This is a genomic window from Achromobacter sp. ACM01, from assembly GCF_014851745.1.
Classification (GTDB): domain Bacteria; phylum Pseudomonadota; class Gammaproteobacteria; order Burkholderiales; family Burkholderiaceae_B; genus Achromobacter; species Achromobacter aegrifaciens.
In genome coordinates this window covers 851,536-907,135 of record NZ_JACVAF010000003.1, presented here as the reverse complement: position 1 = coordinate 907,135, position 55,600 = coordinate 851,536, and the positions used below count along the sequence as shown (strand labels likewise).

At 65.5% G+C, this 55,600-nt stretch carries 54 protein-coding genes and 2 tRNA genes (2 of these 56 running past the window's edge); 21 read left to right on the top strand and 35 right to left on the bottom strand.

Translation table 11 applies throughout. From position 1 onward, the window contains the following. The 4 genes from IB268_RS18945 to IB268_RS18930 all read right to left on the bottom strand — a co-directional run. Positions 1-533 carry the start of a catalase gene (locus tag IB268_RS18945; protein WP_175181146.1) on the bottom strand. Its footprint begins 925 nt before the window's first position, so only the first 533 of its 1,458 coding nucleotides appear in the window; its start codon is at positions 531-533; the stop codon falls past the left edge of the window. A gap of 84 nt (positions 534-617) precedes the next feature. Then, a complete protein-coding gene (locus IB268_RS18940; RefSeq protein WP_192354634.1) occupies positions 618-851 on the bottom strand; it encodes a hypothetical protein in 234 nt (77 codons plus the stop codon). 78 nt (positions 852-929) lie between these two features. Beyond that, positions 930-1,003: transfer RNA gene (locus tag IB268_RS18935), tRNA-Cys, on the bottom strand. 270 nt (positions 1,004-1,273) lie between these two features. Beyond that, positions 1,274-1,349, bottom strand: a tRNA-Gly gene (locus IB268_RS18930). Positions 1,350-1,578: 229 nt separating this feature from the next. On the opposite strand from IB268_RS18930, the gene murB reads away from it, so the two are divergent. Then, complete coding sequence (gene murB, locus IB268_RS18925; RefSeq protein WP_054450023.1) at positions 1,579-2,625, top strand: UDP-N-acetylmuramate dehydrogenase; 1,047 nt, start codon at positions 1,579-1,581, stop codon at positions 2,623-2,625. Between the two features lie 67 nt (positions 2,626-2,692). Here murB and dapB read toward each other — a convergent pair whose 3' ends face one another. Together dapB and IB268_RS18915 are read right to left on the bottom strand one after the other, a co-directional pair. After that, positions 2,693-3,484 carry a 4-hydroxy-tetrahydrodipicolinate reductase gene (gene dapB, locus IB268_RS18920; RefSeq protein ID WP_192354633.1) on the bottom strand — a complete coding sequence of 264 codons (792 nt, stop codon included), beginning with the start codon at positions 3,482-3,484 and terminating at the stop codon, positions 2,693-2,695. Positions 3,485-3,499: 15 nt separating this feature from the next. Continuing rightward, the gene (locus IB268_RS18915) at positions 3,500-4,036 is read right to left on the bottom strand and encodes an outer membrane protein assembly factor BamE (protein WP_192354632.1); all 537 of its coding nucleotides are present in this window, start codon (positions 4,034-4,036) and stop codon (positions 3,500-3,502) included. 152 nt (positions 4,037-4,188) lie between these two features. Here IB268_RS18915 and fur point away from each other — a divergent pair, with 152 nt between their 5' ends. Further along, a complete protein-coding gene (fur, locus tag IB268_RS18910; RefSeq protein WP_043543731.1) occupies positions 4,189-4,608 on the top strand; it encodes a ferric iron uptake transcriptional regulator in 420 nt (139 codons plus the stop codon). 142 nt (positions 4,609-4,750) lie between these two features. Here the strand turns inward: fur and recN are convergent, their stop codons facing one another. Together recN and IB268_RS18900 are read right to left on the bottom strand one after the other, a co-directional pair. After that, on the bottom strand, positions 4,751-6,406 hold the full coding sequence (recN, locus tag IB268_RS18905; protein ID WP_192354631.1) for a DNA repair protein RecN: 1,656 nt from the start codon (positions 6,404-6,406) through the stop codon (positions 4,751-4,753). A 13-nt stretch (positions 6,407-6,419) separates the two neighbouring features. Beyond that, complete coding sequence (locus tag IB268_RS18900) at positions 6,420-7,319, bottom strand: NAD kinase (protein ID WP_054450031.1); 900 nt, start codon at positions 7,317-7,319, stop codon at positions 6,420-6,422. A gap of 141 nt (positions 7,320-7,460) precedes the next feature. Between IB268_RS18900 and hrcA the strand changes: the two genes are divergently transcribed. From hrcA to dnaJ, 7 genes are all read left to right on the top strand, one after another. Further along, positions 7,461-8,465 carry a heat-inducible transcriptional repressor HrcA gene (gene hrcA, locus IB268_RS18895; RefSeq protein WP_054450033.1) on the top strand — a complete coding sequence of 335 codons (1,005 nt, stop codon included), beginning with the start codon at positions 7,461-7,463 and terminating at the stop codon, positions 8,463-8,465. A gap of 45 nt (positions 8,466-8,510) precedes the next feature. Next, entirely contained in the window at positions 8,511-9,626 is a 1,116-nt protein-coding gene (gene hemH / locus IB268_RS18890) for a ferrochelatase (protein ID WP_054451294.1), read from the top strand. Continuing rightward, complete coding sequence (locus IB268_RS18885) at positions 9,616-9,849, top strand: hypothetical protein (RefSeq protein ID WP_013391860.1); 234 nt, start codon at positions 9,616-9,618, stop codon at positions 9,847-9,849. The genes hemH and IB268_RS18885 overlap by 11 nt, the downstream gene beginning before the upstream one ends. Positions 9,850-10,079: 230 nt before the next feature. After that, positions 10,080-10,637, top strand: a complete 558-nt coding sequence (gene grpE, locus IB268_RS18880; RefSeq protein WP_054450035.1) for a nucleotide exchange factor GrpE — start codon at positions 10,080-10,082, stop codon at positions 10,635-10,637. A gap of 14 nt (positions 10,638-10,651) precedes the next feature. Further along, complete coding sequence (locus tag IB268_RS18875) at positions 10,652-11,056, top strand: thioredoxin family protein (protein WP_192354630.1); 405 nt, start codon at positions 10,652-10,654, stop codon at positions 11,054-11,056. A gap of 80 nt (positions 11,057-11,136) precedes the next feature. Continuing rightward, positions 11,137-13,062 carry a molecular chaperone DnaK gene (gene dnaK / locus IB268_RS18870; RefSeq protein WP_054450039.1) on the top strand — a complete coding sequence of 642 codons (1,926 nt, stop codon included), beginning with the start codon at positions 11,137-11,139 and terminating at the stop codon, positions 13,060-13,062. 109 nt (positions 13,063-13,171) lie between these two features. Further along, positions 13,172-14,299, top strand: coding sequence for a molecular chaperone DnaJ (gene dnaJ, locus IB268_RS18865; protein WP_059373782.1), 1,128 nt, complete (start codon positions 13,172-13,174; stop codon positions 14,297-14,299). Between the two features lie 295 nt (positions 14,300-14,594). Here the strand turns inward: dnaJ and IB268_RS18860 are convergent, their stop codons facing one another. Beyond that, entirely contained in the window at positions 14,595-14,984 is a 390-nt protein-coding gene (locus tag IB268_RS18860; RefSeq protein ID WP_119450764.1) for a DUF4148 domain-containing protein, read from the bottom strand. Between the two features lie 283 nt (positions 14,985-15,267). Continuing rightward, on the bottom strand, positions 15,268-18,024 hold the full coding sequence (locus IB268_RS18855) for a pitrilysin family protein (protein WP_192354730.1): 2,757 nt from the start codon (positions 18,022-18,024) through the stop codon (positions 15,268-15,270). 125 nt (positions 18,025-18,149) lie between these two features. Between IB268_RS18855 and IB268_RS18850 the strand changes: the two genes are divergently transcribed. The 3 genes from IB268_RS18850 to IB268_RS18840 all read left to right on the top strand — a co-directional run bounded on the left by IB268_RS18850 (position 18,150) and on the right by IB268_RS18840 (position 20,051). Then, positions 18,150-18,749, top strand: coding sequence for a GNAT family N-acetyltransferase (locus IB268_RS18850; protein WP_125472152.1), 600 nt, complete (start codon positions 18,150-18,152; stop codon positions 18,747-18,749). Between the two features lie 251 nt (positions 18,750-19,000). Next, positions 19,001-19,378 carry a hypothetical protein gene (locus IB268_RS18845; RefSeq protein ID WP_054450052.1) on the top strand — a complete coding sequence of 126 codons (378 nt, stop codon included), beginning with the start codon at positions 19,001-19,003 and terminating at the stop codon, positions 19,376-19,378. Positions 19,379-19,493: 115 nt separating this feature from the next. Further along, positions 19,494-20,051: a GNAT family N-acetyltransferase gene (locus IB268_RS18840; protein ID WP_119450767.1), complete on the top strand. Its 558-nt coding sequence runs from the start codon at positions 19,494-19,496 to the stop codon at positions 20,049-20,051. 9 nt (positions 20,052-20,060) lie between these two features. Here IB268_RS18840 and IB268_RS18835 read toward each other — a convergent pair whose 3' ends face one another. Further along, positions 20,061-21,233 carry a VWA domain-containing protein gene (locus IB268_RS18835; RefSeq protein ID WP_054450056.1) on the bottom strand — a complete coding sequence of 391 codons (1,173 nt, stop codon included), beginning with the start codon at positions 21,231-21,233 and terminating at the stop codon, positions 20,061-20,063. Between the two features lie 42 nt (positions 21,234-21,275). Continuing rightward, the gene (locus IB268_RS18830; RefSeq protein WP_042796600.1) at positions 21,276-22,157 is read right to left on the bottom strand and encodes a MoxR family ATPase; all 882 of its coding nucleotides are present in this window, start codon (positions 22,155-22,157) and stop codon (positions 21,276-21,278) included. Positions 22,158-22,333: 176 nt separating this feature from the next. On the opposite strand from IB268_RS18830, the gene IB268_RS18825 reads away from it, so the two are divergent. Both IB268_RS18825 and IB268_RS18820 read left to right on the top strand, forming a co-directional pair. Beyond that, positions 22,334-22,687, top strand: coding sequence for a cytochrome c (locus IB268_RS18825; protein ID WP_013391872.1), 354 nt, complete (start codon positions 22,334-22,336; stop codon positions 22,685-22,687). A gap of 12 nt (positions 22,688-22,699) precedes the next feature. Beyond that, positions 22,700-23,062 carry a cytochrome c gene (locus IB268_RS18820; protein ID WP_054450058.1) on the top strand — a complete coding sequence of 121 codons (363 nt, stop codon included), beginning with the start codon at positions 22,700-22,702 and terminating at the stop codon, positions 23,060-23,062. A 202-nt stretch (positions 23,063-23,264) separates the two neighbouring features. Here the strand turns inward: IB268_RS18820 and IB268_RS18815 are convergent, their stop codons facing one another. Then, a complete protein-coding gene (locus IB268_RS18815) occupies positions 23,265-23,690 on the bottom strand; it encodes a DUF1841 family protein (RefSeq protein ID WP_192354629.1) in 426 nt (141 codons plus the stop codon). Between the two features lie 203 nt (positions 23,691-23,893). Here IB268_RS18815 and icd point away from each other — a divergent pair, with 203 nt between their 5' ends. The 3 genes from icd to IB268_RS18800 all read left to right on the top strand — a co-directional run bounded on the left by icd (position 23,894) and on the right by IB268_RS18800 (position 28,293). Then, on the top strand, positions 23,894-25,150 hold the full coding sequence (gene icd / locus IB268_RS18810; RefSeq protein ID WP_125472148.1) for an NADP-dependent isocitrate dehydrogenase: 1,257 nt from the start codon (positions 23,894-23,896) through the stop codon (positions 25,148-25,150). A 123-nt stretch (positions 25,151-25,273) separates the two neighbouring features. Beyond that, complete coding sequence (locus IB268_RS18805) at positions 25,274-26,533, top strand: O-antigen ligase family protein (protein ID WP_192354628.1); 1,260 nt, start codon at positions 25,274-25,276, stop codon at positions 26,531-26,533. A gap of 218 nt (positions 26,534-26,751) precedes the next feature. Continuing rightward, on the top strand, positions 26,752-28,293 hold the full coding sequence (locus IB268_RS18800; protein ID WP_192354627.1) for a methyl-accepting chemotaxis protein: 1,542 nt from the start codon (positions 26,752-26,754) through the stop codon (positions 28,291-28,293). Here the strand turns inward: IB268_RS18800 and IB268_RS18795 are convergent. From IB268_RS18795 to kdpF, 9 genes are all read right to left on the bottom strand, one after another. Continuing rightward, a complete protein-coding gene (locus tag IB268_RS18795) occupies positions 28,271-29,170 on the bottom strand; it encodes a 4-hydroxy-tetrahydrodipicolinate synthase (protein ID WP_125472145.1) in 900 nt (299 codons plus the stop codon). The two genes, IB268_RS18800 and IB268_RS18795, sit on opposite strands and share 23 nt — an antisense overlap. Before the next feature lie 3 nt (positions 29,171-29,173). After that, entirely contained in the window at positions 29,174-29,464 is a 291-nt protein-coding gene (locus tag IB268_RS18790) for a hypothetical protein (RefSeq protein WP_192354626.1), read from the bottom strand. Between the two features lie 177 nt (positions 29,465-29,641). Continuing rightward, positions 29,642-30,418, bottom strand: coding sequence for a TorF family putative porin (locus IB268_RS18785; protein WP_192354625.1), 777 nt, complete (start codon positions 30,416-30,418; stop codon positions 29,642-29,644). Positions 30,419-30,535: 117 nt separating this feature from the next. Next, on the bottom strand, positions 30,536-31,228 hold the full coding sequence (kdpE, locus tag IB268_RS18780) for a two-component system response regulator KdpE (protein ID WP_059373794.1): 693 nt from the start codon (positions 31,226-31,228) through the stop codon (positions 30,536-30,538). Between the two features lie 12 nt (positions 31,229-31,240). Beyond that, entirely contained in the window at positions 31,241-34,027 is a 2,787-nt protein-coding gene (locus IB268_RS18775; RefSeq protein ID WP_192354624.1) for a sensor histidine kinase KdpD, read from the bottom strand. 51 nt (positions 34,028-34,078) lie between these two features. Further along, the gene (gene kdpC, locus IB268_RS18770; RefSeq protein WP_119450772.1) at positions 34,079-34,687 is read right to left on the bottom strand and encodes a potassium-transporting ATPase subunit KdpC; all 609 of its coding nucleotides are present in this window, start codon (positions 34,685-34,687) and stop codon (positions 34,079-34,081) included. 25 nt (positions 34,688-34,712) lie between these two features. Then, entirely contained in the window at positions 34,713-36,872 is a 2,160-nt protein-coding gene (kdpB, locus tag IB268_RS18765) for a potassium-transporting ATPase subunit KdpB (RefSeq protein WP_192354623.1), read from the bottom strand. A gap of 8 nt (positions 36,873-36,880) precedes the next feature. Beyond that, positions 36,881-38,683 (bottom strand): potassium-transporting ATPase subunit KdpA, encoded by a 1,803-nt coding sequence (kdpA, locus tag IB268_RS18760; RefSeq protein ID WP_119450773.1) that lies wholly within the window; start codon positions 38,681-38,683, stop codon positions 36,881-36,883. Next, complete coding sequence (gene kdpF / locus IB268_RS18755) at positions 38,683-38,772, bottom strand: K(+)-transporting ATPase subunit F (protein WP_013391886.1); 90 nt, start codon at positions 38,770-38,772, stop codon at positions 38,683-38,685. The genes kdpA and kdpF overlap by 1 nt, the downstream gene beginning before the upstream one ends. A 596-nt stretch (positions 38,773-39,368) precedes the next feature. On the opposite strand from kdpF, the gene IB268_RS18750 reads away from it, so the two are divergent. Both IB268_RS18750 and IB268_RS18745 read left to right on the top strand, forming a co-directional pair. Continuing rightward, on the top strand, positions 39,369-39,647 hold the full coding sequence (locus IB268_RS18750) for a DUF4212 domain-containing protein (RefSeq protein ID WP_054450082.1): 279 nt from the start codon (positions 39,369-39,371) through the stop codon (positions 39,645-39,647). After that, a complete protein-coding gene (locus IB268_RS18745; protein WP_125472140.1) occupies positions 39,647-41,737 on the top strand; it encodes a sodium:solute symporter family protein in 2,091 nt (696 codons plus the stop codon). Before IB268_RS18750 ends, IB268_RS18745 begins: the two co-directional genes overlap by 1 nt. Here the strand turns inward: IB268_RS18745 and IB268_RS18740 are convergent. Genes IB268_RS18740 through trxB form a run of 5 tightly spaced genes read right to left on the bottom strand, consistent with a single transcriptional unit; the run spans position 41,734 to position 45,447 of the window. Continuing rightward, positions 41,734-42,825, bottom strand: a complete 1,092-nt coding sequence (locus IB268_RS18740) for a hypothetical protein (protein WP_225591413.1) — start codon at positions 42,823-42,825, stop codon at positions 41,734-41,736. The genes IB268_RS18745 and IB268_RS18740 overlap by 4 nt on opposite strands. A gap of 37 nt (positions 42,826-42,862) precedes the next feature. Further along, positions 42,863-43,510, bottom strand: a complete 648-nt coding sequence (locus IB268_RS18735; RefSeq protein ID WP_054450088.1) for a hypothetical protein — start codon at positions 43,508-43,510, stop codon at positions 42,863-42,865. Next, entirely contained in the window at positions 43,507-43,836 is a 330-nt protein-coding gene (locus tag IB268_RS18730) for a multidrug efflux SMR transporter (protein WP_054450090.1), read from the bottom strand. Before IB268_RS18730 ends, IB268_RS18735 begins: the two co-directional genes overlap by 4 nt. Beyond that, positions 43,833-44,501 carry a Smr/MutS family protein gene (locus IB268_RS18725; protein WP_192354621.1) on the bottom strand — a complete coding sequence of 223 codons (669 nt, stop codon included), beginning with the start codon at positions 44,499-44,501 and terminating at the stop codon, positions 43,833-43,835. Before IB268_RS18725 ends, IB268_RS18730 begins: the two co-directional genes overlap by 4 nt. Beyond that, positions 44,488-45,447 carry a thioredoxin-disulfide reductase gene (trxB, locus tag IB268_RS18720; protein WP_054450094.1) on the bottom strand — a complete coding sequence of 320 codons (960 nt, stop codon included), beginning with the start codon at positions 45,445-45,447 and terminating at the stop codon, positions 44,488-44,490. Before trxB ends, IB268_RS18725 begins: the two co-directional genes overlap by 14 nt. 42 nt (positions 45,448-45,489) lie before the next feature. Between trxB and IB268_RS18715 the strand changes: the two genes are divergently transcribed. Beyond that, complete coding sequence (locus tag IB268_RS18715; protein ID WP_119450774.1) at positions 45,490-47,874, top strand: DNA translocase FtsK; 2,385 nt, start codon at positions 45,490-45,492, stop codon at positions 47,872-47,874. Next, entirely contained in the window at positions 47,874-48,497 is a 624-nt protein-coding gene (gene lolA / locus IB268_RS18710; RefSeq protein WP_054450098.1) for an outer membrane lipoprotein chaperone LolA, read from the top strand. The genes IB268_RS18715 and lolA overlap by 1 nt, the downstream gene beginning before the upstream one ends. 43 nt (positions 48,498-48,540) lie before the next feature. On the opposite strand, the gene IB268_RS18705 is transcribed toward lolA, so the two are convergent. From IB268_RS18705 to IB268_RS18670, 8 genes are all read right to left on the bottom strand, one after another. Beyond that, positions 48,541-48,954, bottom strand: coding sequence for a RidA family protein (locus tag IB268_RS18705; protein ID WP_118931699.1), 414 nt, complete (start codon positions 48,952-48,954; stop codon positions 48,541-48,543). 53 nt (positions 48,955-49,007) lie between these two features. Beyond that, positions 49,008-50,462 (bottom strand): amidohydrolase family protein, encoded by a 1,455-nt coding sequence (locus IB268_RS18700; RefSeq protein WP_192354620.1) that lies wholly within the window; start codon positions 50,460-50,462, stop codon positions 49,008-49,010. A 13-nt stretch (positions 50,463-50,475) separates the two neighbouring features. After that, complete coding sequence (locus IB268_RS18695) at positions 50,476-51,348, bottom strand: MurR/RpiR family transcriptional regulator (protein ID WP_054450103.1); 873 nt, start codon at positions 51,346-51,348, stop codon at positions 50,476-50,478. Positions 51,349-51,384: 36 nt separating this feature from the next. Continuing rightward, positions 51,385-52,386, bottom strand: a complete 1,002-nt coding sequence (locus tag IB268_RS18690; RefSeq protein ID WP_054450105.1) for an ABC transporter ATP-binding protein — start codon at positions 52,384-52,386, stop codon at positions 51,385-51,387. Beyond that, a complete protein-coding gene (locus IB268_RS18685) occupies positions 52,383-53,390 on the bottom strand; it encodes an ABC transporter ATP-binding protein (protein ID WP_054450107.1) in 1,008 nt (335 codons plus the stop codon). The genes IB268_RS18690 and IB268_RS18685 overlap by 4 nt, the downstream gene beginning before the upstream one ends. A 2-nt stretch (positions 53,391-53,392) precedes the next feature. Then, on the bottom strand, positions 53,393-54,268 hold the full coding sequence (locus IB268_RS18680) for an ABC transporter permease (RefSeq protein ID WP_054450108.1): 876 nt from the start codon (positions 54,266-54,268) through the stop codon (positions 53,393-53,395). Between the two features lies 1 nt (position 54,269). Next, complete coding sequence (locus IB268_RS18675; RefSeq protein WP_054450111.1) at positions 54,270-55,211, bottom strand: ABC transporter permease; 942 nt, start codon at positions 55,209-55,211, stop codon at positions 54,270-54,272. A gap of 139 nt (positions 55,212-55,350) precedes the next feature. Then, positions 55,351-55,600: the 3' end of an ABC transporter substrate-binding protein gene (locus tag IB268_RS18670; protein ID WP_054450112.1), read on the bottom strand. The gene runs 1,307 nt beyond the window's last position; the window shows 250 of its 1,557 coding nt (coding positions 1,308-1,557); the start codon falls outside the window, past its right edge; the stop codon is at positions 55,351-55,353.

Genomic DNA, 55,600 nt, shown 5'->3' with positions numbered 1-55,600 from the left:
CCCATGATGAGCGTCACCTGGTGCAGGGTCTCGGGCAGCAGCGTCCAGTAGTCCCAGTTGTTCTGCGGGCTGCGCATGCCGGTGCGAGGATCGCGTTTGACGGCCCGGTTCAGGTCGGAGAATTTCAGCGGATCGCGCACGAAGAAGACCGGCGTGTTGTTGCCGACCAGGTCCCAGTTGCCCTCCTCGGTATAGAACTTGAGCGCGAATCCGCGGATGTCGCGTTCCGCGTCGGCCGCGCCGCGTTCGCCCGCCACGGTCGAGAAGCGGGCGAACATTTCGGTCTGCTTGCCTACCTGGCTGAAGATCCTGGCCTTGGTGTAGCGCGTGATGTCATGGGTGACGGTGAACGTGCCGAAGGCGCCGGCTCCCTTGGCGTGCATGCGCCGCTCGGGGATCACTTCGCGGTCGAAGTGCGCCATCTTTTCCAGGAACCAGACGTCCTGCAACAGCGCCGGCCCGCGCCGGCCGGCGGTCATCGTGTTGTCGTCGTCGGGCACGGGGGCGCCGAACGCGGTGGTGAGTTTGCTCATGATGGGCTCCTTGCGTGGTTCAACGGGGCAGCGGCCTTCAAGAGCGGGAGCATCGCAACGGGCTCGGATCCGGCCGCGCCAATCTCAGACGTAGTGCTCGATGGGGGAATGGTCTTCCAGGCGCAGCACACGACCATCGATGACGAGGGACGGCAGGCGGGTGATGCCAAGCGCCCGGGCCTGGGCGGCGGACCCGGGCTGCCGCGCGAGATCGAATGATTCGTAGCGATGCTGAGGCGTCGCGAAGGCCGCGGCCATGTTGCGGTCTATGCCCAGGCAGAGATTGCAACCGTCGTGGAACAGGGTGACTTGAATCAAGGCGATCTCCTTGGCGTGCCGCCAGGGCGGCTGCGTCCCGGCACCCGTGCCTCATGGGCCGACATGCCAGGCTGGTCTTGGAGGCGCGGGCTGGAATCGAACCAACCTCAGGAGATTTGCAATCTGCCGCATGACCACTCTGCCACCGCGCCGTTTTGTTTGTCCTAGGACGTAATGAATGGTACGGAAGCCGGGCAGGGCGCGGGCTTCCTCGAATCCACGAAAATTGTCCTGGCGTCCAGCATGAATGACGCAGGCCAAGGCCGCGTATGTCATAGGGCGTGTGACAGTGGGGGACGGAGAGGGCGGCGCAATATGGCCGCAGGCAGCGTGGGGAGATGCCCGCGTTGCGAGCAGAAATGAAAAAAGGGCCCGAAGGCCCTTTCTCAAGGATTTCCAGAAAGAATCTGGAAATCAGAATTTGGAGCGGGAGACGAGTCTCGAACTCGCGACCTCAACCTTGGCAAGGTTGCGCTCTACCAACTGAGCTACTCCCGCATGGGTTCTGCACTTGAAACAGCCAGAACCTGTTTTCTTATTCACTCTGATCAACTTGGTTATCGATCAGAAGGCGCGCATTCTACATGATTTTTTTGAGCTTGTCTTGGCCTGGACTTATTTGGGTCTGTTCACTGCAAGCAGTTTGCGAACAAAGCCTGAAATTCAGGGCAAGCACTCAATCAAGTAATATGAGCGAAGACAGAAACTATAGCAATCCGCAGCATCCATGTCAAATTCTCCCGCCAAAGTTCTTCCGTCCCCAGCCTTGTCGCCCGTCAGCCAGGATCTCACCCGGCTGAATACGTTGGGCCTGGCGTCGCGGGCCGGGGCCTTTGTGACCCTGGAAGATGCGGCGCAGTTGCCGGCGTTGTCGCAGCTGGCGCACGAGGCGTCTTCCCTGCTGGTGCTGGGGGGAGGCAGCAATCTGGTATTGCCGAGCCAGGTGCAGGGATTGGTGGCTCGCGTCGCGTTCAAGGGCGTGCGCTTGCTGGAAGCTCGTCCGGATGCCTGGCTGATCGAGGCGGCGGGCGGCGAGACCTGGCACGGCTTTGTCGAAACCTGCGTGAACCAGGGCTGGGACGGGCTGGAAAACCTGGCGCTGATCCCGGGTACGGTGGGCGCGGCACCGGTGCAGAACATCGGCGCTTACGGCGTTGAACTGCAGGAGCGTTTCCACAGCCTGACCGCCTGGGACGTGCGCGCAGGGCGCCTGGTCGAAATGAGCGCGGCCGATTGCCGCTTTTCCTACCGCGACAGCGTGTTCAAGCACGACGAGCCCGGACGCTGGGTCATCGTGAGTGTGCGTTTCGCCTTGCCCCGGCCCTGGCGGCCTGTGCTGGGCTACCCTGATTTGCAGCGCCACGCGCGGCTGGCGGCGGGACAGCCGAGCGCCCGCGATATCTTCGACGCGGTGTGCGAGATCCGCCGCGCCAAGCTGCCCGATCCGGCGGTGACGGGCAACGCAGGCAGTTTTTTCAAGAACCCTATCGTGTCGGCGCAAGTGCGGGACAGGCTGCTGGACCGTTTTCCCGGTCTGGTGTCCTACGTCCAGCCCGACGGCGGCTACAAGCTGGCGGCCGGCTGGCTGATAGACCAATGCGGCTGGAAGGGCCGCTCGCTGGGGGCCGCGGGCGTGCATGAGCGCCAGGCTCTGGTACTGGTCAATCGCGGCGGGGCCACGGCGGCCGACATCATGGGCTTGGCGCATGCCATCCAGGCCGCGGTGTCCGAGCGCTACGGCGTGCGGCTCGAACCGGAACCCGTGGTGGTGTGAGGCCGTTTGGACCGGGCAAGAAAAAAGGACCCCGCAGGGTCCTTTTTTGCAGGCGAGGGCTTGGGCTTCAGAGGCCCAGCACCGATTGCATGTCGTACAGGCCGTTGTGCTTGCCTTCCAGGAAGCGGGCGGCGCGCAGGGCGCCTTCCGCGTAGGTGGCGCGGCTGGCCGAGCGGTGCGTGATCTCGATGCGTTCGCCGGTGCCGCAGAAGGACACGGTGTGGTCGCCGACGATGTCGCCGCCGCGCAGCACCGAGAAGCCGATGGTGCCCGGCTTGCGCACGCCGGTATCGCCGTGGCGGCTCCAGGTGGCGACGTCCGGCAGGGCCACGTTCCAGGCCGAAGCGATGGTTTCGCCCATTTTCAGCGCGGTGCCCGAAGGCGCGTCGACCTTGTTGCGGTGGTGCGCTTCGAAGACTTCGACGTCGTAGCCGGAGTTCAGGATGCGAGCGGCCATGTCCAGCAGCTTGAGCGTGGCGTTCACGCCCACGCTCATGTTGGGCGCGAAGACGATGCCGATCTTCTGGGCGGCGACTTCGATCGCGGCGCGGCCGTTGTCGTCGAAACCGGTGGTGCCGATGACGGCGTTCACGCCGTGCTTGACGCAGGCCTGCAAGTGTTCAAGCGTGCCTTCGGGGCGGGTGAAGTCGATCAGGCAGTCGGCCTGGGCCAGGGCGTCAAGGTCATCGGTGATGGCCACGCCCGTCTGCTTGCCCAGCGGCGCGCCGGCGTCCTGGCCCAGCGCGGCCGAGCCCTGGCGGTCCAGCGCCACGGCGAGCTGCAGGCCGGAGGTGTTCAGCACGGCTTCGATCAGCATCTGGCCCATACGGCCGCTGGCGCCGGCAATTGCGATACGCATAGATAGTCCTTGGTGTTACTTGAGCGGCTCTGGGGCGTTGCCGGGCTGGCCAGGGTACTGGTTGAGGGGGCTGACCGGGGCGGCGGAGTCGCGCTTGCGCTGGTCTTCCTCTTCCTTCTGGCGGGTTTCTTCTTCGATGAGGCGCTTGTCTGCCTTTTCGTCGGCGACGGCGTTGGGCGTATTGATCTGGTAAGGCTGCAGTTCTGGCTGCTTGTCGCCTTCCCAGCGGGTCAGGCGGTCGTTCTCGAACCAGACGGTGAATTTGCGTTCCTGGGCTTCGCCGTAGCCAGGCTTGTAGTAGTAGGGGTAGTCCCAGCGGTTGGCGTGCAGCACGCTGGTCAGCGTGGGGCTGCCGAGGGCGAAGCGCACCTGCTCGCGCGTCATGCCGGGCTGCAGCAGGGCGACCTGCTCCTGGGTGATCCAGTTTCCTTGCTGGACGCCGGCCTTGTAGGGGAAGCCCCACTTGTCCCCCGAGCATCCAGCCAGGGCGACGGCCAGAGCGGCCACCGCCAGGCCGGTCTTCAGCGAGCGGGAGGGAATTCGTGCAATCATGGACACTACGCGCCCCTATTATTTGGAAGCAGACAAAACCGTTATCATAAAGGTTTCATAAGGATAGTTCCGCGTGGCGGCATGATTTCGGTGAGCCGGCTCGCGGTGAACCTATCCTGCCCATGCCAACGCGGACGGAGAGCGATTACACCATGAGCGACCAAAGCGAACTGAAGAACATGGGTTTGAAGGCGACGTTTCCCCGCCTGAAAATTCTTGATATTTTCCGGAAATCGGATCAACGGCACCTGAGCGCCGAAGACGTCTATCGCGCCCTGATCGGCGAAAACGTCGAAATCGGGCTGGCCACCGTCTATCGCGTCCTGACCCAGTTCGAACAGGCCGGCATCCTTGCCCGCAGCCAGTTCGACAGCGGCAAGGCGGTGTTCGAGCTCAACGACGGCGATCACCACGATCACCTGATCTGCACGAATTGCGGCAAGGTGGTCGAGTTTTCGGACCCCGAAATCGAAAAGCGTCAGCAAAAGATTGCCAAGGACAACTCCTTCGCGCTGGAAAGCCACGCCATGGTGTTGTATGGCATCTGCGGCAGTTGCATGAAGGGCCGCTGATCCGGCCCTGCCTACGGCCCGCGGCTACGCTCGCAGCGGGTCCGTGAGATCCAAATCCCCTTCAATGTGAAGGGGATTTTTTTATGGCGCGAATCGGCCCTGTTTTTGCCGGCGTCCCGCCGTAAAGCGGCGGGCCAGCGCTTCAGTTCTGCCCGAAACCTTCCAGCATTTCGCGGGCGTGTTCGCGGGTGGTCGCGGTGAGCTTGATGCCGCCCAGCATGCGCGCGATTTCCTCGACGCGGGAGGAAGCGTCCAGTTCCTCGATGCTGGAGCGGGTGGCGCCGCGCGATTCCGCCTTGCTGACCAGGAATTGGTTGTTGGCGCAGGCCGCGACCTGGGGCAGGTGGGTCACGCACAGCACCTGATGACGTTCGCCGAGCTCGCGCAGCAGCTTGCCGACGGCCTCGGCCACCGCGCCGCCCACCCCGCTGTCGACTTCATCGAAGATCAGCGTCGGCACGCGCGCAGCGCGACTGGCGATGACCGACAGCGCCAGCGAAATCCGCGACAGTTCGCCGCCCGAAGCCACCTTGGCCAGCGGCCGCGGCGTGGTGCCGGCATGGCCGGCCACCAGGAATTCAACCTGCTCGTTGCCGTGCGCGGACGGCGCCGATTCGGCCAGCGTGGGTTCGAACTTGCCGCCCTGCATGGCCAGCGTCTGCATGGCTTGCGTGACCTGCTTGCCCAGGTCCTTGGCGACCTTGCGGCGCGCCGTCGTCAGCTTGGCGGCCGTGGCGTCGTATTGCGCCTGCGCAGCTTGCGTCTGGGCGCGCAGGGCATCGATGTCGCCCGCGGCTTGCAGCGCCTTGAGCTGCGCATGCAGCGTGTCGCGCAGCTCGCAAAGCGCGTCGGGCTCGACGCGGAATTTGCGAGCGGTTTCGAATACCAGGCCCAGGCGCGCCTCGACCGCTACGAGCCGCTGAGGATCGAGATCGACTCGGCTGACGTAGTTGTTCAGGTCCGATACGGCCTCGCTGATCGCGATGCGGGCCGATTCCAGTTCATCGTAGACGCCCTGCAAGCCGGGATCGTGGCGCAGCATCTGCTGGATGCGGTGGTTGGCCGCGGTGAGCCGGTGGTGCGCGGAATCGCCTTCGCCGTCCAGCCCTTCGAGGATCTGGTTGGCGCCATCCAGCAGGGATTGCGAATGCGACAGGCGGGTGTGCTCGGACTGCAGCGCATCCCATTCGTCGGGACCGAGATTCAGCTGATCGAGTTCGTCGACCTGCCATTGCAGGCGGTCGCGTTCGGTAGCCAGGCTTGCGGCGTCCTTTTCGGCGGATTCCAGCTGGCGCGCCAACGAGCGCCATTGCTTCCAGGCCTGGCCGACCGAGTTGCGCAGTTCGCCATGGCCGCCGTGGGCATCCAGCAGGTCGCGCTGGGCGTCGGCGCGCATCAGGCTCTGGTGCGCATGCTGGCCGTGGATGTCGACCAGGCTGTCGCCCAGTTCGCGCAATTGCGCCACGGTGGCCGGCGTGCCATTGATGTAGGCGCGGCTGCGGCCCTGGGCGTCGATGACGCGGCGCAGGGACAGTTCCGTGTCGGCGTCGATCTCGCGCTCTTGCAGCCAGGCGATCAGGCCCTTGGGGGTATCGAAGACCGCGGTGATGTCGGCGCGCGGCGCGCCCTCGCGCAGCATGCTGGCGTCGCCGCGTTCGCCCAGCGTGAGCGCCAGCGCGTCCACCAGTATGGATTTGCCTGCGCCGGTCTCACCGGAAAAGACGGTAAAGCCGGGGCCGAAATGGATCTCGGTCTGTTCGACGATGACGAAGTCGCGGATATGCAGGGTGCGCAGCATGTCGGGGCGCTTACTACTCTACGTTGTCGGAGGCTTCGGGCATCAGGTTCCAGTGCAGCTTGCGGCGCAGGGTGGAGAAGAAACTGTAGCCTTCGGGATGCACGAAGCGGATGGTATAGGGCGCGCGCTGCACGACGATGCGGTCGCCCGGCTGCAGGTCGGACCAGGTCTGCATGTCGAAATGCACGCTGGCGCCGACTTCCACGCGGCCCATGGCCGTGAGCGTCATGTTCAGCACGCCGGAGTCGGGAATGACGATGGGGCGGTTGGACAGGGTTTGCGGCGCCACCGGCACCAGCACCATGGCGTTCATGCCCGGATGCAGGATGGGACCGTTGGCCGACAGCGCATACGCGGTGGAGCCCGTAGGCGTGGCGATGATCAGGCCGTCGGCGCGCTGCGTGTACATGAAGGCGCCGTCCAGCTCCACCCGCACTTCGATCATGCCGCCGCGTCCCGCGCGGTTCAGCACCACGTCGTTCAGGGCCGACGCGGAATACATTTTCTGATCGCCGCGCCACACGCTGCCTTCCAGCAGCATGCGTTCCTCGATCTGGAAGCTGCCTTCGAGCACGCGCGCCAGCGCGCCATGCGCGTCCTGCAACGCGATGTCGGTGATGAAGCCCAGGCGTCCGTGGTTGATGCCGACCAGCGGCATGCCATAGGGAGCAAGGTGGCGGCTGGCGCCCAGCACGGTGCCGTCGCCGCCCATGACGACGGCCAGCGACGCGGTCTTGCCGATTTCCTCGAGCGTGGCGACGGGGTATTCGGTCAGCCCGGTGTTGCGCGCCGTGTCCGCATCGATGAGCACCTGCCGGCCCGCTTGCGTCAGCGCGTGGGCGAGTGCTCTCAGCGGTGTGTCCAGGCCGGTGTCCTGGTATCTGCCGATCAGGGCTACGGTAGGAAAATGCATGGCTGCTTGCGTATCAAAAAAGGCCGGACCAGAAGCCGAAACCTGCCCGGAATGGGCGGTTTAGCCGATTATATGGGGCCGCATATGTGCTTGCGGGACAAAAATCGCCTCAATTGAAAAAGATTCCCTAAAATACTTGTTATGGATGACCGCGCACGCGCACTACTGAAAGCGTTGATCGAACGCTATATCGCCGATGGGCAGCCAGTCGGCTCGCGGACGCTATCGAAAGTATTCGACTTGTCCCCGGCCACGATCCGCAATGTGATGGCGGATCTCGAAGAACTGGGACTGATCCACAGCCCGCACACCTCCGCCGGCCGCGTGCCCACGCCGCGGGGCTACCGCATGTTCGTCGATTCGCTGCTGGCGGTGCAGTCCTACCAGCTCGAACCGCACAACATGGGCGAGATGCTGGCGGCCGCCGAACCCACGCGCGCCGTCAATGCCGCCGCGGCCCTGCTGTCCAACCTGACCCAGTTCGCGGGAGTGGTGCTCACGCCCAAGCGCGCCCAGGTGTTCCGCCAGATCGAATTCATCCGCCTGTCCGATAAGCGCGTGCTGCTCATCATCGTCACGCCCGACGGCGATGTTCAAAATCGCATCCTTTTCGTTCAGCGCGACTATGCCGAAGCGGAACTGCTGGAAGCCGGCAATTTCTTCAACATGCATTTCGCCGGCAAGTCCTTCAATGTCGTGCGGCAAACCCTGTCGACCGAACTGGCGCAATTGCGCGAGGACATCTCGCGCCTGATGCAGGCCGCGGTCGAAGCCAGCGCGGAAGCCGCCGAGGACGGCGATGCCATGGTCATTTCCGGCGAGCGCAAGTTGCTGGACGTGACCGATATCGCCTCCGACATGGACCGCCTGCGCAAGATGTTCTCGCTGTTCGAGAAAAAGACCGACCTGCTGCAGCTCCTGGACGTGTCCACCCGCGCCCAGGGCGTGCAGATCTACATCGGCGGCGATTCGCAGCTGGTGCCGATGGAAGAGGTCTCGGTCATCACCGCGCCTTACGGCGTGGACGGCAAGGTCGTGGGCACGCTGGGCGTGATCGGTCCCACGCGCATGGCCTACGAACGCGTCATTCCCATCGTGGATATCACGGCGCGCTTGCTGTCCAACGCCCTCAGCCACAACCAGTAGGTCCATCCGAAGCTACGTCCTCCTTGCGGAGGAAGGGGAGTGTTTGTGTTTCTTCGCCTGTTCAAGTACCTGTGGCCTGAGCGCTATCTGCCGGAACCCGAGCAGGAGGACCCCTTCAACGAAGACCCCGCGCCTCGCGGGCCGGCCAAGGTCGGCGTGCTGCTGGTGAACCTGGGTACCCCGGACACCCCGGGTAAGCAAGACATACGCAAATACCTGGGCGAGTTCCTGTCCGACCCGCGCGTGATCGAGATCCCGCGCTATCTGTGGAAGCCCATCCTGCATTGCCTGGTGCTGACGATGCGGCCCAAGAAGCTGGAGCCGCGCTACGCCGGCGTCTGGATGAAGGAAGGCTCGCCCCTGATGGTGTACAGCCAGCGACAGGCCGATGGTGTGCGCGCGGCCTTGGCCGAGGCCGGAATCGACGCCGTGGTGGAGCTGGGCATGCGTTACGGCAACCCCTCGATCCCGGACGCCATTTCCCGGCTGCGCCGGCAGGGCTGCGAACGCATACTGACCGTCCCGCTCTATCCGCAGTACGCCGCCAGCACCACCGCCACGGTGGTGGATGCGGTCACCCGCCATGCCGGCCGCCTGCGCGACCAGCCCGAGCTGCGCTTCATCAAGCGTTTCCACGAAGAGCCGGCCTATCTGGACGCGCTAGCCGGTCGCATCGAACGCTATTGGCAAGAGCACGGCAAACCGCAGAAGCTGGTCATGAGCTTTCACGGCCTGCCGCGCTATTCGATCGAACTGGGCGACCCGTACTACCGCGACTGCATGGAAACGGCGCGCCTGCTGGGCCAACGCCTGTCGCTGCCGCGCGAACAGGTCGAGGTGACCTTCCAGAGCCGTTTCGGTACGGCCCGCTGGCTGGAGCCCTATACCGAACCGACCCTGAAGGCGCTGGCCGCCGCCGGGGTTACCGAGGTCGATGTGGTGTGCCCGGGTTTTGTGGCAGACTGTCTGGAAACCCTGGAAGAGATCAGCCTGGAGTGCCGCGACGCCTTTATCGGGGCCGGCGGCAAGCGTTTCCGCTACATCCCGGCGATCAACGACGATCCGGCCTGGATCGCAGGGCTGGCCGACCTGGTGGCACGCCACTTGCAGGGGTGGCCCACGCAAATCACGGACTTGAAGGAGAAGGCGCATGCACCATGATCCCAAGACTGGAAAGATCGTCAAAAAGGGGCAGGTCAGTACCCCGGTGGACGAAGATCAGGTGGAACACGAACTGGACGAGGCGCTTGCCGAGACCTTCCCCGCCAGCGACCCCATCGCGATCAGCCCCGAGCCAGATGAGGACCGCGCCGTGGACCGCGCCCTGAAGGACAGTTTTCCCGCCAGCGACCCGGTGGCGCCCGCACAGCCGCACAAGAAATAGCCTGGCGCAGAGGGCGTCCGCCATTTGCCGGATGGCGTCGAAAAGCGCTGAATCTATGCTTGCAGTCTGAGATTTGACGGCATTTGGCAGAAATTGGGCGGATTTCTGATTACATTCCGCCTGCCTCTGCTGGCTGGCGCCGTCAGGGAATATTTGCTTTCCCGGGCTTGAAATAGGGGTATTGGCCCCCATTCATGTCTGCGAAAGCCATACTTTTTGGAGGATTCCCCATGACGGCACCCAACGAGCCTGTAGATCAGACGCCCGAAGTCGGCCAGAACGCCGATGCGGCCTCCGCCGCCGAGGACGCCGTGCAGGCCGAGCTGAACGAGTTGCGCGCCCAGCTGGACGCCGCCCAGGCTACCGTCAATGAGCAGCAGGACCAGCTTTTGCGCATCCGGGCCGAAGCCGAGAACGTGCGCCGCCGTGCACAGGAAGACGTGTCCAAGGCGCGCAAGTTCGGCATCGAGTCGTTCGCGGAAAGCCTGGTCCCGGTCAAGGACAGCCTGGAAGCAGCGCTGGCCCAGCCTGAGCAAACCGTTGAAACCCTGAGCGAAGGCGTCCAAGTGACCCTCAAGCAGCTGACGGCCGCCTTCGAGCGCAATCTGCTCAAGGAAATCGCGCCGGCACAGGGCGACAAGTTCGACCCGCACCTGCACCAGGCCATTTCGTCCATCCCCGCCGAGCAGCCCGCCAATACCGTGGTCCAGCTGCTGCAAAAGGGCTACGCCATCGCCGACCGGACCTTGCGCCCAGCGCTGGTCGTGGTGTCCGCCGGCCAGGGCTGAGCAGGCGGCGCGCCATGACGGATCCCCGGTTCGACCCCGCCCAGATATTCCAGGTGTTCGGCATGCGGCACGTCAACACCGAGGGATTCGACGCGGCGGTGGTGCAGGCGCCGGGGACGGATCTGCGCTGCGTGTTCCTCTGGGGACAGGATTGCTATAACTGCAATATTTTCAAGCAGACCGCCTTGCTGCACCGGGACGCGCTGCTGGAGCTGGGGCTGACCTGGTTCGAAGCCGACGTCTACGCGGACGAAGCGCTGGGAAGGCGCTTCTCGCTGCATGGTGTCCCCACTTTTGTGCTGTACCGCGCTGGCAAGCGGCTGGGCCGCGTCACCGGCTGGCCCGGCCTGCCGCAGTTCACCGCGGCCATGCGCCGCCTGCAGGAAACGGCTGTAGAAAATTCCGGCCAGGCGTCTTGAAAAACCCTGCGGGCAGCCCCAGTTATGTGGGGACAAGAAGTTTCTCCCTATTTTCATAGATTCAATCAAGGTAACCGACCATGAGCAAGATTATTGGCATTGACCTGGGCACGACCAACAGCTGCGTGGCTGTCATGGACGGCGGGCAGGTCAAAATCATTGAAAACGCGGAAGGCGCTCGCACCACCCCCTCCATCGTCGCCTACATGGACGATGGCGAAACCCTGGTCGGCGCGCCGGCCAAGCGCCAGGCCGTGACCAACCCGCGCAACACCCTGTATGCGGTGAAGCGCCTGATCGGCCGCAAGTTCGAAGAGAAGGCGGTGCAGAAGGACATCAACCTGATGCCCTATGCCATCGTCAAGGCCGACAACGGCGACGCCTGGGTGGAAGTGCGCGGCAAGAAGATGGCGCCTCCCCAAGTGTCGGCCGACGTGCTGCGCAAGATGAAGAAGACCGCCGAGGACTACCTGGGCGAAGAAGTGACCGAGGCCGTCATCACCGTGCCCGCCTACTTCAACGACAGCCAACGCCAGGCCACCAAGGACGCTGGCCGCATCGCCGGTCTGGAAGTCAAGCGCATCATCAACGAACCCACCGCTGCCGCGCTGGCGTTCGGCCTGGACAAGACCGAAAAGGGCGACCGCAAGATCGCCGTCTATGACCTGGGCGGCGGCACGTTCGACGTGTCCATCATCGAAATCGCCGATGTGGACGGCGAAAAGCAGTTCGAAGTGCTGTCGACCAACGGCGACACCTTCCTGGGCGGCGAAGACTTCGACCAGCGCATCATCGACTACATCATTGCCGAGTTCAAGAAGGAACAAGGCGTTGACCTGTCCAAGGACGTGCTGGCCCTGCAACGCCTGAAGGAAGCGGCAGAAAAGGCCAAGATCGAGCTGTCCTCGGCGCAACAGACCGAAATCAACCTGCCGTACATCACGGCGGATGCCTCGGGCCCGAAGCACTTGAACCTGAAGATCACGCGCGCCAAGCTGGAAGCGCTGGTCGAAGAACTGATCGAACGCACGATCGAGCCCTGCCGCGTGGCCATCAAGGACGCCGGCGTGAAGGTTTCCGACATCGACGACGTGATCCTGGTCGGCGGCATGACCCGCATGCCCAAGGTCCAGGAAAAGGTGAAGGAATTCTTCGGCAAGGATCCGCGCAAGGACGTGAACCCCGATGAAGCCGTCGCCGCTGGCGCCGCCATTCAAGGTTCCGTGCTGTCGGGCGACCGCAAGGACGTGCTGCTGTTGGACGTCACCCCCCTGTCCCTGGGCATCGAAACCCTGGGCGGCGTGATGACCAAGATGATCCAGAAGAACACGACCATTCCGACCCGGTTCTCGCAGACCTTCTCGACCGCTGACGACAACCAGCCGGCCGTGACGATCAAGGTGTTCCAGGGCGAGCGCGAAATCGCTGCGGGCAACAAGGCCCTGGGCGAGTTCAACCTCGAAGGGATCCCGCCGTCGCCCCGCGGCATGCCGCAGATCGAAGTCACCTTCGACATCGACGCCAACGGCATCCTGCACGTGTCCGCCAAGGACAAGGGCACCGGCAAGGAAAACAAGATCACCATCAAGGCCAACTCGGGTCTGTCGGAAGACGAGATCCAGCGCATGGTCAAGGATGCCGAGGCCAATGCCGAGGAAGATCACCGCGTTGCCGAACTGGCCCAGTCGCGCAACCAGGCCGACGCGCTGGTGCATGCCACCCGCAAGTCGCTGACCGAATATGGCGACAAGCTCGAGGCTTCCGAAAAGGAAGGCATCGAAGCCGCCATCAAGGAACTGGAAGACACGCTGAAGGACGGCGACAAGGCCGCGATTGACGCCAAGGTGGAAGCCCTGTCGACGGTTTCGCAGAAGCTGGGCGAAAAGATGTACGCCGACATGCAGGCGCAGCAAGCCGCCGGCCAGCAGCAAGCGGCCGACAACGCGAAGCCGGTGGACGACAATGTCGTCGACGCCGACTTCAAGGAAGTCAAGCGCGACCAATAATGGCCGGGCGCTGACCTGCCTCTGCCGCCCGGTAGCCGGAGAAATCCGCCTACCGGGCGTACTCATTCTGTAGCACTGAAAAGAAGGCTCGTTTTCGAGCCCACGGATCATGGCAAAACGTGACTATTACGAAGTCTTGGGCGTAGCGAAGAACGCCTCGGACGACGACCTCAAGAAGGCCTATCGAAAGCTGGCCATGAAGTACCATCCGGACCGCAATCCGGACAGCAAAGAAGCCGAAGAGAAGTTCAAGGAAGCCAAGGAAGCCTACGAGGTCCTGGGTGACGATCAGAAGCGCGCCGCCTACGACCGCTACGGCCACGCGGGCGTGGACCCCAACTCCGCCGGCATGGGCGGCGGCATGGGTGGCGGTTTCGCCGACGCGTTCGGCGACATCTTCGGCGAAATCTTCGGCGGCGGCGGCGGTGGCCGCCGTGGCGGCGGCCCGCAGGTTTACCGCGGCGCCGACCTGAAGTACGCGCTGGAAATCACGCTGGAGCAGGCCGCGGCCGGTTTCGACACCGAGATCCGCGTGCCCAGCTGGGAAAACTGCGACACCTGCCACGGTTCCGGCGCCAAGGCCGGTACCTCGCCCAAGACCTGCCGCACCTGCGGCGGCTCGGGCGCCGTGCGCATGCAGCAGGGTTTCTTCAGCGTGCAGCAGACCTGCCCGACCTGCCACGGCAACGGCAAGGAAATCACCGATCCCTGCCCCGCCTGCGACGGCGTGGGCCGCATCCGCCGCAACAAGACGCTGCAGGTCAAGATTCCGGCCGGCATCGATGACGGCATGCGCATCCGCTCCAGCGGCAACGGCGAACCGGGCATCAACGGCGGTCCTCCGGGCGATCTGTATGTGGAAATCCACATCAAGCAGCACAAGATCTTCCAGCGCGACGGCGACGACCTGCATTGCGAACTGACCATTCCGTTCACGTCGGCGGCGCTGGGCGGCGAGCTTCAGGTACCGACGCTGGGCGGCAAGGCCGAAATCTCGATCCCCGAAGGCACGCAGTCGGGCAAGACCTTCCGCTTGCGCGGCAAGGGCATCCGCGGCGTGCGCGGCAGCTACCCGGGCGATCTGTACTGCCATGTAGTGGTGGAAACGCCCGTGCGCCTGAGCGACGACCAGAAGAACATCCTGCGCCAGTTCGAGGCTTCGCTGAACGATGGCGGCGACCGCCATTCGCCGCAAAGCAAGTCCTGGACCGACCGGGTGAAGGAATTCTTCAGCTGAATTGGCTGAGGCATGCAAAAAGCCGCGATCATGATCGCGGCTTTTTTTTGCCCGGCGAGGGCGTGGGGGCGGGGGCAGCGCGCATATGAAAAGACCGCGGCTTGCGCCGCGGTCCAGTGCTACTGCTACTGCGAGTACTGCAACTGCTGTATCGACTGCAACTTCAACTTCAGCTTCTACTGCTACTTCCACAGCTACTGCTACTTCTACTGCTACTTCGACCGCCGCTGTCGCCGATAAAAACCGGCCTCAAACCATGATGCCGTCCGAGGCCGGCCGGGCCACAGCAAGCAGCTCACCGGGTGATCGGCGGGTACTCGAGTTCGCCGAACGTGTATTGGCCGCTGGCCTTGGCTTGCGCCAGTTCCTGCTGGACTTCAGCGCTGGTCTTGGCGCTGGCGGGGGCGGATACAGCCGCCGGGTATTCCAGTTCACCGAAGGTGTACTGGCCGCTGACCTTGGCTTGTTGCAGCTGGGCTTGCACTTCCTGCGAGCTCAGGCTGGTGGTCTGGGGCAGGGCGGGCGGATAGTCCAGCTCGCCGAAGGTGTACTGGCCGCTGATCTTGGCTTGCTGCAGTTCAGTGGCGACCTGGGCGCTGCTCTTGGCTTGTTCAACGCCGGCGGCTTGGGCGCCAACGCCAACCAGGGCCAGGGATAGCAGCAGGGTGGTGGTTAGGGTTTTCATGGTAGACCTCCAATTCGTCTTGGTTGGGGACCGAATCCGGCGGCCCTCCGTCGTGGTTCGTTGTGTGTTCCCGATGACTGAATTGTGCTCGTTATCCCACCTGGGATAAACCCGTATTCCTTGAAAACATCTTTCCAAATAATCGAGTAATCACGTTCGCTTTTATGATTTCATCCATTTTTGGCATAGTCGGGGGGCGTTCTGGTGAATTTTGGTGAGCTGACCAGCGCCGGAAAGCCAAAAAAAGCCCCGCCGCAGCGGGGCTTGAGCGAGGCGGGCCTGGTCAGGGCGCCGGCTTCTTCTTGAAGTCGCCGGCAACCGCGGTGCTGAAACCGTCCGCGCGCAGATACTTGCGCAAAGCCGCATTGACCGAATCGGCCGTCAGCGCGGAGATCTTCTTGTCCATGTCGGCCGACCAGGCGAAGGTGCGGCCGCGCTGCATGTAATCCAGCCAGGTGCTGGCCAGGACGTCGTCCTGGGCGCGGGCCAGATTGCGGTAGTTCAGCAGGGCCGTGATGCCGTCCGAGATTTCTTTGTCCGTGAAGCCGTCCTTCAGCACGCGCGCCAGTTCTTCGCCGATGGCCTTTTCCAGGCGCTCGCGGTTTTGCGGCGCGTAGATGGCGTACATGGTCCAGCTGGCGGAGGGCTCGAACGACGAGACCGACAGCGAGCTGCGCACGTTGTACGAGAGGCCGTCGGTTTCGCGTACGCGGTTCCACAGGCGCGAGGTTTCGGAGGCGCCGAACAGGTAGTTGGCCAGGTACAGCGCGGCGTAGTCCGCGTCCGTGTCCTGCAGCTTCAGCGGCATGCGCGAAATGTAGAACGCATTGGCCTTGTCGGGCGTGTCGATGTCGAACTGCTTGGCGGGAATGTCGCGGTACGGATTGGGCACGCGCGTGTAGCCAGGAGCCTTTTTCCAGCCGGCCAAACCGGTCTTGAGCGCCTTTTCCACGGCTGCGGGCTCGAAATCGCCCACCGCCGAGTACTCGATGTTGCCGGCGCCGTAGAACTTGGAATGGAACTTGACCAGGGCGTCGCGGTTCAGGGCGCGCACGCCGGCCAGCGATTCCTCGAAGGTCGGCACGTAGCGCAGGTCATTGGCGGGCCACGGATTGTCCTGGCGGGCCAGCGCGCGTCCGGCCAGTGCCGACGGTTCGGTCATGGCGTTCTGGATCGAGGTTTCGAGCTGGCGCTGATATTCCTCCAGTTGCTCCTTGGGGAAGTTGGCGTTGCGGACGATGTCCAATGCCAGCGCGGTGAGTTCGGGCAGGTTTTCGCCCTTGGTCGACATGGCGATCTTGAGCGTGGTGCCGCCGCCGCTGAAGCCGAGTTCGGCCTGCAGCTTGTCCAGGCGGTCCTGGATGTCCTGGCGCGACAGCTTGGCCGTGCCGCGGGTCAGCAGGTCGGCCACGGCGCTGGAATTCACGCGTTGGCCGAGCAGGTCTTTTTCGTTGCCGAACTGGATCAGCATCTGCGCCTGCACCCGGTTGCCGCGCGTGGCCTTGGGCAGCAGCGCCAACTGCACGGAGCCGTTGGGCAGGTCCAGCTTATTGCGCTGCGTCAGCTTGTCGATGTTCTCGGGCGTGGGGTCGAAGGCCGATGCGGCCTTGAAGTCCGGATCGCCCTTGTAGTCCTTGAAGACGGCCGTCAGGTCCACCCGTTGTTCTTGCGGCGCGCGCACGGGCTTCTCGGTGGGGATGTAGCGGCCTTCGATGCTGTTGCTTTGGACCAGGTAGGTGGTCGCGGCGCGCTGCACTTCGGCCAGCGTGGCCTTGCGGGCGCGGTCGCGCTGCAGGAAGAACAGGCGCCAGTCGCCGGCGGCGATGGCCTCGGACAGCGCCACGCCGACCTGTTCGGGATCGCTATAGGTCTGTTCCCAGGCAGTCAGCCATTTGCTGCGGGCGCGGTCCAGCTCCTGCTGTGTGAAGGGCTTCTTGTCCAGGGTCTCCAGCGTGCCGGTCAGCGCCTTCATGGCGGCGTCCAGGCTCTTGCCCGGCGTCAGCTGGGCGGCGAACATCGCAAGGCCCGGATCCAGGTTTTCCATGGTGAAGCCGAACACGCCCGAGGCCAGCTTGGTCGGGACCAAGGCATGGTAGAGACGGCCCGAGGGCGTGTCGGCCAGGATGGTGGCGGCCAGGTCCAGCGGCACGAAGTCGGCGCTGCCGGCGGCAGGAATGTGGTACATGGCCGCGACCAGCGGCGTGCCGCCCGTGCGGCGCAGGGTTACGGAACGTTCACCGTCCTGCACGGGTTCCACCGTGTATTCGGGCGGGAGCTTGCGTTCGGGCTTGGGCAGCTTGCCCAGCGTTTCCTCGATGTCGGCCAGGGTCGCCTGCGGGTCGAACTTGCCCGCCACGATCAGCACGGCGTTATCGGGCTGGTAGTACTCGTGATAGAAGGCGCGCAACTGGCCGATGTCCACGTTCTCGACGTCGGAACGGGCGCCGATGGTGTTCTTGCCGTAGCTGTGCCACTGGAAGGCCGCGGCCTGCATCTTCTGCATCAGGATGCGGAAGGGGCTGTTTTCGCCGCTTTCCATTTCGTTGCGGACTACGGTCATTTCCGAGTCCAGGTCTTCCTTGGCGATCAGGGAATTGACCATGGCGTCGGCCTGCCAGCCCAGGTACCACTTGAGCGTGTCGGGGTTTGCGGCGAAGCTGGCGAAGTAGTTGGTGCGGTCGCTGGAGGTCGAACCATTGGCCTGCAAGCCGCGGCGCGAGAACTCGCCCATGGCGTTGCGGGTGGTCGAGGTGCCCTTGAACAGCATGTGCTCCAGTAGGTGAGCCATGCCTGTCTGGCCGTAGTTCTCGTTGCGCGAGCCCACCAGGTAGGTCATGTTGACGGTAGTGGACGGCTTGGATTCATCGGGAACCAGCAGCACCCTCAGGCCGTTGGCCAGGCGGTATTCGGTGATGCCTTCGATCGAGGCGGCCTCCGAGACGCCCGCCGGCAGGCTGGCGGCGCCGGCCTGAAAGGCCAGGAAGGAGGAAAACAGCAGCACGCTCAGCGGGCGCGGCAGCTTCGACAGGGACAGGCGCATGGCAGACAATTCCTTTGGCATGGCAGAATCCGTTGGAGTGTATACGTTGGCAATGGTTCAGGGGCGCGGCGCGGCGTTGTCCGCGGCGCGCGGCCCGGGACCGCAAGCAAGCAAGGAAGTCCGTCATGTCTCTATCCCTGGAAGTCGAAACGCCGCGCCTGGTGCTGCGCCAATGGCGCGCCGCCGACCGTGAACCTTTCGCGGCGCTGAACCAGGACCCCCGCGTCGCCGAGTACCTGCTGCCGCTGAATGCACAGGAAAGCGATGCGCTTGCCGACCGGCTGGCAGCCGGCATCGACGAGCACGGCTGGGGCTTCTGGGCCGTGGAGGCGCCAGGCGTGGCGCCCTTCATCGGTTTTGTCGGCATCAAGCCGCTGGCGCCCACCCTGCCGTTCGCGCCAGGCGTGGAGATAGGCTGGCGCCTGGCGCAGCGGCACTGGGGCAAGGGCTACGCCAGCGAAGCCGCCGAGGCGGCCTTGCGCGCGGGGTTCGAGCAGGTGGGACTGGATGAGATCGTGGCCTTCACGGCCACGGGCAACCAGCGTTCGCGCGCGGTGATGGACCGCTTGGGCATGAGGGAGGATCCGGAAGGTTTCGACCATCCCGCCGTTCCACAGGGGCATCCGCTGTGTCGACACGTGCTGTACCGCATTGGGCGTGAGGACTGGCGATTGCGGCAAATTGGTGACACAGGTGAAGCAGCCGTGCCAGTTGCGGCGGCATAAGGGTCCAGGAGGGGCGTCCAGCTGTGATGTTGCGGCGCAATATGACGAAATGACGGGGCTGATTTGAGCTGTCCCGGCCCACGGGTGTAAGCTTTTCAAGACGCAGTACCCAGTTGCAGACGGGATGCGCGACAGCCCGCCCACAGGTTTCCCGTCCAACGCCAGACGCCGTTTTCTGCCCGGCGCCGGTGCTTGTCGTTCGCGCCTTCGCCGCCGGCATTGTGCCGGCGCACTTACCGGAGGAACGACCCATGCTGACCGAGATCGTCACGCGTGCCTTGTCCCAATTGACCGGCAGCCCATTGAGCGGCGACGGGATCAAAGGACAGTTTCAGTACGCCTATGCCAGTGATGACGGCCAATTCGTGGCCATATTGACCCATGACATGACCACCTATGTGGTGGACTTGAGCACACAACGATATTTCGCGGAGTGCGGCGGCTCGCCACGGGGCTTCGCCGGGCACGTGCTGGAAATGGAAGGCGCGGCGGCGCGCAGCCATCCCTGGCCCGCCGCCAACGATCTGTTCGACCTGGACATGGATGCGGATGAGCTTGCATGGCGCAACTGCCCTGGCTTGCGTGGCGAGCCGCCCGCCGCCCGATCTGCTGAGAGCCGCGCCGCCTGAGAGTGGCCAGAAGCGGCAAGATCCAATTGAACCGGCGGCTCCGCCGGTTTTTTTTGCCTGCAGCGGCCGAAAGCCGAATCGCCGCAAGGCCTTGCGGGTCGCTACAATTTGCGCCATGACTACGCACGCCGAAACCCGCGCGCCGGATGGCGCAACCCTGGTCGATTGCACGCATGAGCGCCATGCCGACCAGATACTGGCCATATTCAACGACGCCATCGTCAATTCCACCGCGCTGTACGACTACAAGCCGCGGCCGCGCGAGGCGATGCTGGGCTGGTTCCAGACCAAGCAGCAGGGCGGTTTTCCGGTGCTTGGGTACGAGAATGCCGACGGCGAACTGATGGCCTTCGCCAGCTACGGCACCTTCCGCGCCTGGCCGGCCTTCAAGTACTCGGTGGAGCATTCCGTGTACGTGGACGGACGTTTTCGCGGACTGGGCTTGGGCGAGGCGCTGATGCGCGAGCTGATCCAGCGGGCGCGCGCCAATCAAGTGCACGTGCTGGTCGGCGGCATCGACGCGAGCAATCAGGGCAGCATCCGCCTGCACGAGAAGCTGGGCTTCACGCATGCAGGCACCATCCGCGAGGCAGGCTTCAAGTTCGGACGCTGGCTGGATCTGGCGTTCTATCAGCTGACGCTGGATACGCCTGAAAAGCCGGTCGACGGGTGACCGGCAGTCCTACTTCGATAGCACACGCATGGCCTGTTCCAGGCCGGCGACCGTCACCGGGTACATGCGGCCCTGCATGATGTCGCGCATCAGCGCGATGGACTGGCGGTATTGCCAGGACGCGGTGGGCTCGGGATTGAGCCAGACCGATTTGGGCCAGGCGTCCAGCAGGCGGCGCATCCATTCGGCGCCGGGCTCCTTGTTGTAGTGCTCGACGGAGCCGCCCGGCTGCAGGATTTCGTAGGGGCTCATGGTGGCGTCACCGACGATGATCAGGCGCCAATCCGGGTTGTACTTGCGCAGCACGTCCCAGGTGTCGAAGCGTTCGTTCTGGCGCCGGCGGTTGCTTTGCCACAGGCTTTCGTACGGGCAGTTGTGGAAGTAGTAGACCTCCAGGTTGCGGAATTCGCTGCGCGCCGCCGAGAACAATTCCTCGACGCGTCCGATGTGGTCGTCCATGCTGCCGCCTACGTCCAGCAGCATCAGCACCTTCACGGTGTTGTGGCGTTCGGGGACCATGCGCAGGTCCAGATGGCCGGCATTGCGCGCGGTGCTGGCGATGGTGTCGTCCAGGTCCAGTTCCATTTCGGCGCCTTGCCTTGCGAAGCGCCGCAGGCGGCGCAGCGCCACCTTGAAGTTGCGCGTGCCCAGCTCGACCTGATCGTCGTAGTCCTTGAACTGGCGCATGTCCCAGACCTTGACCGCGCTGCGGTTGCCGGCAGAGTCGCCGCCCACGCGTATGCCTTCGGGGTGGTAGCCGCCATTGCCGAAAGGCGAGGTGCCGCCGGTGCCGATCCATTTGCTGCCGCCGGCGTGGCGTTCCTTCTGCTCTTCCAGGCGCTCCTTGAAGAGCTCCATCAGCTTGTCCCAGCCGTGCTTTTCGATTGCGGCTTTTTCTTCCGGGCTCAGGCTTTTTTCGAACTGCTTGATGAGCCAGTCCAGCGGGATTTCCTTGCCTGGGGGCAGGGCGGCCGCGATGCCCTTGTAGTAGGCGCCGAAAGCCTTGTCGTAGCGGTCGTAGAGCGCCTCGTCCTTGACCAGCGTGGCGCGCGCCAGGAAGTAGAACTCGTCCAGCGTGGGCGCCATGAGATCCTGGCGCAGGGCGTCCACCAGGGTCAGGTATTCCTTGACCGAGACGGGCAGCTTATGCGCCCGGAGGTGATAGAAGAAGTCGATCAGCATTTGCGGGCTGCCGGTAGTTGCTGGCGGATCGTTGCTGGCAGATCAGCGGCGCTGGCCGCCGCGCGTCATGGCCGCCAGGCGTTCCAGCAGGTGCACGTCCTGCTCGTTCTTGAGCAGCGCGCCGGCCATCAGCGGCACCGCCGTGGCCGTGTGCGCGTCGATCTCGGCGGCGGTCGAACCCTCGGCCAGCAACAGGCGCAACCAATCCAGCAGTTCGGAGGTGGACGGTTTTTTCTTCAGGCCCGGCGCGTCGCGCAGCGCGAAGAAGGTGTCCAGCGCCGCGCGCAGCACGTCCTGCTTCAGGTGCGGGTAGTGCACGGCCACGATGTCGCGCATGGTTTCGCGGTCGGGGAAACGGATGTAGTGGAAGAAGCAGCGGCGCAGGAAAGCGTCGGGCAGGTCCTTTTCGTTGTTGGACGTGATGATGACCAGCGGACGGTGCCGCGCGGAGATGGTCTCGCGCGTTTCGTACACGTGGAATTCCATGCGGTCCAGTTCGCGCAGCAGATCGTTGGGGAATTCGATGTCGGCCTTGTCGATCTCGTCGATCAGCAGCACCACCGGCTCAGGCGACTGGAAGGCCTGCCACAGCGTGCCCTGCACGATGTAGTTGCGAATGTCGCGGACCTTTTCGTCGCCCAGCTGCGAGTCGCGCAGGCGCGACACCGCGTCGTATTCATACAGGCCCTGATGGGCCTTGGTGGTCGACTTGATGTGCCACTGCAACAGCGGCCGTCCCAGCGCACGCGCCACTTCCTCGGCCAGCATGGTCTTGCCGGTGCCGGGTTCGCCCTTGATCAGCAGCGGACGCTGCAAGGTGAGGGCGGCATTGACGGCGAGTTTCAGGTCATCGGTGGCGACATAGTTGTCGGTCCCGTCGAAGCGGTCTGGCGAGGCGGAAGTAGCGGACTGGGCTGCGGACATGGTCTGATGGCTTCTGAGATTTGACGGTGATCAATACCATGGTAAAGGTATTAATCCTGAGCAATTATCGTACAATCAGGCGGTTTTGCTTTGGGTTCGACCCGCAACGTGTTTGCCGAGGGCCTTTTCGTGTGAGCAGGCCCTAGTCCTTAGCCATACCAAGAAGAGCCATTCCAATGAAGTTGCGAACCTCTCTGAAGTACACGGTATCCGTGTTGGCCGCGATGGCATCCTGTGCGATCGCCGGCCAGTCTGTTGCTGCAGACGCAGCAGTGGTCGGTAATGTCCAGAACGCCCGCGACAAGGTTTCCATGTGCATCGGTTGCCACGGCATCGAAGGCTACAAGGCAACGTTTCCCGAGCTGTACCACGTGCCGATGATCGCTGGGCAGAACGCCAAGTACATCGAAACCGCCCTCAACGAGTACAAGAAAGGCGCGCGCAGCCATCCCACGATGGACGCCATTGCCGGCAGCCTGTCCGACCAGGACATCGCCGATCTGGCCGCGTACTACTCGAATCTCAAGTAAGGGGGCAAACACATGAATCGCTACATGCTTGCCCTTGCGGGCGCGACCCTGGCCATGACGGGCGTTGCCGCCCAGGCGCAGGACCTGGCGGCCGGCAAGGCTGTCTTCGACAAATTCAACTGCGCTTCCTGCCACGGCGCCGACGCCAAGACGGCCGTGGATCCGGCCTATCCGACGCTGGCTGGCCAGCACGCGGACTACCTGGTTCACGCCCTGAAGGCCTACAAGCGCGGCGCGTCCGGCAGCGCGGCCACGGCCAACGTGCGCAAGAACCCCATCATGGGCGCTTTCGCGACCCAGCTGTCCGACCAGGACATCTCCAACGTGGCGGCATGGCTGTCGGCGCAGCCGAGCGACCTGGGCGTGCGCAGGTAAGCCGTCCGGTTCCGTAAACAAGAAAGCCCTCGGTCGAGGGCTTTTCTTTTTCCGCCGGGCCGTCCCAAGGAAAAAAAGCCCCCTCGGGGGGCAGCAAGCCGAAGGCGCAGCGTGGGGGCATTTCTTTTTCCGCCGGGCCGTCCCAAGGAAAAAAAGCCCCCTCGGGGGGCAGCAAGCCGAAGGCGCAGCGTGGGGGCGGTGCTCAGCGGCTGGCGCGCTGGCGGATCAGGTCGATATAGGTGTCGCTGTCCAGCGGCGTGCCCAGGCGCTGCGCTTCCCACACCACCTGCCCCAGGCATTCCATGATTTCATGCGCGGCCTGGTGCGCGTCGCCGCGCGACACCAGCTGCTGGTAGGCCTGCCGGATTCCCGGCGGATGGTCGATGGACAGCTGCTCTGCAATGGCCAGATGCATGGACAGGTGCAGAAAGGGATTGGTGCGCCCCTTTTCCACCGAGTATTCGGCCGTCATGGCCTCGGGGTTTTCCAGGTCGCCGTGGTATTCGGGATGTTCGATGATCCAGTCCAGCGCGATGGCCTCGAGCGGCGTCAGCACTTCGGAGGCGCGATGCTTGCGCCAGGCTTCGATGAAGAATTCGCGGACTTGGTCGCGTGAGGGATTGAACATCTGATGGGGCTGAAAAGCGGGCTGGTGATGCATTATTTTACCGCCGCGCGCGGGCCGTCAGGCCCGCTGGCCCCTTTGCGATATAGAATTGGTTGCTATCGGCCATCCAGTGCGCGGTTCCCGTGGGCGATCTTCCCCGCCGGAACGGACGCTTCCCGATGCCGGCGCGTGCAGAAAAACCACTCGGAGCAAATGGAGCATTCATGTCCTACCAACATATCAAGGTTCCCGCTGGCGGCCAGAAGATCACGGTCAACGCTGATTTCTCGCTGAATGTGCCCGATCAGCCCATCGTCCCCTACATCGAGGGCGACGGCACGGGCGCCGACATCACCCCGGTGATGATCAAGGTCGTCGACGCGGCGGTGCAGAAGGCCTATGGCGGCAAGCGCAAGATCCACTGGATGGAAGTCTATGCCGGCGAGAAGGCCACCAAGGTCTACGGCCCCGACGTGTGGCTGCCCGACGAGACCCTGGACGTCGTCAAGGACTACGTGGTGTCGATCAAGGGCCCGCTGACCACGCCGGTGGGTGGCGGCATCCGTTCGCTGAACGTGGCCCTGCGCCAGCAGCTGGACCTGTACGTCTGCCTGCGCCCGGTGGCGTACTTCAAGGGCGTGCCCTCGCCGGTGCGCGAACCCGAAAAGACCAACATGGTGATCTTCCGCGAGAACTCGGAAGACATCTACGCCGGCATCGAATACATGGCCGAAAGCGAGCAGGCCAAGGAGCTGATCCAGTTCCTGCAGACCAAGCTCGGCGTGAAGAAGATCCGTTTCCCGAACACTTCGTCCATCGGCATCAAGCCGGTGTCGCGCGAAGGCACCGAGCGCCTGGTGCGCAAGGCCGCGCAGTACGTCATCGACAATGACCGTACGTCGCTGACCCTGGTGCACAAGGGCAACATCATGAAGTTCACGGAAGGCGGCTTCCGCGACTGGGGCTACGCGCTGCTGCAGAAGGAATTCGGCGCGACGCTGATCGACGGCGGCCCGTGGTGCAAGTTCAAGAATCCGAAGACGGGCCGCGAGGTCATCGTCAAGGACGTGATTGCTGACGCGTTCCTGCAGCAGATCCTGCTGCGCCCGGCCGAATACGACGTGATCGCCACCCTGAACCTGAACGGCGACTACATCTCGGACGCGCTGGCCGCGCAAGTGGGCGGCATCGGCATCGCCCCGGGCGCCAACCTGTCTGATTCGGTGGCCATGTTCGAAGCTACCCACGGCACTGCGCCGAAGTACGCAGGCAAGGACTACGTGAACCCCGGTTCCGAAATTCTGTCGGCCGAAATGATGCTGCGCCACATGGGCTGGACCGAAGCCGCGGACCTGATCATCTCCAGCATGGAAAAATCCATCCTGTCCAAGAAGGTCACGTACGACTTCGCGCGTCTGCTGGAAGGCGCGACCCAGGTGTCGTGCTCGGGCTTTGGCCAGGTGATGATCGATAATATGTAACTGGCGGCTTGCCGCCCGCGTGTCCACAAAACCCGCCCGCCGTCATGGCGGGCGGGTTTTGTCTGATTAACCAAACTGCATGGCGCGCGTCGCGCTTGTTTCGTTTTTACTAGGTTGAGTGTAGTGCCCCGACTGTACGTTTTCTTGGCCGCGTCGCTGGTGGTGTTGGTTCCCGCGCTGGCGTTGACCAGCCCGGTGGGCGGGCCCGCCATTGCCTATTTGACCGGTTTGATCGCATTGACCGCGCTAGCCGCCAACGCGATCAAACGCTACGAACCGATGGATTCTCGGGCCTTGTGGCCCATGGCGCTGGCGCTGCTGCTGCCGCTGTTGTGCATGTTCATCACGGCCGCCGTGCGAGGCGTATGGAGCGATTCCGAATTGGAAAAGCTGCTCCGGTTCGCGCTGGCGCTGCCTGTGCTCTGGCTGTTGCTGAGAGCGCCGCAAGATTGGCTCAAGCAAATCCAGTGGAGCATCTTAACCGGCGCGCTGGCGGGATCGGCGATGCTGATCGTCACCATGAAGTTGTGGGGCCGCGAGGCGGTCGTCGAGATCGGAGGGCGCTACAACGCCGTTTCCTTCGCGAACATGACCCTGCTGTTCGGCATGATGTCGTTGTTGTCGATCAGGTGGGGGCCGAGCAAGCCCTGGCCGCATTTTGCAACCGGCCTCAAGGTGCTGGCTTTCGGGCTGAGCGTGTGGGCGACGTGGGTTTCCCAAACTCGCAGCAGCTGGATGCTGCTCCCCATACTGGCGCTGGTGTTCCTGTTGGGGTTGCGAGGCTGGAGCCGTCGGCACAAGGCCTACTGTGCGCTGGCGGTCAGCGCGGCTCTGGTCGTCAGCGCGGCTGGGCTATGGCATTTCAGCAGCCGCATGCAGGCGGTCAAGACGGATCTACAGGATTTCACCACATCAGCCGACCGGGACTCTTCGCTCGGCATCCGGTTGCAACTGTGGCGGGCATCCATCGAGATGTTCAAGAAGAGCCCTGTCGTGGGCGTGGGGCCCAGCAACTTCCGCAAGGAACTGGCCGAGCTCGAGAAGCGCGGGGTAGTGTCGCGCGAAGTCGTCGAAGGCTACGGCGAACCCCACAACGACCTGCTCGCCGCCCTGTCCGGATACGGGCTGCTAGGCTTGTTGAGCATACTCGCGCTATATCTGGTGCCGGCCTACATTTTCCTGCGCCGGCTGGCCAGCAATGACCGTGTCATACGTGTCGGCGCGCAGTTGGGCTTGCTGTTCTGCCTGGGCTATTGCGCATTCAGTCTGACTGAAATGATGTTCCGCAATATGCGCAGCGTACCGACGTATTCCTTGATCGTAGTGGCGCTGATCGCGTTGACCACGCCGCGCTCCGCAGGCGCCGCACGGGCGCCGGCCTAGGAAAGGGCTGTACAAAAGGCGGAATGAGCCGCCACGACGAAAAAACGCAAGGCAAGCGCGCCTTGCGTTTTTTTATGGGCCTTGCGTTAGATCAAGCACCCCGTGCAGTCTTGGTGAAAACCCTGGTGCTGTCCCTTATTCTGACGGAATGCATACATAAACCGTCACATTCTGCCTTGATTGGTTTCATTGGCTGGGTGAAGAAGGATGAGAGGACTATGAAGAATTCCAGTTTGCGCAGGGAACTGTTGTGGTTTGTGTTCGCGGTCGGCGCCGTCGTGCTGGCCCTGGGCGCCTGGGACGCCTGGGAGCGCCGCGCCGAGATGGTGGCCGAGCGCAGGACCGAGCTGCGCCACGTCCTTGATCTGGCGTCCGGCATCGTGCGCAATGGCAAGCAAAGCGTGCGCGAGGGCATGCCCCTGGACGAGGCCAAGCGCAATGTGGCGCGCCGATTGGCGCAACTGCGTTATGGCGAGGACGGCTATGTGGGCGCCTTCGGCGACGGCTACGACCTGCTGGTGCATCCCGATCCCAAGCTGGTCGGCACCAACGTCCGGGCCGTCAAGGACAGCGCCGGGCAGCCGATCTTCGAAAACCTCTATGCCCAAGGCAAGGCGGGCGGCGGCTATACGCGCTACCAGTTCCCGCGGCCGGGAACGGATCGGGCGCTGCCCAAGATCAGCTATGCCACCTACGACGCTGACTGGGGCTGGTTGTTGTTCACGGGCCTGTACGTGGATGACGTCGATCAGGCGTTCTACGGCACTTTGTGGCGGCAAGGCGGTGTGACGCTGGGCCTTCTGGTGTTGCTATTGGCGGCGGCGCTGCGCTTTTTCCGCACGCATATCCTCGGTCCGCTGGACCAGGCGGTGGTGGTGTGCGAGCGCGTGGCCAATGGCGACTTGTCGGGCAGCGTGCCGCGCAATCAGCGCGGCGAGATCGGCCGCCTGTTCGACGCCCTGGCGCGGATGCAGCAACGCCTGGACGGGGCGGTGCGCAGCATCGTGCATTCCACGGCTTCCATTGCCGCGGCCTCGCGGCAGATCGCGGCGGGCAGCATGGACCTGTCGGACCGCACCGAGAAGCAGGCCGCCGCGCTGGAGCAGACCGCCGCCAGCGTGGAGCAGATCACCGCGACCGCGCAGCAGAGCGCGCAACATGTGCGTGAGGTCAGCGCGCTGGCCGGTCAGGCAGCGCAACTGGCCAGGCAGGGCAGCGATGAAACGCAGCACGCCATCGACGCCATGCGCGAGATTTCGCATAGCTCGCAGCGCATCGACGAGATCATCCGGCTGATAGACGAGATCGCGTTCCAGACCAACATCCTGGCGCTGAACGCCGCGGTGGAAGCGGCGCGGGCCGGAGAACAGGGCCGGGGCTTTGCCGTGGTGGCGGGCGAGGTGCGTGCGCTGGCTCAGCGCTCGGCCACCGCCGCCAAGGAGATCAAGACGCTGATCGAAGCGTCGGCGGATTCGGTGGCTCGTGGCAGCCAGCGCGTCGAGCAGGCCAGCGCGACGATGGGCAACGTGCTGGAGTCCGCCGCCACCAGCGCGCCGCTGATGGGGGAGATTGCCACGGCCTCGGCCGAGCAGAGCGTGGGCATCGAACAGATCAATCAGGCCGTGACGCATCTGGACGGCGTGACGCAGCAGAACGCCGCGCTGGTGGAAGAGTTCGCCGCATCGGCTGGCGCGCTGCGCGATCAGGCGGCCGAGCTGGCGAATGCGGTGTCCGTCTTCAGGCTGTCTGCAGCCGCCTAGGCGAGCCCTGCACCACGTTCATGGCCCGCTGCAGGCGCTGCCCAAGCTCTCGGCTGGCGCTGGTCATGGGCATGCGCAGCTCATCGGTGATCAGGCCCTGCATCGAGAGGGCGCGCTTGATCGGAGCAGGGTTGGATTCGGTAAACAGCAGGCGGATCAGGCCGCGCAGGGGCTCGAAGAGTTCGCGCGCGGCCTCCGCGTGGCCGTCGCGGGCCAACTGCATGACCTCGACATAGCGCTCGGGATAGACATGCGCGGCGGCCGGGATGGCGCCGAGGCCGCCGGCCAGGAAGTGGTCCAGCAGGGCCATATCTTCCCCGCATAGCGGCGTCAGCGTGCCGCGCCGGTTCAAGGCCGCCAGTACCGCAGGATTGCATTCCTTGACGGCGCTGAAGTTGGGCAGCGCGGCCAGCGCTTCCATGGTTTCGACCGTCATGGTGACGCCGGTGCGCTTGGGGATGTTGTACAGGATGATGGGCCGCTGCGTGGCCCAGGCAATCTGGCGGTAGTGCCACAGGATGCCGGCCTGCGAAGGGCCCAGGTAGTAAGGCGGCGGCACCAGGTAGCCGGCCGGCTGGTACTTGTCCAGGCGCCGGATGGCGGTTGCGACGCCGCGCGTGTCCACGCCGCCCGCGCCGAACACCAGCGGCAGCGCGTGCGGATCGCTCGATATGGCTTCTATCATGTCGACCTTTTCCGGCACGCTCAGCAGATTGCCCTCGCCGGTGGAGCCAAACAGCACCAGGCCGGCGATACCCGCGTTGCGGTAATAGCGGGCCAGCGCCTGCGCGGCGTCCAGGTCCACATAGCCGCCGCGCATCGGCGTGACCATGGGCAGCCAGATGCCTTCAAATGCGGTCTTGCGTGGCGTGTCCATGGCTTACTGCCCCGTCATCGCGTATGCGGGAAGCACCGGACCGAACTCGGCGCGGGGCAGGCCCGACATCACCGCGTGCATCAGCGCATCCAGCTGTCCGCGTTCGCACTGCAGTTGCAGCACGCTTTGCACATGGACGTGATCCACCGACAGCACGTAGACGCCGATGCGTTCGCCCAATGCGCGATGCAGCGCCAGCCGCACGTTCAGTGCGTCCAGCGTGTCTATCCTGATGGTCAGCGCGACTCGTTCGACGCGGGCGTGCGTACGCTGCGCGGGCAGGATGTCGGACATGGGGGCGAGGCAGGCTTGAAGTCGGGGGATCATGGCGGGTAGCGGGACCGGAGGCGTCGCTTGCGGCGTTCCGGGGATTCGGTTGGTTAATGACGGTTCCACTATAGGAAGCGCGCCGTAAATCCTGCCGATAAAAGCGGACGCAGCGCGTAAAAAGCGCGTCAACGTCCGGGGCGCTCAGAACGTCTTGGTCAGCGACAGCAAGCCCGTTGCGCGGCCCATGTCCCGGCCGCGCGTATTGGTGTAGACGGCGCGGTCCGCGTTGGTGTCCAGATAGGCCAGCGAGACCGACAGGCCCCGGCCGAAGTCCTTCGTCAGCCCCAGCTTCCAGTCCGTGTAGTTGCCGTTGTCGACGTTGCGCACCAGTTGCCGGCCGACGTGCGCGTTGACGGTCAGGCCCCAGACGCCCGTATCGAAGTTGCCGGACAGGTCGAAGTACTGGCTGTGCTTGCTGTCGGCGAAGCCGAACAGGTTGGTCAGGGAGAGGGAGTACTTGAACATCAGAGGTCCATAGCCGATGCCGGCATACAGCTCGGTGGTGTCGGGACTGGTGTAGCCGGACGGATAGTCGCCAGGGTAGTAGTACTGCAGGACGCCCAGGTCGACGGGCACGTCCTGCGCGAGATTGCCCTTGTAGCCGCCGTAGAAGTCCATTTCCACGGGCGCGGACACGTCGCTGTTGCTGTCGTCGAGCCAGCTGATGCTGGAGTTCCAGTTGCCCAGGTAAAAGCCGCTGGAGTGGGCCAGGTCGAATCCGCCCTGGATGGCCGGCTTGTTATTGCTTTGCATCAGGCCGCGATAGCGGTATTGGCTGGCCAGGGTGACGTTGGCCGTCAACGTGAGGTCGGACGCGGAAGACGCCGCTTCGGCGGGCGCGTCGGCGGCCAGTGCGTTGCCGGCTTGCGTGGCGGCCAGGGTCAGCAGCGCGAGCGCGGCCAAGGTGTGGCGGGGCATGGAATTGCTCCTACTGTTGGATGGGACCGCAACAATAGGAGCAAGCGCGTAAAGGCCGAGACAAGACTTGCGGGCTGCGCGTAAACGCGGCGTCAATGCGCAGCCGCGGCGCGCGCCTCAGCCAGCGAAACGGTAGCCCACGCCGATCTCGGTCAGCAGGTAGACGGGCTGGGCGGGATCGGCTTCCAGCTTCTGGCGCAGATGGCCCATGTAGATGCGCAGGTAGTGATTGCTCTCCACGTGCGAAGGTCCCCACACTTCGCGCAGCAGTTCGCGGTGCGTCATGACCTTGCCGCGATGCGCCAGCAGCGCCGCCAGCAGCCGGTACTCCATCGCGGTCAGGTGCACGTGCTGTCCGCCGCGTTCGACCACGCGTTTGGCGAAGTCCACGCGCACGTCGCCGAAGCTGATTTCGGAAGCATTGCCCGCGCCGCCCCTGGCATGCCGCCGCAGCAGCACGCGCAGGCGCGCCAGCAGTTCGCTGACGCCGAAAGGCTTGGTCAGGTAATCGTCGGCCCCCGCGTCCAGCGCGGCGACCTTGTCGGCCTCGGCGCTGCGGGCGGACAGCACCAGCACCGGCACTTCGGTCCAGCCGCGCAGCTCGCGGATCAAAGTCATGCCGTCTTCGTCGGGCAGGCCCAGATCCAGCACCACCGCGTCGGGCTGCCGGGTGCCGGCTTCGATCAGGCCGCGCTTGACGGTTTCGGCTTCGTGGACGACGCAGCCCTCGCTTTCCAGGGCCTGGCGCACGAAGCGCCGGATGTTGGCGTCGTCTTCAATGATCAGGACGGTAGGCTGGTAATCGAACATGCGTTGCGGCGTTCAAGGGGTTTCGGATTGGATCGGGGGCGGCGCGCCCAGTGGCAGCGTAAAGACGAACTGGGCGCCGGATTCCTGGCCCGGCGCGTGTTCGACCCAGATTTTCCCATGGTGGGCGGCGATGATGGCCTCGCACACTGCCAGGCCCAGGCCGACGCCCGGGGTGGCGGACTCGCGGTCGCCGCGCGTGAATTTTTCGAAGATGCGGCGCTCAGCGCCCGGCGGCACGCCCGGGCCGTTGTCGCTGACCGCCACGCGCAGTTCGCCCTCGTGTACGTCCGCATGCAGACGCAGGGCGCTGCCGGCAGGCGTGTACTTGGCCGCGTTCTCCAGCAGATTGCAGAGCACGCGTTCGATCAGTACGCCGTCGCATTCCACCAGCGGCAGATGCGACAGGCTGTCCACGGTGACGCGGTGTGCGGCCAGCGGTTCGCGCATGGCGGCAAGCGAGGCGCCGACCAGTTCTTCGATGGATTGCCATTCCAGGCGCAGCGGCGTGTCGCGGTTCTGCAGCCGCGCCATGTCCAGCAGATTGACCACCAGCGCGTGCATGCGCTGGGCCTGGTCGCGCATGGAGCGGACGGTGTCGTGGATGTCGGGCGGCAGCGTCGCCTGCTGGCGCATCAGCGTGTCCGTCATGCCGACCAGGCTGGTCAGCGGGGTGCGCAGATCGTGCGACACGGCCGCCAGCAGCGAGTTGCGCAGCTTTTCGGATTCCATGCTGACCAGCGCCTGCTGCGCCACTTCCACGTAGTGCAGGCGTTCCAGCGCGATGGCGATCAGGGTGGCGTAGGCCTCGATCTGGCGGCGCGAGTCGGGATTCAGGAACAGGCTGCGGCGCGGAGCGGCCAGCGCCAGCACGCCGCGGGTGCGCATCGGCGCCTTCAGCGGCAGGTACAGCAGTTCGCTGTTGGACAGGGTGGAGGTGCCTGCGCCGGCCGGCTGTCCGTGGTCGTAGACCCATTGGGCCAGCGCGGATTCCAGCGGCGGCATGTCGTCCGCGGCGGGAGACGCCAGCTTCAGGCGGTCGTCCATGCCCAGGATGTATAGCGCGCAGCGCGAACCGAAGGTGGCATGCACGAAGGCGCCCGCCAGGGTGACGATCTGCTCGGGCAGCAGCGCGGACGACAATTCGCGCGCGAATTCGTAGAGGCTGCGCGCATCGGCTTCGCGCTTGACCGAAGCCTGCGCCTGCAAGCGCAGGCCGGCCGTCAACTGGCCGATCAGCAGGCCCACCGACAGCAGCACGCCGAAGGTCAGCAGATACTGCACGTCCGATACGGCGAAGGATGCCAGCGGTTGCACGAAGAAGAAATCGAACAGCCCTACGCTGATGACCGAGGCCAGCGCCGCCGGTCCGCGCCCGTGGCGCAGCGCAACGGCCACCACCGCCAGCAGGAACAGCATGACGATGTTGGTCTGGTGCAGCGCCGGGAAGGCCAGCATGGACAGCGCGGTGGCCGCGGCGCAATAGCACAGCGCCCAGGCGTAGCCCGCCAGCGGCCGCGGATTGCGCTCGTCGGCGGCCTGGCGCGTACGTTGTCCCAGCGTGAGCGGATCGCGCCCCGGCGCGGATGCGGCCGGCAGCGGCGGCGCGCCCAGGCGGATGATGTCGATTTCGGGGCAGCCCGCGGCCAGCATGTCGGCAAAGCTGTGGCGGCGCCACAGCCAGCCCGGCGAGATGGCCGCGGTCAGCAGCGCGGACAGCGACAGGCGCAGGCGTTGCAGGCCGCTGGCGCGGGTGCGGCCGATAATGGCCTTGGTGATGTTGTGGCGGCGCACATAGCGCACCACGGCGTCGACCATGTCGCCGCCGGCCAGGACTTCGCTGCGCGCGCCCAATGCATCCGCCAGGGCCAGGCTGCGCTGGATGCGCTCCTGTTCGGCCTGGGGCGGCGGGGCCGCGCGCGGTGTGTCGATGGTGACCACGTGCAGATCGCATTCCAGCTGCTGGCTCAGGCGGTGTGCGCTGCGGATGACGTACTCGGCGTCCACGTCCGGACCGATACACGCGACCACGGCTTCGCGCGTACGCCACACGGGTTCGATGGCGCGGTCGCGGCGGTAGGCCTGGACGTCGTCGTCGACGTGGTCGGCGGTGCGGCGCAGCGCCAGCTCGCGCAGCGCTATCAGGTTGCCCTTGCGAAAGAAATTGCGGGTGGCGTGGCGGGCCTGTTCCGGCAGATAGACCTTGCCTTCCTTCAGTCGGCGCAGCAGCTCGTCGGCCGACAGGTCCACCAGAATGACTTCGTCGGCCGCATCGAAGACCTCGTCCGGCACGGTTTCCCAGACGCGCACGCCGGTGATGCTGCCCACGGCTTCGTTCAGGCTGTCCAGGTGCTGCACGTTCAGCGTGGTCCAGACGTCGATGCCTGCCGTCAGGAGTTCCTGGATGTCCTGCCAGCGCTTGGCATGGCGCGAGCCTGGCGCGTTCGAGTGCGCCAGCTCGTCCACCAGCACCAGGTTGGGATGGCGGGCCAGTGCGCCGTCCAAATCAAATTCCTTCAGCACGTGGCCGCGGTACGGCACGTCCTTGAGCGGCAGGACAGGCAGGCCTTCCAGCAGCGTGGCGGTTTCGCGCCGGCCGTGGGTCTCGACGATGCCGGCCAGCACGTTGGCGCCCTGGGCGGCCTGCGCGCGCGCCGCCTCCAGCATGGCGTAGGTCTTGCCCACGCCTGCCGACGACCCGAAGTAGACGCGCAGCTTGCCGCGCACCGCCTGGCGCGCGGCGTCGTCCAGGGTCTTCAAGAGCGCGTCGGGGTCGGGACGCTCGCCAGCGATATCAGCCATGAACGCGCAGTAGGTGTGAGGGAACGGCTGGCAATACTATACGCCGCGGCATCAGCGGGCTGGACGCAATTGGTCCAGCGCCAGGTTCAGCGTCAGCACGTTGACCGCGGGGTCGCCCAGCACGCCCAGCCAGGGCTTCTCGGTATGGGCCTGGATCAGCGCGTCGACCTGCGCGCGCGGCAGGTCGCGGGCGCGCGCCACGCGCGCCGCCTGGTAGGCAGCGGCGGCCGGGCTGATGTGCGGATCCAGGCCGCTGCCTGATGCGGTGACCAGGTCCACCGGCACCGGGACCGGGTTGTCCGGATCGGCCGCCTTCAGGGCAGCGATGCGCGCCTGGATGGCATCGGCCAGCGCCGGATTGCGCGGCCCCAGGTTCGAACCGCCGGAGCCGGCGCCGTTGTACGGCATGGGCGCGGTGGCCGACGGGCGGCCCCAGAAGTAGGCAGGCGAACTGAACGACTGGCCGATCAGTTCGGAGCCGACGACGCGGTCGCCTTGCTTGATCAACGAGCCGGCCGCTTCGTGCGGGAAGACGGCGGCGGCGATGCCCGTGGTCAGGAAGGGATAGGCCAGGCCGGTCACCAGCGACAGCGCGGCGAAGACGACCAGCGCGGGACGCAGGATGCCGCCTTGGCGCGGCAGTGTGGCGGAATTTTTCATGATGGGTTCCTTGCGGTTTCGGGGCTCAGGCCCAGCCCAGGGCGGCCAGGACCATGTCGACCAGCTTGATGCCGGCAAACGGCACCAGCAGACCGCCCAGGCCATAGATGAGCAGATTGCGGCGCAACAGCACGGCCGCGCCCAGCGCGCGATAGCGCACGCCCTTGAGCGCCAACGGGATCAGCACCACGATGATCAGCGCGTTGAAGATCACGGCAGACAGAATGGCCGAGGCCGGTGTGGCCAGGCCCATGATGTTCAGCACGTTCAACTGCGGATAGACGGTGGCGAAGGCGGCCGGAATGATGGCGAAGTACTTGGCCACGTCGTTGGCCACGCTGAAGGTAGTGAGCGCGCCGCGGGTCATCAGCATCTGCTTGCCGATCTCGACGATCTCGATCAGCTTGGTGGGGTTGGAATCCAGGTCCACCATATTGCCGGCCTCCTTGGCGGCCTGGGTGCCCGAATTCATCGCCACCGCCACGTCGGCCTGCGCCAGCGCAGGCGCATCGTTGGTGCCGTCGCCCGTCATCGCTACCAGCCGGCCCTCCGCCTGGTAGGCGCGGATCAGCTTGAGCTTGGCCTCGGGCGTGGCTTCCGCGAGGAAGTCGTCCACGCCCGCCTCGGCGGCGATGGATGCGGCCGTAAGCTTGTTGTCGCCCGTGATCATCACGGTCTTGATGCCCATGCGACGCAGCTCCGCGAACCGCGATTGGATGTCCGGCTTGACGATGTCCTTCAGCTCGACCACGCCCAGCGCCCGATTACCGTCGCTGACCATCAGCGGCGTGCTGCCGCGGCGGGCCACGTCTTCGGCCAGGCGCAGGGCCTGTTCCGGCACGGTAGAGTCCTGCTCGGCCAGCCAGGCCTGCACGGCGTCGACCGCGCCCTTGCGGATCATGCGGCCATTAAGGTTCACGCCGCTCATGCGCGATTGCGCGGTGAAGGGCACGAATTCGGCATGCGCCGTGGGCGCGGCCGGGGCGTGGATGGACTTGTCGGCCAGCGCCACGATGCTGCGGCCTTCCGGCGTTTCATCGGCCAGCGAGGCCAGGCGCGCGGCCTCGGCCAGTTCGCGCGCGGACACGCCGGGGGCAGGTAGAAAGGTCGAGGCCTGGCGGTTGCCGAAGGTGATGGTGCCGGTCTTGTCCAGCAGCAGCACGTCCACGTCGCCAGCGGCTTCCACGGCGCGGCCGGACGTAGCGATGACGTTCGCGCCCATCATTCGGCTCATGCCGGCCACGCCGATGGCCGACAGCAGGCCGCCGATGGTGGTGGGGATCAGGCAGACCAGCAGCGCGACCAGCACCGTGACCGTCACCACAGAACCGCCGCCAGCGGCGTTGACCGCGTAGATCGAGAACGGCATCAGGGTCACGACCACCAGCAGGAACACCACGGTCAGGCCCACCAGCAGGATGGTGAGGGCGAGCTCGTTGGGCGTCTTCTGGCGCTTGGCGCCTTCGACCATGGTGATCATGCGGTCCAGGAAGCTCTCGCCGGGGTCGGCGGCGATGCGCACGAAGATCCAGTCAGACAGCACCCGGGTGCCGCCGGTGACCGACGAGAAGTCGCCGCCGGACTCGCGGATCACGGGCGCGGATTCGCCGGTGATGGCGCTTTCGTCCACTGACGCCACGCCGGCGATGACCTGGCCGTCGCCAGGGATGATGTCGCCCGCTTCGACCAGCACTACGTCGCCCCGGCGCAGCAGGCCCGAAGGCTGGCTGACTGCCTGGTTGCGCCAGGCGCCGGGCGCAGCCAGGCTGGCGTCGGCATCGCGAAAGCCCTTCAGCAGACGGGCGTCGATGGTGGTGCGCAGGCCGCGCAGGGTGGCCGCCTGCTGCTTGCCGCGGCCTTCGGCCAGGGCTTCGGCGAAGTTCGCGAACAGCACGGTGAACCATAGCCACACGGCGATCGCCAGGATGAACCCGGCGGGCGCTTCGGCCCGGCCGCGCAGGGCCATGACCCACAGCACCGTGGTCAGGATGCTGCCGACGTAGACCACGAACATCACGGGGTTCTTCAACTGCGCGGCGGGCGATAGCTTGCGCAGGCTGTCCAGCACCGCCGGACCGATCAGGGCGCGCGACCACATGCCGAACTGGCGTTCACGCGCAACGCCAGTCGCGGCGCGGGCGGCGCCGCCGCCGGCGCCGGTAGTAGAAGTTTCAATCTTGGCCATTTTCATTCCTAGCCTTTAATTTGCAGGTGTTCCGCCACCGGGCCCAAGGCCAGTGCGGGCACGTACGTCAAAGCGCCTACCAGCAGCACCGCGCCGATCAACAGCACCACGAACAGCGGGCCGGTGGTGGGCATGCTGCCGGGACCGGCGGGCAGCCGGCGCTTGGCGGCCAGCGAGCCGGCCATCGCCAGGATGGCGACGATGATGGCGAAGCGGCCGAACCACATGGCGACGCCCAGCAGCACGTTGTAGAAGGGCGTGTTGGCCGACAATCCGGCGAAGGCGCTGCCGTTGTTGTTGGCGGCCGACGTCAGGCCATAGAGGATTTCGGAGAAACCGTGGATGCCCGGATTCAGCACGCCAGCCTGGCCGGCCGGCACCGAGACCGCCAGCGCCGTGCCGACCAGCACCAGCAGCGGGGTAGCCAGGATGACGATGGAGACCATCTTCATGTCATAGGCTTCGATCTTCTTGCCCAGGTATTCCGGGGTGCGGCCTATCATCAGTCCGGCGATGAAGACGCCCAGGATGGCGAAGGCCAGCATGCCGTACAGGCCCGAACCCACGCCGCCGAAGACCACCTCGCCCAATTGCATCAACAGCATCGGCGTCAGGCCACCCATGGCGTTGAGCGAATCGTGCATGCCGTTGACTGCGCCGCAGGACGCCGCCGTGGTGACGGTGGCGAACAGCGAGGTGGCGGCGATGCCGAAGCGGGTTTCCTTGCCTTCCATGTTGCCGCCCGGCGAGAACGCGCTGAGCGCGCTGTCGGCGCCGGCCTGGGCCGCCATCGGATTGGGCTGCTGCTCGAAGTAGGCGGCGGATAGCGCAAACACCGCGAACAGCACGGTCATGGCCGCCAGGATCGCGATGCCCTGGCGCCGGTTGCCCACCATTTCGCCGAACGAGAAGCACAGCGCGGCGGGAATGGCCAGGATGGCCAACATCTCCAGGAAGTTCGCCAGCGGCGTGGGGTTCTCAAAGGGATGCGCGGAGTTGGCGTTGAAGAAGCCGCCGCCGTTGGTCCCCAGCAGCTTGATCGATTCCTGCGAAGCGACCGGACCCATGGCCAGGGTCTGGGTCTTGCTGACGGCGGGATCGGTCACGGCCTGTCCCTGGGCGTCCAGCACGGGCTGGCCTTGGGCGTCCACGCGGGGCTGCTCGTAATGCACCGCCTCGATCGTCTGGACTTCCTGATAGGGGCTGAAATTCTGGATCACCCCCTGGCTGACCAGCGCCAGCGCCAGGACCAGGGACAGCGGCAGCAGCACGTACAGCGTGCTGCGCACCATGTCGGTCCAGAAGTTGCCCACCGTGGCCGAGCAATGGCGCGACAGGCCGCGGATCAGCGCGAACAGCACGGCGATGCCGGTGGCGGCCGAGACGAAATTCTGCACCGTCAGCGCCAGCATCTGCGTCAGGTAGCTCATCGTCGATTCGCCGCCATAGCCCTGCCAGTTGGTATTGGCCACGAAGCTGATGGCGGTGTTCAGGGCCGAGTCCGGTGACACCGCGCCCATGCCGGCGGGATTGAGCGGCAGCATGCCCTGCAGGCGCTGCAAGGCGTAGACGGCCGCGATGCCGATGATATTGAAGGCCAGCACCGCCACGGCGTAGCGCTTCCAGCCCATTTCGGCCTGCGGGTCTATGCCCGCCAGCCGGTAGATGCCGCGCTCGATTGGACGGCCCCAGGCGGTCAGCCGGGATTGCCCGTTTTCCATGGCGATGCGGATGTAACGCCCGAGCAGGGGCGCGATCGCAAGCAGGACTGCCAGGTACGCGACCAGCAATCCGACGAATTCGGCGGTCATCAGAATTTCTCCGGTTTGAACAGCGCGACCAGCAGGTACACGAACAACAAGGCGGCCGTCAGGCCGCTCAGCCAATAGAGCCAGTTCATGGCTGCTCTCCCGCAGACAAGGTTTCGCAGAACCGCAACAGGGCGAAAGTCAGCCCGGCCATGACGGCAAAGATGGCGATATAGAAGGCATCCACGTTTTTCCTCCCGGGAGCGGCGCTCCCTTCGAACGACGGGCCTGCTCGGCGAATAGGGATGCGCGCCGGGCAGGCGTAGTGACCAATCAGGACACCGGCAGGTTACGGAGCGGGGGGTAAAAACGGGGTATACGTTTGGGAGGGGGGTGTAAATGAAACGTAAAATCCCAATATTCAGTACGGGAATACCGAATTGCACCAAGTTGGTGCATGGAATATGTAAATGAATGCTCCTTCTTAGGGCATTCCCCTAGTGTGACAATCCCGCATCTGGTGCAGAATCTCTTCCCATGCAGGTGAGGAGACAAAGCCCTGCATGGGCAAATACCGGCGGCACCGGTACATAAAAAAAGTAAAGCAGTACCCAAAAAAAGCAAAACGCACAACGGCTGGCACCAGGTAGTGCCGGCCGTTGTCGCATAAAAAGCCGGCATTTCAAGCGCAAAGGCTTTTCAAGCGCCGCGTTTCGCGATAATCAGACAGGGTTCGCTCATCCCAGCTATGTCGGAATCGCGCCTTTCATCCTCGGCACCCGCCACGACTCCCTATTGGCGCCGCAACTTGTGGCTGATCCTGGTGTTGCTCGTCGCCTGGGCCGCGCTGACCTTCATTCCCGCTTTTTTTGCCCGCAGCCTGAACTTCGATTTCATCGGCTGGCCGTTCGCGTTCTGGATGGCGGCCTATGGCGCGCCGCTGGCCTACCTGGTCATCATCGGCATCTACGCCCGGATCATGAATCGCGCCGATGAGCGCTCCGACGACACGGGAGGGCACCGCTGATGCCGTTTTTCAGCGGAGACACGCCCCAGCAATTCAGAGTCCGGCTGCGCCGCATCTACGTGCTGTACACGGCGGGCTTCGCGTTGATGATCCTGTTGATGGCGCTGGCCGAGATCCTGGGCATGCCGCGCAACTGGATCGGCTATGTATTCCTGCTGGTCACGGTCAGCCTGTACGCCGGTATCGGCATCGTCTGCCGGACCTCGGATCAGGTGGAATACTACGTGGCCGGCCGGCGGGTGCCCGCGATCTACAACGGCATGGCCACCGCCGCCGACTGGATGTCGGTGGCTTCCTTCATCGGGGTGGCCGGCACGCTCTACCTGACGGGCTACGGTGGGCTGGCCTACATCATGGGCTGGACCGGCGGCTACGTACTGGTGGCGATGCTGCTGGCGCCTTATCTGCGCCGCTTCGGCCAATACACCATCCCCGACTTCATGGGTGCGCGCTATGGCGGCAACATGCCGCGCCTGGCGGGCGTGGCCTGCGCCATACTCTGTTCCTTCACCTACCTGGTGGCGCAGATCTACGGCGTGGGCATCATCACCACGCGCATGACCGGCATTTCCTTCGAGCTCGGCATCTTCGTGGCGCTGGGCGGCATGCTGGTCTGTTCGTTCCTGGGCGGCATGCGCGCGGTCACCTGGACGCAGGTGGGGCAGTACATCATCCTGGTCATTGCCTATCTGGTGCCGGTGATCTGGCTGTCCATCAAGCACACCAACATGCCCGTGCCGCAGTTGTCGGCCGGGGTGGTGCTGCAGCAGGTCACTGAAAAAGAAATCTACCTGCAGAACGACCCGTCCGAAATCGAGGTGCGCAGGCTTTGGCAGGAGCGCGCCGACGAAATGGGCCGCCGGATGGCGGCATTGCCAGAATCCTGGACACTGGAAAAGGACAAGCTGCGCAGCCGGCTGGCGCAGTTGACGGCGAACGATGCGCCCATGGTCGAGATCCGCTCGGCCGAACGCGAGCTGGCCGGCTATCCCCCCAGCGTGGAGGAGGCGCGTGTCGCATGGGCGCAGGCCAAGGCCGCCTTCGAGGCGCGGGCGGCGCCCGCCACACCGCATGCGGAACCGTTCCCGTCCAAGGATCCGGAAGAGCAGCGCAATATGCGCGTCAACTTCCTGGCGCTGGTGCTATGCCTGATGCTGGGCACCGCCGGCATGCCGCACATCCTGATGCGTTCATACACCACGCCTTCAGTCATCGAGGCGCGCAAATCGGTGTGCTGGTCGTTACTGTTCATCCTGCTGCTGTATTTCATGGCGCCGGCGCTGGCGCTGCTGGTGAAGTACGAGGTCTATACACAGGTGGTGGGGTCCAGCTTTCTCAGCCTGCCCAACTGGGTGCATGCCTGGAGCGCCGTCGACAGCAATCTGCTGGACGTGACCGACGTCAACCGCGACGGCATCGTGCAGTTGAGCGAAATCAGCATGGGTGCCGACGTGGTGGTGCTGGCCATGCCGGAAATCGGCGGGCTGCCCTACGTCATATCGGCCCTGGTGGCGGCGGGCGGGCTGGCTGCGGCGCTGTCCACCGCCGATGGCCTGTTGCTGACCCTGTCCAACTCCCTGTCGCACGACATGTGGTACCGCATGGTGTCGCCGCGCATGTCGGCGGCGCGCCGCGTGATGGTGTCCAAGATCCTGTTGCTGCTGGTGGCGTTCGGTGCGGCCTGGGTGGCGGCGCGCAAGCCGGCGGACATCCTGTTCATGGTGTCGGCCGCGTTTTCCTTCGCGGCTTCGTCGTTTTTCCCGGCGCTGGTCATGGGCGTGTTCTGGCGCCGGGCCAACAAATGGGGGGCAACGCTGGGCATGGCGGCGGGGCTTGCGGCGACGTTCGCCTACATGACGCACACGCATCCGTGGCTGCGCGAATGGGTGCTGGGCATTTCACGCACCCAGCCCGTGGACCTGTGGTGGGGCATCCAGCCTATCGCGGCGGGCGTGTTCGGCGCGCCGGTGGCATTCCTGACGATCATTGTGGTGTCCCTGCTGACGCCGCCTCCCGACCGGGCCACGCTGGCGCTGGTGGACTACCTGCGGCATCCGGGCGCACCCAAGCCGCAGGGCGAACGCGCCTAAGGCGCTGCGCAGGCGTCGGCCTTCCGGTTTTCCGGATCGACGCAGGAAGCCCATGCCGCCGCGGGCATCGTTTGCAGCAGGGTATAGGTCTGGCCGGGCGCCCATAGCCATTGCACGCCGCCAGGCGTCTGGCCGGCGGCCTCCCAGACCCGTTTGCGTTGCGCGCTGGTCATGGGGAACTGTCCATCGTCGCCGCTTTTGCCTTTTGCCAGCACCTGGGCGGGGTCCCGCTTGGCGTCATAGATGCTGGCCATGCCTGCGGCGGTCTGCTTGGGTTGCACGATGGTCCAGTCGTAGTTGTACGAATCCAGCGCTGGCGCTTTCCAGGCCGGACCGGGCAACACTAGTACGGCATAGTGGCCCGGACTTTCGCGGTAGGGCAGTCCCAGAACGGCGGGCTCGTCCGCCCACGCCGTCCGCTGGCGCAAGTAGCGCTGCGCCCTGCGGCCCTGAGCGTCATACGTCACGACTTCGAACGCGTCTTCGGATCTGTCTTGATAGGAAATCGTGCGCAACAGCCGGCCCGCCGCGTCATGCACGTAGCGGGCCATGGGCCGGGAGCGCGCCGAGCAATCGTTGGCGCCCAGCTCGGCCAGCCAGCCGTGGGCGTCGTAGCGCAGGCAGTAGCGCGCCGGCCGGTTGCGGCGGCCGTCCCATGCGCGCGAGCGCTCCTCGTAGCCAGTCAGCCGACCGGCGGCGTCATAGTAGAAGCGCGTTTCAGCGTCTGGCGGGGGCAGCTCGGCCTTGCCCGATGCGCGGGTTTCGTGGACTGCGTTGGCACTGTAACGGGCGATGCCGCACAAATGCTGGCGGCCGTCGGGGGCGCTTTCCCAGCGCAGCATCGTGACGCCGATGCGGGCGTGCGGCGCGGCGGCGTAGACGGACCAGTCCACCTGTTCGGCCCAGATGGCGGGGGAGGCGCGTCCGTCCGTGTCTATGGCGACGCCAGGCAGCCATGACCGGATGCGCGAGCCGTCCAGCGCCAGCAAGGTATTCGTGTCGTCCAGGGAAATGTCCATCACCCTGGTGTGGCGCTGCGCGGACGCCGCCAGTGGCTCGCAGAGCGCGCTGGCCAGCCCCGGCGCCATGGAAAGTGCCGTCAGCGCAAGCAGACGCAGAGAGCAATCAAAGCGCGGCATTGTGCAGGTAGGCGATCAGCCCCCAGAGTTCGCTGCTGACGCCGCCCAGGCGCAAGGCGTTGTCGCGGGTGTCCATCAGCAGGAAGGGGTAGGCGTTGCGTTCCAGCTTGCCCGGAGGAGGTAGTCGGTAAGGCGTGAAGTGCTCGCCCGACAGCAGGTAGGTATTGGTCATGTCGCCGACATCCACATGCAGGTACCAGACGGTCAGCTCCGCGACGTTCAGGGCAGCATCCGCTTCCGGATACAGGCCGCCCTGGCCGGCGGGGATGGCACTGTCCAGCACGGCCATGAGCACGGCGCGCGGGCCAGGCTTCGGAAAGTTTGCGCCTTCACCGCCGCGCTGCGTGAACGCCTGGCGGATGAATCCCGCGCCGCGTGAGCCGGGCACCACCGTGCGGGCGAACATCGCCTCCAGCTGGGCTTGCGACAAGGGGCCGGGCGTAGCGGACAATTGGTCCAGGTCCTGCTTGAAAGCGCTCAGCCAGGTTCGGTAGCGCACGAGCTCAGCCGCGCGGTTGAACTCCTGGGCCCAGGCATTGCCGGCCGGCAGCAAGCCCAGACAGCCCAGGCACAGCCAGGCCGCCAGCCAGCGGCGGATCCGGGAACTCGCCGTGGACCCGTCGCGGGGCTTCAATGCGAAACGGATTTCGAGAACACGTTCATCACCACCACGCCGGCGATGATGAGGCCGATGCCGATGAGCGCGGGCGTGTCCAGGTGCTGCTTGAACAGCACCGCGCCCACGATGGATATCAGCACGATACCCACGCCGGACCAGATGGCGTAGGCGATGCCCACCGGTATCTCGCGCAGGGTCAGCGACAGGAAGTAGAACGAGATCAGATAGCCGAACACCGTCACGATGGACGGCGCCAGGCGGGTGAAGCCTTCGGACCCCTTGAGCGCGCTGGTCGCGAAGATCTCGGCGATGATCGCTATGCCCAGATAGAGCCACTTCATTTGCGCGTTCCTTCGGCTTGTCGCAGCAGCACCAGCAGGGCGCCCGCGCCGCCTTCGCGCTCGGGCGCCTCGGAAAACGCCAGCACCTCGTTTTTCTGCACCAGCCAGGTGCGGGCCTTGTCCTTGAGCACCGGTTCCAGCCCCTGTGAGCCATAGCCCTTGCCGTGCACGATGCGCACGCAACGGATGCCGTGCTCCTGGCATTCGTCCAGGAACGACAGCAGGGCGTGGCGGGCCTGTTCCACCCGCAGACCGTGCAGGTCCAGTTCGGCGCCTGCGCGCCATTGGCCGCGGCGCAGGTTGCGCGCGGTGTCGGGCGCGGCGTCGCTGCGTACGAAGGCGGTGCCGCCTTCGGACAGCAGATGCGTGATTTCGCCGCTGTCTGAGACGCCGGCGTCGGCGCGCGTGGGCGTTTCGCCCAGCGCGTTGGCGCGGCGCAGCGCGGGCGCAGGCTGTGCCACGGGCTTGTGCTCCACCCGGGCGGCCTGCTTGATGGGCGTGACCGACTGCATCGTGCGCTTGAACGCCGCCATGTCGTCCACGGGGGCGGTGTCGGCTTTTTTCAGCACCGCCACCCGCTGGGCCAGGGCGGCGCGTTCGCGCTCGGCCTGCAGGTCTTTCTTCAGGCGTTTCAGGTCGGCCAGGCCGACCTTACTGCCCCGCATTCTCCAGCCACCGTTGTGCGTCCAGCGCGGCCATGCAGCCGGTGCCGGCGCTGGTGATGGCCTGGCGGTAGACGTGGTCCTGCACGTCGCCGGCCGCGAACACGCCCGGGACCGAGGTCATCGTGGCCATGCCGGACAGGCCGCTCTTGGTGACGATGTAGCCGTCCTTCATTTCCAGTTGGCCCTGGAAGATTTCGGTGTTGGGCTGGTGGCCGATGGCGATGAAGGCGCCGGTGGCCGCCATGTCTTCGGTGACGCCGGTGTCGACGTGGCGCACGCGCACGCCGGTGACGCCGCTGTCGTCGCCCAGCACTTCTTCCAGGGTATGGAACAGCTTGAGTTCCATGTTGCCGTTCTCGACCTTGCTCATGAGCTTGTCGACCAGGATGGGCTCGGCGCGGAACTTGTCGCGGCGATGGATCAGGGTGACCTTGCGGCAGATGTTCGACAGGTACAGCGCTTCTTCCACGGCGGTATTGCCGCCGCCGACGACGACGACGTCCTGGTTGCGGTAGAAGAAGCCGTCGCAGGTGGCGCAGCCGGACACGCCGCGGCCCATGAAGGCCTCTTCAGACGGCAGGCCGAGGTACTTGGCCGAGGCGCCGGTGGCGATGATGAGGGCGTCGCAGGTGTAGATCTTGCCGGTGTCGCCCGTGAGGGTGAACGGGCGCTTGGACACATCGACCTTGGCAATGTGGTCGAAGATCATTTCGGTGTTGAAACGTTCGGCGTGCTTCTGGAAGCGCTGCATCAGGTCCGGACCCTGCACGCCATCGGCGTCGGCCGGCCAATTGTCGACGTCCGTGGTGGTCATGAGCTGGCCGCCTTGGGCCAGACCTGTAACAAGAACAGGGCTCAGATTGGCGCGTGCCGCATAGACGGCCGCCGTGTAACCGGCGGGGCCGGAACCGAGTATCAAAACTTTAGCGTGCGTAGGCGTGGACATGGGCGGGTATCTTTAGGTTAACGCCCAATTATAATGAGCCGCATGCCGCGTATCTCGACTGCTTCTCCGCGCGCCTCGCGCAATACCCGTAACGGGCCTTCCCCCCTGCAGACGCGCTTGTCCGCCCTGCTGCGCGAAGCCCGCTGGATCCTCTTCGCCGCCCTGGCGGCCTGGCTGACGCTGGTGCTGGCCACCTGGAATGCGGCCGACCCTGGCTGGTCGCATTCCGTCCCCGCCGGCGCCATCCACAACAAGGGCGGGACCCTGGGCGCCTATCTGGCGGACATCCTGCTCTATCTGTTCGGCTTTTCCGCCTGGTGGTGGGTAATTTTGCTGCTGCACCGGGTGCGCGCGGGCTACCGCCGCCTGGCCAGCCATCTTCGCGTTACCAATAGTAAGCAGCCGGAAGTGTTGCCCCGCGTCCACTGGGAAGAGGGCATCGGTTTCTTTCTGCTGCTGGTGGGGTCGCTGGGCATGGAAGCCCTGCGCCTGGCCAGCCGCGGCACGCATCTGCCCGGCGCCTCCGAGAACACCAGCGGCGCCGGCGGCGTGATCGGCCAGACGCTGGCCGACCTGATCGGCCGCAGCATCGGTTTCACTGGCAGCACGCTGGCCTTTCTGGTCATGCTGGCCATCGGCCTGAGCCTGTTCTTCTCGTTTTCCTGGCTGTCCATCGCCGAACGCGTGGGCTCGTGGCTGGAGGGCCTGGTGCGTCGCGTGCGCGACTCCTACGCCGCCCGCGAAGACCGCAAGGTCGGCGAGGTCGCCAAGGCCGTGCGCACCGAACAGGTCGTGGCCAAGCAGGAAAAGCTGGTCCACGAGCAGCCGGTGCGGATCGAACCCGCCATTACCGTGGTGCCCAAGTCCGAACGCGTTGAAAAGGAAAAGCAGCAATCGCTGTTCTTCGCGCCCTCGGGCGGCGCCGAAGGCGATCTGCCCGCGATCAGCCTGCTGGATCCACCCCTGGCCAACCAGGAAACGGTGTCGGCCGAAACCATTGAATTCACTTCGCGCCTGATCGAAAAGAAGCTGGCCGACTTTGGCGTGTCGGTCACCGTGGTGGCGGCGCAGGCCGGCCCGGTCATCACGCGCTACGAAATCGAGCCCGCCACGGGCGTGAAGGGCAGCCAGATCGTCAACCTGGCCAAGGACCTGGCGCGCGCGCTCAGCCTGGTCAGCATCCGGGTGGTGGAAACCATTCCGGGCAAGAACCTGATGGGCCTGGAACTGCCCAACCCGCGCCGCCAGATGGTGCGCCTGTCCGAGATCCTGGGTTCGCAGACCTACCACGCCAGCCATTCCGTCGTGACGATGGCGCTGGGCAAGGACATCGCCGGCAATCCGGTGGTGGCCGACCTGGCCAAGATGCCCCACCTGCTGGTGGCGGGCACGACAGGTTCGGGCAAGTCCGTGGGGATCAACGCCATGATCCTGTCGCTGCTGTACAAGGCGGACGCGTCCCACACCCGGCTGATCCTGATCGATCCGAAGATGCTCGAAATGAGCGTCTACGAAGGCATTCCGCATCTGCTGGCGCCGGTGGTCACCGACATGCGCCAGGCCTCCAACGCGCTGAACTGGTGCGTGGGCGAAATGGAAAAGCGCTACCGCCTGATGAGCAAGATGGGCGTGCGCAACCTGGCGGGCTACAACACCAAGATCCGCGACGCCATCAAGCGCGAGGAACCCATTCCGAATCCGTTCTCGCTGACGCCGGACGCGCCGGAGCCGCTGTCGCCGCTGCCCACCATCGTGGTGGTCATCGACGAACTCGCCGACCTGATGATGGTGGTGGGCAAGAAGATCGAAGAGCTGATCGCCCGCCTGGCGCAGAAGGCGCGCGCCGCCGGCATCCACCTCATCCTGGCCACGCAGCGTCCCAGCGTCGACGTCATCACCGGCCTGATCAAGGCCAACATCCCGACGCGCATCGCGTTCCAGGTGTCGTCCAAGATCGACTCGCGCACCATTCTGGATCAGATGGGCGCCGAAACCCTGCTGGGCCAGGGCGACATGCTTTACATGCCGCCGGGCACCGGCCTGCCGGTACGCGTGCACGGCGCGTTCTGCAGCGATGACGAAGTGCACCGCGTGGTGGAAAGCCTCAAGGCGCAGGGCGAACCCAATTACATCGAAGGCCTGCTGGAAGGCGGCCTGGACGGGGATGCGGGCGAAGGCGCCAGCAGCGTCACCGGCATCGGCGGCGACGCCGAATCCGACCCGATGTACGACCAGGCTTGCGAAGTGGTGCTCAAGCACCGCCGCGCGTCCATTTCGCTGGTGCAGCGCCACCTGCGCATTGGTTACAACCGTGCGGCCCGGTTACTGGAGCAGATGGAGCAATCGGGTATGGTGTCGGCGATGCAGTCCAATGGCAACCGCGAGATCCTGGTTCCCGCAGCCGCCGCCGCCCGAGAGGAAGCTTGATGAAGATGTTCCGCCGACTGGCCGCCGTGGCGGCCCTGAGCCTGGCGCCCGCCATGGTGTTTGCCGCCAGCGCGCAGGAGCAGCTGCGCGCTTTCGTGGCCACGGTGACCTCGGCCACCGGCTCGTTCTCGCAGTACACGGTGAACAATCAGGGCCGCACGCAGCCCGCCCAGACCGGCGTGTTTTCGTTCCAGCGCCCCGGCAAGTTCAAGTGGGCGGTGCAGAAGCCCTATGAGCAACTGGTGATCTCGGATGGCCGCCAGGTATTCCAGTTCGATCCGGACCTGGCCCAGGTCACCGAACGCAAGGTCGATGCCGCCATCGGCACCTCGCCCGCCGCCATCCTGTTCGGCTCGGGGTCGCTGGAGCAGTCGTTCGACGTTTCGGCCCTGCCGTCCAAGGATGGGATCGATTGGCTGCGGGCCAAGCCGCGCACCGCCGATGCGGGCTTTTCGCGCGTGGACATCGGCATGAAGGACAACCTGCCGGTGCGCGTGGAACTGCTGGATTCATTTGGCCAGACCACCCGCGTGGATCTGTCCGGCATCGCAGCCAACCCACAGCTGCCGGCCAAGGAATTCCAGTTTGTCGCGCCCAAGGGTGTTGATGTCGTGAAGATGTGAAAAAAGCCTGGCAACGCCAGGCTTTTTCTTGTGTGGTGTCCGCTTAGGGACGCTTGTACGCGATGCAGTCGACCTCGACCTTGGCGTCGACCACCAGCGACGACTGCACGCAGGCCCGCGCCGGCGGGTTCTCGCCGAAGTATTCCTTGAACACCTTGTTGAACGACGCGAAGTCGCGCGCGTCGTCCAGCCACACGCCGCAGCGCACGACGTGTTCGGGGCCGTAGCCGGCTTCCTTCAGGATGGCCAGCACCTGCTGGATGGCCTTGTGCGATTGGGTCACGATGCCGCCTTCGACGACTTCGCCGTTGTCCATCGGCACCTGGCCGGACACGTGCAGCCAGCCGTCGGCCGCGACCGCGCGGGCAAAGGGCATGTGCGAGCCGCCCTGGCCCGTGCCGCCGGCGACGCCGTAGCGGGTGATGCCGTTGCTGTCGGCGGTGGGAGCATTGCTCATGGTTCTCTCCTTGAAATGAATGGCCGGTTTTGCACCGGGATTTCGCCCGTTGCTTACTGGAAGTTCTTGCGCAGGTCGCCGCTGCGCGGCAGCCAGCGGCCGGCGCGGTCGCCGGTGGCCTCGCCCTGGCGATAGGACAGGGCGCCATTGACCCACACCGCCTCGATGCCAGCGGCAGTCTGCACCGGCGCGGCGAAGGTGGCGCGGTCGATGACCGTGGCCGGATCGAACAGCACCAGGTCCGCGTGGTAGCCCTCGCGCACCAATCCGCGCTCGGCCAGGCCGAAGCGGGCGGCGGACAGGCCCGTCATCTTGTGCACGGCCTCCGTCAGCGGGAACAGCCCCACGTCGCGGCTGTAGTGGCCGAGCACGCGCGGGAATGCGCCCCAGAGCCGGGGGTGAGGCATGGGATCGTTGGGCAGGCCGTCGGAGCCCACCATGGTGAGCCGGTGCGAAAGCACGCGGCGCACGTCGTCTTCATGCATGTTGTGGTACACGGCGCCGGCCGGCTGCAGGCGCGCGGCCGTTTCGAGCAGGCTCAGGCCCCAGTCGGCGGCAATGTCGGCCAGCTTGCGGCGGGCCTGCTCCGGATGCGGCACGGACCAGGTGATGTCGATGTCGAACTCGTCCGTGACCTGCTTTAGGTCCAGGGTCGAGGAGCTGGCGGAGTAGGGGTAGCAGTCGCAGCCCACGTGTTGCAGGCGGCCGGCGGTCTCGAGCGCGGACAGCACTTCTTTCGTGCGGCCCCAGTTGCCGGCGCCGGCGCATTTCAGGTGCGACACCACCACCGGCACGCGGGCATGCTGGCCGATGTCGAAGGCTTCCTGCATGGCCTCCAGGATGGCGGCGAACTCCGAGCGCAGATGGGTGGTGTAGAGCGCGCCGAATTCATCCAGCGCCTCGGCAAGCAGCTTGACCTCTTCGGTGTCCGCGTCGAACGCGGAGGCATAGGCCAGGCCGGTGCTCAGGCCGATGGCGCCATGGGCCAGCGCGTCGCGCAGCTGCTCGCGCATGGCCAGCACTTCCTCGCGAGTGGCGGCGCGGTCGAGCCGGTCCATGTGGTTGCTGCGCAGGGCGGTGTGGCCGACCAGCGCGGCCACGTTCACGGCGGGGCGCGCGGCCTCGATGGCGCGGGTGTAGTCCGCGAAGGTGGGGTAGCTGAAGTCCGCGCGGGCGCCCAGCAGGTTCATCGGGTCCGGCGGTTCGCCGCGAAGGGCCACGGGCGACGCGCTGATGCCGCAATTGCCCACCACTACGGTGGTCACGCCCTGGGACAGCTTGGGCAGCATGTCCGGCGTGCGGATGACGTTGGTGTCGTCATGCGTGTGCACGTCGATGAAACCCGGGGCCAGCGCCAGGCGGGTGCCATCGATGATCTGGCGCGCCGCCGCGCCGGGCAGGTCGCCGATGGCCGCGATGCGGCCGTCGGCCAGCGCCACGCTGGCGCGGTAGGCGGGTTCGCCGGTGCCGTCCAGGACCAGCACATTGCCTATGAGGGTGTCGTACATCTTGTGTTCCAGTTCAATCGCCCAGCGGCAGGCGGTTCGGACCGCCGCGGTGTTCGTCCAGCGCCAGCTTGATGCGGCGCAGGCGCTCCCGGTTTTCTTCCTGGTTCAGCATGGCCAGTTCGGTCGAGAGCAGGTCTATGGCCAGCATCATCGCGTAGCGCGATGCCGAGGGCTTGTAGATGAAGTCGGTTTCGTCGGTGCGGATGGGCAGCACCACGTCGGCCAGTTCAGCCAGGGCGGAGGTGGCGTCGGTGATGGCGACGATGCGCGCCTGGTACTGCTTGACGATGCGGGCCGCGCCCACGATTTCCGGCGTGAGGCCCGAGGCCGACAGGATCAGCACCGCGTCGCGTTCGTCCAGCGTGGCCGCGACCATGCGCAGCAGCACCGCATCGCTGTACACGGCAATGGGATAGCCCAGGCGCACCAGGCGCGACTGCACTTCCTGCGCCAGCACGGCCGACGCGCCGCCCATGCCGAAGACGTAGATCATGCGCGCGCCGTCCACAATGCCGGCGGCCGCCTCGAACAGTTGCTCGGTGAAGTTGGGCAGGTGGGCGCGCAGCGTGCTTTCGATGTCGGCGTAGATGCGGGCGTAGAAGGTGCTTTCCTCGGTTGGCGCGCTGGGGTCCAGGAAGCGGCTGCCCACTGTGCTGGCCTGGGCCAGCTTGAGCTTCAGGTCGCGGGTGTCGTCGCAGCCGACCGTGCGCGCGAAGCGCGAGATGGTGGCGATGCTGACGCCGGCCTTGGCCGCCAGCTGGTCGACGGTGGCGCTGGCGCCCCAGATGATGTCGTCCAGTATGGCGTCGGCGACCTTGCGTTCGGTCACGCTCAGCGAGTCCCGCCGACTGCGTATCTGGAAGACGATGTCGCGGATGATGTTCATGTGGGCTTCCTGGATCTGTTCTGGACTGGGCGGTTATCAGGCGGCCAGCTCGGCGTCGCCGATGCGCGAACACGCCACATAGTGGCCCGGGCCGACATTGGCGGCCTGCGCCTCGGTGGTTGCGCAGCTTTCGATGGCGTAGGGACAGCGGGTGCGGAACACGCAGCCGGAAGGCGGGTTGACCGGGCTGGGGATGTCGCCCTTCAACAGGATACGCGAGCGCGGCGCGCGCGGGTCCGGCACCGGCGCGGCGGACAGCAGCGCGCGGGTATAGGGATGGCGGGGGCGGGCGTAGACCTCACTGGTCGGGCCGCGTTCCATGACACGGCCCAGGTACATCACCACGACCTCGTCGCACAGGTAGTCCACCACCGCCAGGTCGTGGGCCACGAACAGCATGGTCAGGCCCAGGTCGCGCTGCAGGTCCTGCAGCAGGTTCAGCACCTGCGCCTGCACCGACACGTCCAGCGCGGACACCGGCTCGTCGGCCACGATGAAATCGGGCTCGACTGCCAGCGCGCGGGCGATGCCGATGCGCTGGCGCTGGCCGCCGGAGAACTCGTGCGGATAGCGGCGGCTGTGGTCGGCGTTCAGGCCCACGCGTTCCAGCAGCTCGCCGATGCGGGCCATGCGGCGGTTCTGGGCAAGCCGGTGGGTGTCCAGCGCTTCGCCCAGGATCTCGGCCACCGTCATGCGGGGGTTGAGGCTGGCGTAGGGATCCTGGAACACGATCTGCATGCGGCGGCGCCAGGGCAGCATCTGCTTTTCGGACAGCTTGGTGATGTCCTGGCCGTCGAACAGGATGCGGCCGGCGGTGGGCGCGAACAGGCGCAGCAGGGCGCGGCCGGTGGTGGTCTTGCCCGAGCCGGATTCGCCGACCAGGCCGACGATGGTGTTGCGCGGCACGTCGAAGCTGACGCCGTCCACGGCCTTCACGACCGGCGCATGGCGCGCCTGCGAGGTGGGGAAGTGGACCTTGAGGTCCTGGATCCGCACCAGCGGCTCCTCGGCGCGGATGGGAATGGGGCTACTCGTCATATCGGATTCACCTTGATGCAGCGCGCGCGGTGGTCGGTCTGCACCGGCATGAGTTCGGGTACGGCGGCGCGGCAGTCGTCGGCAGCCAGCGGGCAGCGCGGCGCGAAGGTACAGCCGGCCGGCAGCGACAGCACGCTGGGCACGTTGCCCGGGATGGCGCGCAGCCGTTCGCCGGAGGCCAGCAGGGCGGCCGTGGGGATGCAGGACAGCAGACCGCGGGTGTAGGGGTGCGTGGGCTTTTCGAACAGGTCGTAGACGCCGGCGTCCTCGACCACGCGGCCCGCGTACATGACCGCCACGCGATGCGCGATCTCGGCCACCACGCCCAGGTTGTGCGTGATGAACAGGATGCTCATGTTCATCTCGGCCTGCAGCCGGCGCAGCAGGTCCAGGATCTGCGCCTGCACGGTCACGTCCAGCGCGGTGGTCGGCTCGTCCGCGATCAGCACGGCGGGGTTGCACGCCAGGGCCAGCGCGATCATCACGCGCTGGCGCATGCCGCCCGACATCTGGTGCGGGTACTCGTTGATGCGCCGCTCGGCCGCCGGGATTTCGACGCGTTCCAGCATTTCACGGGCGCGCCGCATGGCCGCGTCGCGGGAGCCGCCCTCGTGCTGCAGCACGGCTTCGGCGATCTGGTCGCCCACCGTGTACAGCGGATTCAGGCTGGTCATGGGCTCCTGGAAGATCATGGCGATTTCGGCGCCGCGGATCTTGCGCAGGGTGGCGGGCGAGGCCTGGGCCAGGTCGTGCTGCGCGCCCTGGCGGTCGCGGAACAGGATCTTGCCGGCCTCGATGCGACCCGCCGGCTTGGGCAGCAGGCCCATGATGGACAGGCTGGTCACGGACTTGCCAGAGCCGGACTCGCCGACGATGGCCAGCGTTTCGCCGCGGGCCAGGTCGAAGGTAACGCCGTCCACGGATTTGGCGATGCCGTCGCGGCTGTGGAACCAGGTCTTCAACCCTTCCACGGAAAGCACGACGTCTCGGGTGCTTGCGGTCATGATTACAGCTCCTTGCGCAGGCGCGGATCGAGGACGTCGCGCAGGCCGTCGCCGACCAGTTGCAGCGACAGCACCGACAGGACGATGGCGATGCCGGGGAAGATCATGATCCAGTCGGCCGAGCCCATGTACTGCTGGCCGGCGTTGATCATGGTGCCCCAGGTGGGGATGTCGGGCGACACGCCCACGCCCAGGAACGACAGGCCGGCTTCGGCCAGGATCGCGTAGGCGAAGATGAACGTGCCCTGCACCAGGATGGGCGACACCAGGTTGCGCAGCACGTGCACGGTGACGATGCGCCAGGTCGGCACGCCTAGCGCGCGGGCGGCTTCGACGAAGGGCAGTTCGCGGATCACCAGGGTCGAGGCGCGCACGATGCGCGCCAGGCGCGGCGTGTAGACGATGCCCAGCGCGATCACCACGTTGACCAGCGACGGCCCCAGCGCGGCCACCAGCGAGATCGCCAGCAGGATGTCGGGAAAGGCCATCATGGCGTCGATCAGGCGCGACACGAACTTGTCCGCCGTGCGGAAGAAGCCGGCGATCAGGCCCAGCGCGATGCCCAGGATGCTGGACACGATCACGACGGAGAAGCCCACCATCAGCGACAGGCGGCCGCCGTGGATGACGCGGCTGAACACGTCGCGGCCGAAGTCGTCGGTGCCGAACCAGTGCGCGGCGCCCGGCGCCTTCAACCGGTTCATGATGGACAGCTTGAACGGATCGTAGGGGCTGATCCAGGGCGCCAGCAGCGCAGCCAGGACCAGCACGACGATCACGATCAGGCTGATCAGCACGGTCTTGCGCGACACCAGCAGGCGCAGGACCTGCCAGCGGTCGGCGCCCGCGCCGGAATTAGCGGTAGTTGCGATAGCCATATCAGTAGCGGACCCGGGGATCGACCAGCAGGTACAGCAGATCGATGAAGAGATTGATCAGGACGTAGATGGCCGCGATGATCAGCAGCGCGCCCTGGATGACGGGGTAGTCGCGGCGCAGCACGGCCGACACCACCAGGCTGCCCACGCCGGGCAGGCCGAACACGGTTTCGGTCACGACCGCGCCGCTGATCAGCAGCGCCGTGGTCAGGCCCAGCACCGTCAGGATCGGGATCAGCGCATTGCGCACGGCGTGCTTCAGGATCACCTTGCTTTCGGGCAGGCCCTTGGCGCGCGCGGTGCGCACATAGTCGTCGCGCAGCACGTCCAGCATGCTGGCGCGGATGAAGCGGGTGATCAGCGCCGAGTTCACCAGGCCCAGCACCACGGCGGGCAGGATCAGGTGCGACAGGCGGGTCATGAGCGAGGCGTCGGGGCCGCCATAGCCGGCCACGGGCAGCCATCCCAGCTTGACCGAGAACACCTGCATCAACAGCAGCCCGAGCCAGAAGCTGGGCACGCTGGAGGTGAACATCGAGAACGACAGTACCGACTGGTCCAGCGTGGTGCCGCGTTTGACCGCGGACAGTATCCCCACCGGCAGCGCGATGGCGCTGGCGATCAGCAGCGACATGAGCGTCAGCAGGATGGTGGGTTCGGCGCGGTCGGCCAAGGCCGACAGCACCGGCTTGTTCATGAAGATGGATTGGCCCAGGTCGCCTTGGGCCAGCTTGCCCAGCCACGAAACGTACTGCACGGCCATCGGCTGGTCCAGCCCGAGCTGGGTGCGCAGGGCGGCGATGTCCTGCTGGCTGGCCTGCGGACCCAGCATCACGGCGGCGGGATCGCCTGGCGTGACGCGGATGATCACGAACACGATGGTCGCGACGATGAACATCACGGCCACCAGCCCGACCAGCCGGTTTAAGAGATAACGCAACACGATGGATGTCCTAAAAAAGCGTCGTATCGTGGGGAGGGGCGGCGCGCTTGTTGGAAGGGCGCGCTCTGCGGGTCATGCATTGATGCGTGGAGCGCGGCAGGAGGTCTTGTGTGCGCCTTTGCCCTGCCGCGCTACGCCATTACTTGGACTTCCAGGCGTTCCAGAAGTAGGGCCACGGCACGGCCTTGGTGCCTTGCAGCGACGGCGAGCGCGCGGCCTGGGCGTTGAAGTCGCCGACCTTGATGAAGGGCACTTCGTCGTACACGGCCTGCTGCACATCGGCCCAGCGCTTGATGCGCTCTTCCTGGTTGCTGGCCTGGTTGAAGGCGTCCAGCGCCTGGTTGCGGCGGGGGGTGTCCCACCAGCCCGGCGCGTCCTTGGACGGGAAG

What these genes read in the sequence shown, in the direction of transcription:
- murB (WP_054450023.1), top strand. Translation starts at nt 1,579, where the DNA reads ATGTCAAATTCTCCCGCCAAAGTTCTTCCGTCCCCAGCCTTGTCGCCC.
- dapB (WP_192354633.1), bottom strand. Translation starts at nt 3,484, where the DNA reads ATGCGTATCGCAATTGCCGGCGCCAGCGGCCGTATGGGCCAGATGCTG.
- IB268_RS18915 (WP_192354632.1), bottom strand. Translation starts at nt 4,036, where the DNA reads ATGATTGCACGAATTCCCTCCCGCTCGCTGAAGACCGGCCTGGCGGTG.
- fur (WP_043543731.1), top strand. Translation starts at nt 4,189, where the DNA reads ATGAGCGACCAAAGCGAACTGAAGAACATGGGTTTGAAGGCGACGTTT.
- recN (WP_192354631.1), bottom strand. Translation starts at nt 6,406, where the DNA reads ATGCTGCGCACCCTGCATATCCGCGACTTCGTCATCGTCGAACAGACC.
- IB268_RS18900 (WP_054450031.1), bottom strand. Translation starts at nt 7,319, where the DNA reads ATGCATTTTCCTACCGTAGCCCTGATCGGCAGATACCAGGACACCGGC.
- hrcA (WP_054450033.1), top strand. Translation starts at nt 7,461, where the DNA reads ATGGATGACCGCGCACGCGCACTACTGAAAGCGTTGATCGAACGCTAT.
- IB268_RS18885 (WP_013391860.1), top strand. Translation starts at nt 9,616, where the DNA reads ATGCACCATGATCCCAAGACTGGAAAGATCGTCAAAAAGGGGCAGGTC.
- grpE (WP_054450035.1), top strand. Translation starts at nt 10,080, where the DNA reads ATGACGGCACCCAACGAGCCTGTAGATCAGACGCCCGAAGTCGGCCAG.
- IB268_RS18875 (WP_192354630.1), top strand. Translation starts at nt 10,652, where the DNA reads ATGACGGATCCCCGGTTCGACCCCGCCCAGATATTCCAGGTGTTCGGC.
- dnaK (WP_054450039.1), top strand. Translation starts at nt 11,137, where the DNA reads ATGAGCAAGATTATTGGCATTGACCTGGGCACGACCAACAGCTGCGTG.
- dnaJ (WP_059373782.1), top strand. Translation starts at nt 13,172, where the DNA reads ATGGCAAAACGTGACTATTACGAAGTCTTGGGCGTAGCGAAGAACGCC.
- IB268_RS18860 (WP_119450764.1), bottom strand. Translation starts at nt 14,984, where the DNA reads ATGAAAACCCTAACCACCACCCTGCTGCTATCCCTGGCCCTGGTTGGC.
- IB268_RS18855 (WP_192354730.1), bottom strand. Translation starts at nt 18,024, where the DNA reads ATGCGCCTGTCCCTGTCGAAGCTGCCGCGCCCGCTGAGCGTGCTGCTG.
- IB268_RS18850 (WP_125472152.1), top strand. Translation starts at nt 18,150, where the DNA reads ATGTCTCTATCCCTGGAAGTCGAAACGCCGCGCCTGGTGCTGCGCCAA.
- IB268_RS18845 (WP_054450052.1), top strand. Translation starts at nt 19,001, where the DNA reads ATGCTGACCGAGATCGTCACGCGTGCCTTGTCCCAATTGACCGGCAGC.
- IB268_RS18840 (WP_119450767.1), top strand. Translation starts at nt 19,494, where the DNA reads ATGACTACGCACGCCGAAACCCGCGCGCCGGATGGCGCAACCCTGGTC.
- IB268_RS18835 (WP_054450056.1), bottom strand. Translation starts at nt 21,233, where the DNA reads ATGCTGATCGACTTCTTCTATCACCTCCGGGCGCATAAGCTGCCCGTC.
- IB268_RS18830 (WP_042796600.1), bottom strand. Translation starts at nt 22,157, where the DNA reads ATGTCCGCAGCCCAGTCCGCTACTTCCGCCTCGCCAGACCGCTTCGAC.
- IB268_RS18825 (WP_013391872.1), top strand. Translation starts at nt 22,334, where the DNA reads ATGAAGTTGCGAACCTCTCTGAAGTACACGGTATCCGTGTTGGCCGCG.
- IB268_RS18820 (WP_054450058.1), top strand. Translation starts at nt 22,700, where the DNA reads ATGAATCGCTACATGCTTGCCCTTGCGGGCGCGACCCTGGCCATGACG.
- IB268_RS18815 (WP_192354629.1), bottom strand. Translation starts at nt 23,690, where the DNA reads ATGTTCAATCCCTCACGCGACCAAGTCCGCGAATTCTTCATCGAAGCC.
- icd (WP_125472148.1), top strand. Translation starts at nt 23,894, where the DNA reads ATGTCCTACCAACATATCAAGGTTCCCGCTGGCGGCCAGAAGATCACG.
- IB268_RS18800 (WP_192354627.1), top strand. Translation starts at nt 26,752, where the DNA reads ATGAAGAATTCCAGTTTGCGCAGGGAACTGTTGTGGTTTGTGTTCGCG.
- IB268_RS18795 (WP_125472145.1), bottom strand. Translation starts at nt 29,170, where the DNA reads ATGGACACGCCACGCAAGACCGCATTTGAAGGCATCTGGCTGCCCATG.
- IB268_RS18790 (WP_192354626.1), bottom strand. Translation starts at nt 29,464, where the DNA reads ATGTCCGACATCCTGCCCGCGCAGCGTACGCACGCCCGCGTCGAACGA.
- IB268_RS18785 (WP_192354625.1), bottom strand. Translation starts at nt 30,418, where the DNA reads ATGCCCCGCCACACCTTGGCCGCGCTCGCGCTGCTGACCCTGGCCGCC.
- kdpE (WP_059373794.1), bottom strand. Translation starts at nt 31,228, where the DNA reads ATGTTCGATTACCAGCCTACCGTCCTGATCATTGAAGACGACGCCAAC.
- IB268_RS18775 (WP_192354624.1), bottom strand. Translation starts at nt 34,027, where the DNA reads ATGGCTGATATCGCTGGCGAGCGTCCCGACCCCGACGCGCTCTTGAAG.
- kdpC (WP_119450772.1), bottom strand. Translation starts at nt 34,687, where the DNA reads ATGAAAAATTCCGCCACACTGCCGCGCCAAGGCGGCATCCTGCGTCCC.
- kdpB (WP_192354623.1), bottom strand. Translation starts at nt 36,872, where the DNA reads ATGGCCAAGATTGAAACTTCTACTACCGGCGCCGGCGGCGGCGCCGCC.
- kdpA (WP_119450773.1), bottom strand. Translation starts at nt 38,683, where the DNA reads ATGACCGCCGAATTCGTCGGATTGCTGGTCGCGTACCTGGCAGTCCTG.
- kdpF (WP_013391886.1), bottom strand. Translation starts at nt 38,772, where the DNA reads ATGAACTGGCTCTATTGGCTGAGCGGCCTGACGGCCGCCTTGTTGTTC.
- IB268_RS18750 (WP_054450082.1), top strand. Translation starts at nt 39,369, where the DNA reads ATGTCGGAATCGCGCCTTTCATCCTCGGCACCCGCCACGACTCCCTAT.
- IB268_RS18745 (WP_125472140.1), top strand. Translation starts at nt 39,647, where the DNA reads ATGCCGTTTTTCAGCGGAGACACGCCCCAGCAATTCAGAGTCCGGCTG.
- IB268_RS18740 (WP_225591413.1), bottom strand. Translation starts at nt 42,825, where the DNA reads ATGGCGCCGGGGCTGGCCAGCGCGCTCTGCGAGCCACTGGCGGCGTCC.
- IB268_RS18730 (WP_054450090.1), bottom strand. Translation starts at nt 43,836, where the DNA reads ATGAAGTGGCTCTATCTGGGCATAGCGATCATCGCCGAGATCTTCGCG.
- IB268_RS18725 (WP_192354621.1), bottom strand. Translation starts at nt 44,501, where the DNA reads ATGCGGGGCAGTAAGGTCGGCCTGGCCGACCTGAAACGCCTGAAGAAA.
- trxB (WP_054450094.1), bottom strand. Translation starts at nt 45,447, where the DNA reads ATGTCCACGCCTACGCACGCTAAAGTTTTGATACTCGGTTCCGGCCCC.
- IB268_RS18715 (WP_119450774.1), top strand. Translation starts at nt 45,490, where the DNA reads ATGCCGCGTATCTCGACTGCTTCTCCGCGCGCCTCGCGCAATACCCGT.
- lolA (WP_054450098.1), top strand. Translation starts at nt 47,874, where the DNA reads ATGAAGATGTTCCGCCGACTGGCCGCCGTGGCGGCCCTGAGCCTGGCG.
- IB268_RS18705 (WP_118931699.1), bottom strand. Translation starts at nt 48,954, where the DNA reads ATGAGCAATGCTCCCACCGCCGACAGCAACGGCATCACCCGCTACGGC.
- IB268_RS18700 (WP_192354620.1), bottom strand. Translation starts at nt 50,462, where the DNA reads ATGTACGACACCCTCATAGGCAATGTGCTGGTCCTGGACGGCACCGGC.
- IB268_RS18695 (WP_054450103.1), bottom strand. Translation starts at nt 51,348, where the DNA reads ATGAACATCATCCGCGACATCGTCTTCCAGATACGCAGTCGGCGGGAC.
- IB268_RS18690 (WP_054450105.1), bottom strand. Translation starts at nt 52,386, where the DNA reads ATGACGAGTAGCCCCATTCCCATCCGCGCCGAGGAGCCGCTGGTGCGG.
- IB268_RS18685 (WP_054450107.1), bottom strand. Translation starts at nt 53,390, where the DNA reads ATGACCGCAAGCACCCGAGACGTCGTGCTTTCCGTGGAAGGGTTGAAG.
- IB268_RS18680 (WP_054450108.1), bottom strand. Translation starts at nt 54,268, where the DNA reads ATGGCTATCGCAACTACCGCTAATTCCGGCGCGGGCGCCGACCGCTGG.